The 56181-nt window shown below is 62.5% G+C and carries 53 protein-coding genes, 4 tRNA genes and 2 pseudogenes (2 of these 59 cut by a window edge); 47 read left to right on the top strand and 12 right to left on the bottom strand.

Annotated features, from left to right (window positions below; genetic code table 11):
- Nucleotides 1–511 carry the 5' portion of a Crp/Fnr family transcriptional regulator gene (locus ACYQ0Z_RS03345; RefSeq protein ID WP_459864401.1) on the bottom strand. Its footprint begins 200 nt before the window's first position, so 511 of the gene's 711 nt are visible here — the first part of the coding sequence; its start codon is at nt 509–511; the stop codon falls past the left edge of the window.
- Nucleotides 512–737: 226 nt separating this feature from the next.
- On the opposite strand from ACYQ0Z_RS03345, the gene ACYQ0Z_RS03340 reads away from it, so the two are divergent.
- A complete protein-coding gene (locus ACYQ0Z_RS03340; RefSeq protein ID WP_459864399.1) occupies nt 738–1481 on the top strand; it encodes a YwiC-like family protein in 744 nt (247 codons plus the stop codon).
- Here ACYQ0Z_RS03340 and ACYQ0Z_RS03335 read toward each other — a convergent pair.
- A complete protein-coding gene (locus ACYQ0Z_RS03335) occupies nt 1459–2151 on the bottom strand; it encodes a Crp/Fnr family transcriptional regulator (RefSeq protein WP_459864396.1) in 693 nt (230 codons plus the stop codon). The genes ACYQ0Z_RS03340 and ACYQ0Z_RS03335 overlap by 23 nt on opposite strands.
- A gap of 33 nt (nt 2152–2184) precedes the next feature.
- Complete coding sequence (locus ACYQ0Z_RS03330; RefSeq protein WP_459864394.1) at nt 2185–3366, bottom strand: radical SAM protein; 1182 nt, start codon at nt 3364–3366, stop codon at nt 2185–2187.
- 144 nt (nt 3367–3510) lie between these two features.
- Here ACYQ0Z_RS03330 and ACYQ0Z_RS03325 point away from each other — a divergent pair, with 144 nt between their 5' ends.
- From ACYQ0Z_RS03325 to ACYQ0Z_RS03305, 5 genes are all read left to right on the top strand, one after another.
- Nucleotides 3511–4740: a radical SAM/SPASM domain-containing protein gene (locus ACYQ0Z_RS03325; protein ID WP_459864392.1), complete on the top strand. Its 1230-nt coding sequence runs from the start codon at nt 3511–3513 to the stop codon at nt 4738–4740.
- A 392-nt stretch (nt 4741–5132) separates the two neighbouring features.
- Nucleotides 5133–5294 carry a cytochrome c oxidase subunit 2A gene (locus ACYQ0Z_RS03320; protein WP_459864390.1) on the top strand — a complete coding sequence of 54 codons (162 nt, stop codon included), beginning with the start codon at nt 5133–5135 and terminating at the stop codon, nt 5292–5294.
- 27 nt (nt 5295–5321) lie between these two features.
- Nucleotides 5322–5798 (top strand): cytochrome c oxidase subunit II, encoded by a 477-nt coding sequence (locus tag ACYQ0Z_RS03315; protein WP_459864388.1) that lies wholly within the window; start codon nt 5322–5324, stop codon nt 5796–5798.
- Between the two features lie 132 nt (nt 5799–5930).
- On the top strand, nt 5931–7157 hold the full coding sequence (locus ACYQ0Z_RS03310) for an IS256 family transposase (protein ID WP_459864370.1): 1227 nt from the start codon (nt 5931–5933) through the stop codon (nt 7155–7157).
- 150 nt (nt 7158–7307) lie between these two features.
- The gene (locus ACYQ0Z_RS03305) at nt 7308–8957 is read left to right on the top strand and encodes a b(o/a)3-type cytochrome-c oxidase subunit 1 (protein WP_459864386.1); all 1650 of its coding nucleotides are present in this window, start codon (nt 7308–7310) and stop codon (nt 8955–8957) included.
- Nucleotides 8958–9071: 114 nt separating this feature from the next.
- Here the strand turns inward: ACYQ0Z_RS03305 and ACYQ0Z_RS03300 are convergent, their stop codons facing one another.
- Genes ACYQ0Z_RS03300 through ACYQ0Z_RS03290 form a run of 3 tightly spaced genes read right to left on the bottom strand, consistent with a single transcriptional unit; the run spans nt 9072 to nt 11271 of the window.
- Nucleotides 9072–9377, bottom strand: a complete 306-nt coding sequence (locus ACYQ0Z_RS03300; protein WP_459864384.1) for a metal-sulfur cluster assembly factor — start codon at nt 9375–9377, stop codon at nt 9072–9074.
- 22 nt (nt 9378–9399) lie between these two features.
- Nucleotides 9400–10716: a hypothetical protein gene (locus ACYQ0Z_RS03295; RefSeq protein WP_459864382.1), complete on the bottom strand. Its 1317-nt coding sequence runs from the start codon at nt 10714–10716 to the stop codon at nt 9400–9402.
- A 9-nt stretch (nt 10717–10725) separates the two neighbouring features.
- Entirely contained in the window at nt 10726–11271 is a 546-nt protein-coding gene (locus ACYQ0Z_RS03290) for a DUF2249 domain-containing protein (RefSeq protein WP_459864380.1), read from the bottom strand.
- Nucleotides 11272–11542: 271 nt separating this feature from the next.
- Here ACYQ0Z_RS03290 and ACYQ0Z_RS03285 point away from each other — a divergent pair, with 271 nt between their 5' ends.
- The 5 genes and pseudogenes from ACYQ0Z_RS03285 to ACYQ0Z_RS03265 all read left to right on the top strand — a co-directional run.
- Nucleotides 11543–11704, top strand: coding sequence for a cytochrome c oxidase subunit 2A (locus ACYQ0Z_RS03285; protein ID WP_459864378.1), 162 nt, complete (start codon nt 11543–11545; stop codon nt 11702–11704).
- A 30-nt stretch (nt 11705–11734) separates the two neighbouring features.
- Nucleotides 11735–12205, top strand: a complete 471-nt coding sequence (locus tag ACYQ0Z_RS03280; RefSeq protein WP_459864376.1) for a cytochrome c oxidase subunit II — start codon at nt 11735–11737, stop codon at nt 12203–12205.
- A 64-nt stretch (nt 12206–12269) separates the two neighbouring features.
- A complete protein-coding gene (locus ACYQ0Z_RS03275; protein WP_459864374.1) occupies nt 12270–13919 on the top strand; it encodes a b(o/a)3-type cytochrome-c oxidase subunit 1 in 1650 nt (549 codons plus the stop codon).
- A gap of 240 nt (nt 13920–14159) precedes the next feature.
- Nucleotides 14160–15470: a methyl-accepting chemotaxis protein gene (locus ACYQ0Z_RS03270; protein ID WP_459864372.1), complete on the top strand. Its 1311-nt coding sequence runs from the start codon at nt 14160–14162 to the stop codon at nt 15468–15470.
- Nucleotides 15471–16100: pseudogene (locus ACYQ0Z_RS03265) on the top strand (PAS domain-containing protein); the annotation flags it as partial.
- A gap of 171 nt (nt 16101–16271) precedes the next feature.
- Here the strand turns inward: ACYQ0Z_RS03265 and ACYQ0Z_RS03260 are convergent.
- The gene (locus ACYQ0Z_RS03260) at nt 16272–17498 is read right to left on the bottom strand and encodes an IS256 family transposase (protein WP_459864370.1); all 1227 of its coding nucleotides are present in this window, start codon (nt 17496–17498) and stop codon (nt 16272–16274) included.
- 108 nt (nt 17499–17606) lie between these two features.
- Here ACYQ0Z_RS03260 and ACYQ0Z_RS03255 point away from each other — a divergent pair, with 108 nt between their 5' ends.
- Nucleotides 17607–18932 carry a putative bifunctional diguanylate cyclase/phosphodiesterase gene (locus tag ACYQ0Z_RS03255; RefSeq protein WP_459865103.1) on the top strand — a complete coding sequence of 442 codons (1326 nt, stop codon included), beginning with the start codon at nt 17607–17609 and terminating at the stop codon, nt 18930–18932.
- An 86-nt stretch (nt 18933–19018) separates the two neighbouring features.
- On the opposite strand, the gene ACYQ0Z_RS03250 is transcribed toward ACYQ0Z_RS03255, so the two are convergent.
- Nucleotides 19019–20188: a DDE-type integrase/transposase/recombinase gene (locus ACYQ0Z_RS03250; protein ID WP_459863705.1), complete on the bottom strand. Its 1170-nt coding sequence runs from the start codon at nt 20186–20188 to the stop codon at nt 19019–19021.
- Between the two features lie 187 nt (nt 20189–20375).
- On the opposite strand from ACYQ0Z_RS03250, the gene ACYQ0Z_RS03245 reads away from it, so the two are divergent.
- The 19 genes from ACYQ0Z_RS03245 to phoU all read left to right on the top strand — a co-directional run bounded on the left by ACYQ0Z_RS03245 (nt 20376) and on the right by phoU (nt 34274).
- Nucleotides 20376–21596, top strand: a complete 1221-nt coding sequence (locus ACYQ0Z_RS03245; protein WP_459864368.1) for an ISL3 family transposase — start codon at nt 20376–20378, stop codon at nt 21594–21596.
- Nucleotides 21597–21667: 71 nt separating this feature from the next.
- A tRNA-Leu gene (locus ACYQ0Z_RS03240) sits at nt 21668–21754 on the top strand.
- Between the two features lie 36 nt (nt 21755–21790).
- Nucleotides 21791–21867, top strand: a tRNA-Pro gene (locus ACYQ0Z_RS03235).
- Between the two features lie 11 nt (nt 21868–21878).
- Nucleotides 21879–21952 (top strand) — tRNA-Gly (locus tag ACYQ0Z_RS03230).
- Nucleotides 21953–21968: 16 nt separating this feature from the next.
- Nucleotides 21969–22045 (top strand) — tRNA-Ile (locus ACYQ0Z_RS03225).
- 144 nt (nt 22046–22189) lie between these two features.
- Nucleotides 22190–23194, top strand: a complete 1005-nt coding sequence (thiL, locus tag ACYQ0Z_RS03220) for a thiamine-phosphate kinase (RefSeq protein ID WP_459864366.1) — start codon at nt 22190–22192, stop codon at nt 23192–23194.
- Nucleotides 23184–23660, top strand: coding sequence for a tRNA (adenosine(37)-N6)-threonylcarbamoyltransferase complex ATPase subunit type 1 TsaE (gene tsaE, locus ACYQ0Z_RS03215; RefSeq protein WP_459864364.1), 477 nt, complete (start codon nt 23184–23186; stop codon nt 23658–23660). Before thiL ends, tsaE begins: the two co-directional genes overlap by 11 nt.
- Nucleotides 23648–24412: a tRNA (adenosine(37)-N6)-threonylcarbamoyltransferase complex dimerization subunit type 1 TsaB gene (gene tsaB / locus ACYQ0Z_RS03210; RefSeq protein WP_459864362.1), complete on the top strand. Its 765-nt coding sequence runs from the start codon at nt 23648–23650 to the stop codon at nt 24410–24412. Before tsaE ends, tsaB begins: the two co-directional genes overlap by 13 nt.
- Nucleotides 24405–24890, top strand: a complete 486-nt coding sequence (gene rimI, locus ACYQ0Z_RS03205; protein WP_459864360.1) for a ribosomal protein S18-alanine N-acetyltransferase — start codon at nt 24405–24407, stop codon at nt 24888–24890. Before tsaB ends, rimI begins: the two co-directional genes overlap by 8 nt.
- On the top strand, nt 24853–25875 hold the full coding sequence (gene tsaD / locus ACYQ0Z_RS03200) for a tRNA (adenosine(37)-N6)-threonylcarbamoyltransferase complex transferase subunit TsaD (protein WP_459864358.1): 1023 nt from the start codon (nt 24853–24855) through the stop codon (nt 25873–25875). The genes rimI and tsaD overlap by 38 nt, the downstream gene beginning before the upstream one ends.
- 166 nt (nt 25876–26041) lie before the next feature.
- Nucleotides 26042–28303, top strand: a complete 2262-nt coding sequence (locus ACYQ0Z_RS03195; protein WP_459864356.1) for a hypothetical protein — start codon at nt 26042–26044, stop codon at nt 28301–28303.
- Between the two features lie 55 nt (nt 28304–28358).
- On the top strand, nt 28359–28967 hold the full coding sequence (locus ACYQ0Z_RS03190; protein ID WP_459864354.1) for a 5-formyltetrahydrofolate cyclo-ligase: 609 nt from the start codon (nt 28359–28361) through the stop codon (nt 28965–28967).
- Between the two features lie 128 nt (nt 28968–29095).
- The gene (locus ACYQ0Z_RS03185; protein WP_459864352.1) at nt 29096–29599 is read left to right on the top strand and encodes a MogA/MoaB family molybdenum cofactor biosynthesis protein; all 504 of its coding nucleotides are present in this window, start codon (nt 29096–29098) and stop codon (nt 29597–29599) included.
- 36 nt (nt 29600–29635) lie between these two features.
- Entirely contained in the window at nt 29636–29830 is a 195-nt protein-coding gene (locus ACYQ0Z_RS03180; protein WP_459864350.1) for a twin-arginine translocase TatA/TatE family subunit, read from the top strand.
- Between the two features lie 65 nt (nt 29831–29895).
- On the top strand, nt 29896–30747 hold the full coding sequence (tatC, locus tag ACYQ0Z_RS03175; RefSeq protein WP_459864348.1) for a twin-arginine translocase subunit TatC: 852 nt from the start codon (nt 29896–29898) through the stop codon (nt 30745–30747).
- A gap of 101 nt (nt 30748–30848) precedes the next feature.
- The gene (groES, locus tag ACYQ0Z_RS03170) at nt 30849–31130 is read left to right on the top strand and encodes a co-chaperone GroES (protein ID WP_459864346.1); all 282 of its coding nucleotides are present in this window, start codon (nt 30849–30851) and stop codon (nt 31128–31130) included.
- A gap of 46 nt (nt 31131–31176) precedes the next feature.
- Nucleotides 31177–32793 (top strand): chaperonin GroEL, encoded by a 1617-nt coding sequence (gene groL, locus ACYQ0Z_RS03165; protein ID WP_459864344.1) that lies wholly within the window; start codon nt 31177–31179, stop codon nt 32791–32793.
- A 477-nt stretch (nt 32794–33270) separates the two neighbouring features.
- A complete protein-coding gene (locus ACYQ0Z_RS03160) occupies nt 33271–33582 on the top strand; it encodes an EAL domain-containing protein (protein WP_459865101.1) in 312 nt (103 codons plus the stop codon).
- A gap of 32 nt (nt 33583–33614) precedes the next feature.
- Nucleotides 33615–34274 (top strand): phosphate signaling complex protein PhoU, encoded by a 660-nt coding sequence (gene phoU / locus ACYQ0Z_RS03155; protein ID WP_459864342.1) that lies wholly within the window; start codon nt 33615–33617, stop codon nt 34272–34274.
- 58 nt (nt 34275–34332) lie between these two features.
- Here phoU and ACYQ0Z_RS03150 read toward each other — a convergent pair whose 3' ends face one another.
- Complete coding sequence (locus tag ACYQ0Z_RS03150) at nt 34333–35025, bottom strand: alpha/beta fold hydrolase (protein ID WP_459864340.1); 693 nt, start codon at nt 35023–35025, stop codon at nt 34333–34335.
- 268 nt (nt 35026–35293) lie between these two features.
- On the opposite strand from ACYQ0Z_RS03150, the gene ACYQ0Z_RS03145 reads away from it, so the two are divergent.
- The 8 genes from ACYQ0Z_RS03145 (at nt 35294) to arsC (ending at nt 41984) form a co-directional block, all read left to right on the top strand.
- On the top strand, nt 35294–36283 hold the full coding sequence (locus ACYQ0Z_RS03145; RefSeq protein WP_459864338.1) for a PstS family phosphate ABC transporter substrate-binding protein: 990 nt from the start codon (nt 35294–35296) through the stop codon (nt 36281–36283).
- Between the two features lie 189 nt (nt 36284–36472).
- Nucleotides 36473–37474 (top strand): phosphate ABC transporter permease subunit PstC, encoded by a 1002-nt coding sequence (gene pstC / locus ACYQ0Z_RS03140; RefSeq protein WP_459864336.1) that lies wholly within the window; start codon nt 36473–36475, stop codon nt 37472–37474.
- A gap of 1 nt (nt 37475) precedes the next feature.
- A complete protein-coding gene (pstA, locus tag ACYQ0Z_RS03135) occupies nt 37476–38345 on the top strand; it encodes a phosphate ABC transporter permease PstA (RefSeq protein ID WP_459864334.1) in 870 nt (289 codons plus the stop codon).
- A 13-nt stretch (nt 38346–38358) separates the two neighbouring features.
- Nucleotides 38359–39111 (top strand): phosphate ABC transporter ATP-binding protein PstB, encoded by a 753-nt coding sequence (gene pstB / locus ACYQ0Z_RS03130; protein WP_459864332.1) that lies wholly within the window; start codon nt 38359–38361, stop codon nt 39109–39111.
- A 111-nt stretch (nt 39112–39222) separates the two neighbouring features.
- Nucleotides 39223–39960: a sulfite exporter TauE/SafE family protein gene (locus ACYQ0Z_RS03125; protein WP_459864330.1), complete on the top strand. Its 738-nt coding sequence runs from the start codon at nt 39223–39225 to the stop codon at nt 39958–39960.
- Nucleotides 39961–40078: 118 nt separating this feature from the next.
- Nucleotides 40079–40402 (top strand): ArsR/SmtB family transcription factor, encoded by a 324-nt coding sequence (locus ACYQ0Z_RS03120; protein ID WP_459864326.1) that lies wholly within the window; start codon nt 40079–40081, stop codon nt 40400–40402.
- 51 nt (nt 40403–40453) lie between these two features.
- Nucleotides 40454–41506, top strand: coding sequence for an ACR3 family arsenite efflux transporter (arsB, locus tag ACYQ0Z_RS03115; RefSeq protein ID WP_459865099.1), 1053 nt, complete (start codon nt 40454–40456; stop codon nt 41504–41506).
- Between the two features lie 43 nt (nt 41507–41549).
- The gene (arsC, locus tag ACYQ0Z_RS03110; protein WP_459864324.1) at nt 41550–41984 is read left to right on the top strand and encodes an arsenate reductase (thioredoxin); all 435 of its coding nucleotides are present in this window, start codon (nt 41550–41552) and stop codon (nt 41982–41984) included.
- A 70-nt stretch (nt 41985–42054) separates the two neighbouring features.
- On the opposite strand, the gene ACYQ0Z_RS03105 is transcribed toward arsC, so the two are convergent.
- Together ACYQ0Z_RS03105 and ACYQ0Z_RS03100 are read right to left on the bottom strand one after the other, a co-directional pair.
- Complete coding sequence (locus ACYQ0Z_RS03105) at nt 42055–42423, bottom strand: ArsR/SmtB family transcription factor (protein ID WP_459864322.1); 369 nt, start codon at nt 42421–42423, stop codon at nt 42055–42057.
- A 79-nt stretch (nt 42424–42502) separates the two neighbouring features.
- A complete protein-coding gene (locus tag ACYQ0Z_RS03100; RefSeq protein WP_459864319.1) occupies nt 42503–42952 on the bottom strand; it encodes an ArsI/CadI family heavy metal resistance metalloenzyme in 450 nt (149 codons plus the stop codon).
- Between the two features lie 235 nt (nt 42953–43187).
- Here ACYQ0Z_RS03100 and ACYQ0Z_RS03095 point away from each other — a divergent pair, with 235 nt between their 5' ends.
- The 8 genes and pseudogenes from ACYQ0Z_RS03095 (at nt 43188) to ACYQ0Z_RS03060 (ending at nt 56112) form a co-directional block, all read left to right on the top strand.
- Entirely contained in the window at nt 43188–44828 is a 1641-nt protein-coding gene (locus ACYQ0Z_RS03095; protein WP_459864317.1) for a PhoX family protein, read from the top strand.
- A 197-nt stretch (nt 44829–45025) separates the two neighbouring features.
- Nucleotides 45026–46008 (top strand): annotated as a pseudogene (locus ACYQ0Z_RS03090) (AAA family ATPase).
- A 4-nt stretch (nt 46009–46012) separates the two neighbouring features.
- A complete protein-coding gene (locus tag ACYQ0Z_RS03085; RefSeq protein ID WP_459864315.1) occupies nt 46013–47314 on the top strand; it encodes a DUF58 domain-containing protein in 1302 nt (433 codons plus the stop codon).
- Nucleotides 47301–49571 carry a transglutaminase TgpA family protein gene (locus tag ACYQ0Z_RS03080; protein ID WP_459864313.1) on the top strand — a complete coding sequence of 757 codons (2271 nt, stop codon included), beginning with the start codon at nt 47301–47303 and terminating at the stop codon, nt 49569–49571. Before ACYQ0Z_RS03085 ends, ACYQ0Z_RS03080 begins: the two co-directional genes overlap by 14 nt.
- A 124-nt stretch (nt 49572–49695) precedes the next feature.
- Nucleotides 49696–51234, top strand: coding sequence for a glutamine-hydrolyzing GMP synthase (gene guaA / locus ACYQ0Z_RS03075; protein ID WP_459864311.1), 1539 nt, complete (start codon nt 49696–49698; stop codon nt 51232–51234).
- Nucleotides 51235–51433: 199 nt separating this feature from the next.
- Complete coding sequence (locus ACYQ0Z_RS03070; RefSeq protein WP_459864309.1) at nt 51434–52843, top strand: NCS2 family permease; 1410 nt, start codon at nt 51434–51436, stop codon at nt 52841–52843.
- Nucleotides 52844–53035: 192 nt separating this feature from the next.
- Entirely contained in the window at nt 53036–54526 is a 1491-nt protein-coding gene (locus ACYQ0Z_RS03065; RefSeq protein ID WP_459864307.1) for an IS1182 family transposase, read from the top strand.
- Between the two features lie 41 nt (nt 54527–54567).
- A complete protein-coding gene (locus ACYQ0Z_RS03060; RefSeq protein WP_459864306.1) occupies nt 54568–56112 on the top strand; it encodes a M1 family metallopeptidase in 1545 nt (514 codons plus the stop codon).
- Here ACYQ0Z_RS03060 and ACYQ0Z_RS03055 read toward each other — a convergent pair.
- Nucleotides 56090–56181 carry the final stretch of a site-2 protease family protein gene (locus ACYQ0Z_RS03055; protein WP_459864304.1) on the bottom strand. The gene runs 1024 nt beyond the window's last position, so the window shows 92 of its 1116 coding nt (coding positions 1025–1116); its start codon lies beyond the right edge, outside the window; its stop codon occupies nt 56090–56092. The genes ACYQ0Z_RS03060 and ACYQ0Z_RS03055 overlap by 23 nt on opposite strands.

The raw sequence follows: 56181 nt of genomic DNA, 5'->3' as shown, positions 1-56181 counted from the left end.
TGAGGATGCCCTCTTCTGTCGTTCGGCCACAGGAATTGCACAGGCGGATGAGCGTTGACGCAAGGGCGCCGGTCTTGCCGTACACCAGGAGATCGCGCATCTTGGTTTCCAGGACGCGTTTCGTGATGGACATCCACTGCAAAAAGGCAATGGCCAAATCGGGATGACGGTAGAACAAAAATTCCAGTTCCCCCTTGCGGATGACCCCGAGGGAGGCATCGGTGATCGCGATGGCGTTCGTCAGGTTGAGGGCGTGGGACAGCGTGCAGGGATCGCCGACAAGGTCGCCGGCATGCTTGATGGTGAAGGTGATCTCTTCTCCGCTGTCGGTGTTCTTGGTGATCTTGACGGTGCCTTCGTGAATGTAGTAAAGATATTCGGTCCAATCTTCGTCCTGGAACAGGTACGTTCCGCTGCGCACCTTTTTGGGTGTCATAATGGCGAGAAGCCGTTCAAACTGATCCGGGCGGACGAAATCGACAAAGCGCTTTCCAACGACCGATGTGGACATGGTGGTCCCTCCAGTTCGGCGCTTCGACAAACCCGATGGGGATTGCGAAGGTCGGATGAATTCCCTCCTACTGACACTATAGCAGGCAATCGGAACGTGAAGATTTGCGAAGCTGTGACGTCTGTCACAATCTCGTGGCGGATTTTCGGGATACCATGGAAGCAGAAGAAGAGGACATGCGCAGCGGACGACCAACGTCCGGGTAGAAGAAGCAGGAGGGGTTGTGATGAAGCTACTCGTTCCGCACGAGCACGGCGGATGGGCGATGGTCTCCGTCCCCTTTCTCCTCGGCATGGTGGTGGGAGGACCCACGTGGCTGCACCTTCCGCTGTTTCTCGCTTGGTTGTGTTTCTACCTGGGGGCCTATCCCTTCCGCCTGATGCTTGCGCGGCGAGGCGGGGGCGATCGGCAGCGACTGTTCCGCTGGTCGGTGGGCTACTGGGCAGCGGGGTTGATATTCGCCATTCCGCCGCTGGTTTCCCACCCGTCGCTGTTGTGGGCCGGGCCCGTGCTTGGGGGATTGTTTGCCGTCAACAGCTGGTTTGCGTACCGACGCAACGAGCGGTCCTTCGTCAACGACGTCTGTGCCATCTTGGCCTTTTGCGTCGGCGCTGCGGCAGCTTATGTCGTCGGCGCGGGAACATGGGACCGGATGGCCCTGTGGGTCGCGGGGATGTGTGTGCTCTATTTCGTGGGCAGCGTCTTTTTCGTCAAGACCGTGTTCCGGGAGCGAAAAAACGCGCAGTGGCTCCGTGCTTCAAAAGGATACCATGTGCTGCTCGTGGGGTGCCTGGCTCTCATGGAGCCCTTGCTCGTGCTGCCCTATGCCTTTGCGGCCGTGCGGGCCTTCGTGTGGGGCGGGAAGGTGATGCGCCCGATCCACGTGGGACTTATTGAGATTGCGGGTTCGGTGGTTTTCCTTGTGCTCTCGGTGGTGGTACTTTCCGTCACGAATTGGCCCACGCTTTGAGGGCCTCCACGTCGTAGAGGATGATGTGCTGGCGCGTCATGTCGAGAATCCGCTGGCGGCGCAGGTCGTTGAGCAGGCGATTGACGCTTTCACGCGTCGTGCCCGCCATGTTGGCCAGGTCCTGGTGGGTAACGGGGAGGCGCAGCACCACTGCCCCGTTTTGCGTACTTCCGTGCGTGGCGGCCAGCCGCAGGAGGATGGCCGTGAGGCGATGCCGCACGTCCTGGGTGGAGAGTTCCTGCAGCTTTTCCTGCAGTTCGCGGATTTTGGCCCCGAGCACGCGCAGCACCTTCACGGCGATGGTCGGTGTCGACAGCAGAAGCTGTTCAAAGGAGCGGACCGGGATGGCGAAAACGCGGGTCGGCACAACGGTTTCGGCCGTTGCCGGGTAGGGGCTCTGGTCGAAAAACCCGGTGTGAGGGAACATATCGCCCGTCGTCAAGAGGGAAATAATCTGTTCGTGGCCGTTTTCGTCCACCTTAAACGTCTTGACCAGGCCGTCGATGATCACGTAGACGGCCTCGCGCGTACCGCCCTCATTGAAGATCACCGCTTTTTTGGGGAAGGAGCGGGGGATGGCGATGGCCGCGATCCGTTCCAGCTCCTCTTCGGTGAGGTCGCGAAACAGGGAAACGTTGCGCAGGTGTGGGATCAATTGGGACACGCCCATCACCTCGGTTGACACGTATGGGGGACGGCAGGGTCAGGTTGCCCGCCGTCCCTCATAAATTTCCTCGTCGGTCAGAAAGCACGCCGGGTCTTCCGCCCAGAAATCGCCGTGTACGGCCATGGCCCGGGCGCGGAAATTGCCGTTGCAGATGTCGAGGAACCGGCAGCCGGCGCACCGCCCCTTGAGGAGCGGCTTGCGGTTGCGCAGTTTCTGGAGCATCGGGTGGGGGTTGTCCCGCCACAGTACCGAAAAGGGGGTTTCCCGCACATTGCCCACGGTGACGTAGGGCGTGAACTGATCGGGGTGGACGAAGCCGCGGTGGTCGATGTTGGCAATGGCAATCCCTGACCGGTTGCCCCCCGCAAAGCGCAGCTTCTCGTAAATGGCATCCGCCTTGGCGGGGTCTTTTTGCATGACCCGCAAGTAGAGATAGGCGCCGTCGGCGTGGTTGTCGACGGTGAGGATTTCCTTTTGAAGGCCACGCCGGGCGAAGTCCTCAACACGGGCGAACAGGGTGTCGAGAATCTGGCGCGTCTCCTCGGGAGAAATGTCGTCTTCCGCCGAGGCGCGTCCGGTATAGACGAGATGGTAGAAGCAGGCCCGCTGGATGCCTTCCTCTTCGATCAGGTCAAAGATGGCGTCCAGTTGGTCTGCGTTGTGACGGTTAATTGTGAAACGCAGGCCCACCTTCACCCCTTGGTTCAGGCAGCTTCGGATGCCGCGCAGGGCGGCGTCAAAGGCGCCCTTCTTGCGGCGGAAGCGGTCGTGCACGTCACCGATCCCGTCGAGGCTAATCCCGACGTAGCCGACACCGATGGCCTTGATCGCCTTGGCCAGCTCCTCGTCGATCAGCGTGCCGTTGGTGGAAAAGGTGACGTGGATGCCCTTTTCGACGGCGTACCGAGCCAGATCGAGGATGTCCGGGCGAACGAACGGTTCCCCGCCGGAAAAGAGGATCACCGGCACGCGCAGCGCGGCCAGGTCGTCAATGACGGCAAGGGCTTCTTCGGTCGTCAGCTCGCCGTCGTATTTTTTGTTTTCCGAGTTTGCGTAACAGTGGAGGCAACGCAGGTTGCACGTGCGCGTGATGTTCCACACCACCACCGGACCGGCCCCTTCGTGGGTGCCGTGCCGCTGGCCGACGGAACGCGGCGTGTAGCGCAGCCGGTCGCCGAAGGAGGCGACGTCGGCGAGGAGATGGGAAACGTTTAGCATCGGAGGTCACACTCCTTGTTCCCACTTTGCGGATCTGATTCATTGGTGTCATTGTACCCCAACGGCCGCTGCAGGAGTGTGACGAATGTCATACTATGACCGGGGAAACTTTGTTACGGTGGAGACGGGAAGGAGGGACCCCCTTTGCTGGACTTTGCCCGTTCGCCCTTTGTGGCCATTTGGGAAGTGACCCGCGCCTGTGCCCTCAAGTGCCTGCACTGCCGGGCCGAGGCGCAATACCGTCGCGATCCGCGCGAGCTCTCGACGGAAGAGGGCAAGGCCCTCATCCGCCAGATTCGCGACCTGGGCGCTCCTCTCTTAGTCTTCACCGGCGGTGACCCGCTGATGCGCGAGGACCTGTTTGCGTTGGCCGAATACGCCAAAGAGCAGGGCCTGATCGTCTCCCTTACGCCCAGCGCCACGCCGCGGGTGACGGAAAAGGCGATGCGCCAGGCCAAGGAAATCGGGCTTGACCGCTGGGCGTTCAGCCTCGACGGGTCGACGGCCGAGATCCACGACGCCTTCCGCGGTACGCGGGGCTCCTTCGATTTGACGATGCGCGCGATCGAAACCCTGCGCCGGCTGGGTATGCCTCTTCAGATCAACACCACCGTCAGCCGGTACAACCTCGACGACCTGCCGAACATTGCCCGGCTCCTCGAAGGAATGGGCGTGGTGATGTGGAGTGTCTTTTTCCTCGTTCCCACGGGACGGGGCAAGCTGGCGGACATGATCTCCGCCGAGGAGCATGAGCGGGTGTTCCACTGGCTGGCCGACTTGGCCGAGCGGGTGCCATTTGACATCAAGGCGACGGCGGCTCCCCACTACCGCCGTGTGGTGCTCCAGCGGGCCAAGGCGAAGGCGCGGAACGGTGCGCCGGGTGGACTGGCGCCCACCTCGCCGCCTTCTACTGGGCCGACCGGCGCCCTGTCGAACGACTCGCGGTGGCCTGCCGCGGCCGAAGGCGTAACCGGCGGTCCGGACAGGAACGAACCGTCAGGCCTACCGCCCTGGCTGGCCGGGCGTCAGCGCGAGCTGCGGGCCCCGCGCGCCGTCAATGACGGCAACGGCTTTGTTTTTATCTCCCATATCGGTGAGGTGTGTCCGAGCGGCTTTCTGCCTCTGGTGTGCGGCAATGTGCGCGAGCGGCCCCTGGCCGACATCTACCGCCACCATCCTACTTTTGTTGCCCTGCGCGATCCGGAGCGGCTCAAAGGGAAGTGCGGGGTATGCGAGTACCGTACCATCTGCGGCGGTTCGCGGGCGCGGGCGTATGCTGTCACCGGCGACCCGTTGGCCAGCGACCCGTCGTGCGCCTATGTGCCGCCGGCGTGGGAGCAAGGGGGAGAGAAGGCGCAGGCGGAAGCGCATTGATGGCAAACCCGGCGTATGGGGTCAGTGGAGAAACCATCGGCAGCACGGTGAAACCGGTTGGCCCTGGGATGTTGCCCGGGGCCTCGTTTTTTTTTGTGGGCAACCGGGGACCGAATTCTCGACTTCGCTCCCGAAAGCAGCCGGTTCCGGTACGGCGATTGGCCGGAGCATGCCGCTCGCGTTGTTCTGGGATTGTCTGGTGGCTTAGTGGGAATGAAGTATAGGTGTGCCGGAAACCGGTTATTCTGTTGAAGAACGGGATACACATTCCTCCTCAACCACGAGGCGGCCCGGAGGGCAGCGTTGGCGAACAAGAATCGAAAAATTGAAAACCATTGCCCTCCGCGGTTCCCTGTGGGTCAGTTTCCGATCACCACGAAGGAGGGCCGGATATGTCGAAAAAGCGTAGCGATGCACCGCCCTCGGTGGAAACGAAGGCAGTGCCGCAAGAGGGGAACGTATCGGTCAAGGGGACGTTTGTCTTTGCAATACTGCTCGGTGCCTTCATTGTTGTGAGCTGGCTGGTCGTTTATTTCCTTTATCTATCGCTGTAGGCGCCATATGGGAAGGAGGGACCGCAGATGGAAATGCACCGCTACGAAAAGATTTGGTTGATGATCGGCGTGGGTGCGTTGGTGGTGTTTTTCTTGCTGCTGGTCTACAGCCAGTACGTCATGGGGTTTATGCCCGCCCATGGCTTCACCACGATCGATTCGACCAAGGTGGACCAGACGCTGCCCTTCAATCGTCCGGGGGTGTTCAAGAAGGGCGAGAAGGACTACGAGGTCGTCTTGGTGGCGATGGCGTTTGGATTCAACCCGAATGTGATCGAGGTACCCGTCGGGTCCACTGTGCATTTCAAGGTGACGTCGAAGGACGTGGTGCACGGCTTTGAAATCCCGATGACGCGGGTCAATGCGATGGTCATTCCGGGGCACGTGACGGAAACGTCCTACACCTTCAAACAGCCCGGCGAGTACCTCATCCTGTGCAACGAGTATTGTGGCGTGGGACATCACATGATGATGGGCAAAGTGAGGGTGATCGGGCAAGGTTAGCCCAATCGGCAGTTGAGTCCATATTCTTGTGTAAAAAGGACTCTCTGAAAAAAGTCAGAGAGCCATTTCCAATCCCCCTCGGTTAGAATGGAGCTTGAACCCACAAAAACCAAAAAGGGAGAGGGGATCGAAATGGCTCACTATCAGATTACCGTAGATGCACAGCTTTTGCATCAACTTTTTCTCCGCGACACGAAAGACGATGCGCTCGCCAAGCTCCTGGAGTCCGTCTTGAATCAAATTTTGCAAGCTCAGGCCACGGAGCAGCTGCGTGCAGAGCCCTATGAACGGACGGAAGAACGCCAGGGATACCGCAATGGGACGTATCCGCATCAGCTCACGACCCGGGTGGGTACCCTCACGCTTCGGGTTCCGCGGTTTCGAAACGGGAAGTTTTCGACGGAGCTGTTTGCCCGTTATCAACGGAGCGAACAGGCGCTGGTGTTGGCCTTAATGGAAATGGTGGTGAACGGGGTATCGACGCGCAAAATTGAACAGATCACGCAGGAGCTGTGCGGTACGGAGTTCTCGAAATCCACCATCTCGGAGCTGTGCAAGCGGCTGGATCCGGTGGTCAAGGCATGGAACAACCGGTCGCTTGAAGAGAAGGCCTATCCCTTTGTCCTCGTCGACGCGCTGGTGCTGAAGGTACGCGAAGAGGGGCGCGTCCGGTCACGCGGCGCGCTTATCGGAATTGGCATCAACACCGAGGGATATCGTGAGGTGTTGGGCCTGATGCTTGGCGACAGCGAGTCGGAAGCCAGCTGGGGCGAGTTTTTCAGCTGGTTGAAAAGCCGCGGGCTGCATGGTGTTGATGTGGTGGTGTCGGATGACCATCGCGGGCTCGTACGCGCCATTCGGCGGCACTTTCAGGGCGTAACCTGGCAGCGGTGCCAGACGCACTTTGTGCGAAACATTCTCGATGCTACACCAAAACCGCTGCAGGAGGAGGTCCATGGCCGGGTACGGGCCATCCTGGAGGCACCGGATATGGAGACGGCACGGCAACTCCTGAAGCAAACGCTGAAGGCGTACGAGGAGAAGGCACCGAAAGCGATGGCGATCCTGGAAGCCGGTTTTGAAGACGCGACGGCGGTCTTGGCGTTGCCAGAAAAGTACCGGAGGCGGCTGCGCACCACCAACGCCGTTGAACGGCTGAATGAGGAGATTCGGCGCCGTGAACGAGTGATTCGGATCTTCCCCAACCGCGAGTCCGCCTTGCGGCTTTTGGGTGCTTTGCTGATGGAGATTGACGAGAAGTGGGCCAGCGGCAAAAAGTATTTGGGCATGACCGAATACCTGGAATGGCGTGCCGCTCAGGAGGCCGAAGCGTCTGCGAAAGTGGTGCGGGTCAGCTAGGGGCCATTCCCTTACCGACCGTATGTAATTTCTTGGGATAAGCCCGTTCGAGCCGAGGGGCAATTTTACACAGAAATTTGGACTTGATCCAATCGGCTGCAGGATTGTCGTGTCGTGGACAAAACCGTTGGCGGGAAAGGAGAGGGAGACATGGAACGTGTATCGGATCCTCACCCCAAGGATGCGCGCCTGTGTCTGGCTTACATTGGGGTGGCGTTTGTCGCGCTGTTTCTTGGCGCACTGGCGGGACTGTTGCAGGTGCTGCAGCGCACCGGGATGATCGAACTCCCGGCGGGTATCGGCTACTATCAGCTGCTCACTGCCCACGGGGTGCTCCTGGCGCTGGTGCTGACAACCTACTTCATTATTGGTTTTTTCCTGGCCGGAGTGGCGAAAACCCTCGGCGGTCGCCTCACCGTGACGGCACGGAAGCTGGGCTGGGTGGGCTTCTGGATGATGACGGTGGGGACGGCCCTGGCCACCTATGCCATCGTGGTGAACAAGGGCACGGTGCTCTACACCTTCTATGCTCCGCTGCAAGCGTCGCCGTCCTTTTACGTCGGTACGGCGTTGTTGGTAGTGGGCAGTTGGATCAGCGGGGGGGCCATTTTCCTTCAGTACCGGCACTGGAAGCAGGCAACGGGTAAAAAACTTTCGCCGCTTTTTGCGTATATGGCTGTCGCGACGTACCTGATCTGGATCATTGCCACGTTGGGTGTGGTGGCGGAGGTGGTGTTGCAGCTCATCCCGTGGTCCTTCGGCTGGGTGGAACGAATTAACGTCCTGCTAAGCCGAACGCTGTTCTGGTACTTTGGGCACCCGCTGGTGTACTTTTGGCTCCTAGCGGCCTACACGGCGTGGTACGTGGTCATTCCCAAAATCATCGGCGGCAAGGTGTTCAGCGATGCGCTGGCGCGCCTGGCCTTTGCGCTCTTCATTTTGCTGTCGATCCCCGTGGGCATCCATCACCAGTTCTTGGAGCCCGGGTTGGACAGCAGATGGAAGCTGTTGCACGTCTTCCTCACCCTGATGGTGGTCGTGCCTTCCCTGATGACCGCCTTCGCCATCGCCGGGGCCTTTGAGCTGGCCGGCCGGGCCAAAGGGGCCAGGGGGTTGTTCGGGTGGATCAAGATGCTTCCCTGGCGCGATGTACGCTTTCTTGCCCCCTTTGTTGGTATGGCGATGTTCGTTCCCGGCGGGACCGGCGGGGTCATCCTCGCCAGTTACCAGCTGAACACTGTGGTGCACAACACCCTGTTCGTGGTCGGCCACTTCCACTTGACGCTGGCGACGACGGCCGTGCTGACCTACTTTGGCGTGGCCTATTGGCTGATCCCGTACTTGTCAGGGCGTACCCTCACGCCGACCGTCAATCGGCTGGGCATCGTGCAGACTGGCCTCTGGTCGGTGGGCATGCTGTTGATGTCCGGCGCCATGCATCTTGTCGGGTTGCTCGGTGAACCGCGCCGTACGGCCTTCACTACCTATGGCGACCATCCCATTGTGCAGAGCTGGGAGCCGTATCGCGCGATGATGGCGGTGGGTGGCGTCTTTCTCTTCCTCGGTGCGCTGCTGATGGTGTTCCTCGCTTCCTATCTCATGTTTGTCGCGCCGAGGGGCCGGACGGAATTCCCGATGGCCGAAACGGTGGAGGAGGCCCACGAAACACCCGTCTGGTTGGAGCGCTGGTCCCTATGGGTGGCGGTGCTGGCGGTTCTGATCCTGATCGCCTACGGCCGACCGATCTTGGACACCATCCGGCACGCGCCACCCGGTTCGCCGGGGTTCGTGCTCTGGTAAGCGAGGTGACCGGTTGATGGGGATGCGAGCCGTTCCGGGTCGAAGGAGAAAACAGATAAACCACGTTGGCCCCGGGAGTTTCCCGGGGCCTTTACTTGTTGTGGGAGAGAGTCCTTACCCGAGCCCCAATTGCCGTTTCGCCGTTTCCGACATTCTTTCCGGCGTCCACGGCGGCGACCAAACGATTTGCACATGTACGTCACGAACGGCCGGGTGGCGGCGGAGCGTTTCTTCTACGCCGGTGATCATCGCTTCATGTAGGGGACAACCGGGGGTGGTCAGCGTCATCGTGACCGTGACGTTGCCCTCGGTGATGTCGATGCCGTAGATCAGGCCCAGGTCAACGATGTTGACACCCAGCTCCGGGTCGACCACTTGTCGAAGCAGGTTTTCTACGTCGGTCTTGGTGAGCGTGGCCATTGGGGTTCCCCCCTTTTGTTTCCTATTTCGTGAAGGTTTTCGCAAGCAACACCGTGTACCCCAGCGCGGCAAGCGACAAAACCATGCCGGAGGCTTTGGCCAGAGGGATCCATCCGGCAGCCAACGCGGCGATGAAGAGGAGAAACGCGAGGCCCATTGTCGCCAGCGTGCGGCCGACAAGGCGATCCTTCAAGAGATCGGCCAGCGACGGTACCGGCTCCTTCCCAACCTTGGGGCCGTATTTGTGCGTCCACCACAGGAACGGCACGATTTTGGACAAGTAGCCGAGAATGGTGAAACCGACCCATCCCCATAGGTACACAAATCCAACCAGATGAACCGCGCGCGGGGCGGATGCGGCCTGGGGAAAGAAGACGGCCACCAAAAATGCCAGTACGGCGGCAACGGTGATGCCGCGCGCCGCCCACACGGACCAGGCGATGCCGGATCCGGGGTTGGCCTTATGGCGGTGGCGAAGGATTACCGCAATGTGGCGGACAAAGGTGATCAGCGCCAGGACAAGCAAGAAACCTGCAACTGCCTGTGTGCCTGCGCCCCCGCCGACAAGCGCTCCGAGGGCGCCGACGAGTACCGCTGCGCTCCACAGAAGGAACACGATGCCTTCCAGCCGACGCGGATAGCCGTGGGCGAGGTAGAACATCGGGAGCAGCTTGTAGGTGTAGCCGGTGATGAGCAACCCGAACCAGCCGATGGGGCCGAACCACAGGTGCGCGGTGAACAGCCGCGCGTGAAGGGTGTTTCCTGCGCCGAGCCAGTAGTTTGCTCCCATGGCGACACCGGTCAACGCAGCCAGTACGAGAAAGACCAGGGCACCGGCGGTGCTGAGGGTGATGCTGTTCCACTGGCGGGCGTGATGCAACGTACGGGCCAAATTCCATGTAAAAAGGGCGATGCCGCACGCTGTTAGCGTGCCGAATGCGGTAATCGCTGTCGGGGAAAAGGCGCGGAATGCGAGGATAAGTCCCGCCACGCCAAGGGCAAAAAAGGCGTAATGGACATAAGCGAGCTGTTCGCTGTGGAGCTTCGTCTGCAATACGACGTGCAAGAGCTGATATGCTGCGCCCATGGCCGTCATCGTTGCCCATCCCAGGACAAAAAGGTGCGCGGCTGCCCATGTGCCGGGCGAACGAGGATGAGAGTCGAGCCAGCCGTATCCTGTGGCGAGGGCAAGGAAATGGAAAACGGCAAACAGCACCAGCGCGGTGTTCAGAAACAGAAACGGAATGCGAAAGGACGTTCGGTTGGGATTGGGGTGGGTATAGGTTTTGGTTCGTTTACGCGGCGCTTCGTTCCCGTGGGATGACAAATGGCTTTCCATCGGTAACGGTCATCCTTTCGGCGCCGTTTTGCGAATTGTCACGCGCGCGGACCCGTCTTCCAGCTCCTCGACGGTGTACGGGAAGCCCAGTTCGTCCAGCTCCTGCAGCAAAAAGACGGGAACGCGATCGTTGTGGATGATCACCGTATCACCGTGAGGGACGCGGTTGAGCAGGCTGAGCGTCCGCACCATCGGTTCTGGCGGCTGGAGGCCGCGGTTGTCCAAAACGTGTACCTTCGGCTCCCGGTCTGTGGTCGTTTCGGTTACGTGCTTTCCTGTTTCCTCTTGTGGTATCCCTTCGCGGGCCCGGCTTTTGTGCACGAAGGTAACCACCCAATGCTTTGGTTCCACTTGTTCCGCACGATGGACGAACCCCTTCAATTTCATCACGCCAATCAGAGGGGTAGGTTTAAACGGGGCGTGCAGGATGAAGGTGTCTTCTTTGGCGAGGGACTTGACCGTTTTCATGATCAAGTCAAACGGCTCTTCACCGCGTGCGAGGTGCGGCCGTACGTCAAGTTCCACCGTTTGCGGCGTCCGTTGAGGGGTGTTCATGCTGAACCATCCCCTTTCGTATGGTTCACGTTTTGTTCCCCGTTAGTATAGGACCAATGGGGTGCCTAAAATATGACGCGGGTCACAGAAAAATCTTTCCATTACGATGCGGAAAAGTTACAGAGATGCTCCACATGTTCGCGAATGCTGTCAAAGAATCGTAACGAATGTCCGTGTTTTGTGTGACATTTGTCACAACCTGTTTGTTTCCAATCTTCTACAATAAGTGTAGTGCAAAAGGGCCAATGTAAGGCGAAGGAGGGATGTGCCGATGAGGTCGACGCAGACCAGTCCGCAGCTGGACAAACGGGAAACGCCGCTCATCCAGGAAGAGGGGCAAACGCTGAAGGGGACGTTTGTCTTTGCGTTAGGACTTGGGGCGTTTATCCTCCTCAGCTGGCTATCCGTGTTCTTCCTGTATCTTTCGCGGTAAACGCGGGAAGCGAAAGGAGGGGCAGGCGGGATGCACCTGCATCGCTATGAAAAGATATGGCTGGCGATTGGGGTCAGCATGATTGTGGCATTTTTTCTGGTTCTTCTTTATGGTCAGTTTGTTAAGGGCTTCATGCCCGCTCATGGGTTCCAGACGATTGATCCGACCAAGGTAGACCAGACGCCACCGTTTGACCAGCCGGGCGTGTTCAAGAAGGGCGACAACGAGTACGAGGCGGTACTGGTGGCGATGGCGTTTGGGTATCAGCCCAACGTGATCGAGGTTCCCGCCGGGTCTACCGTCCACTTCAAAATCACGACAAAAGATGTGGTACATGGTTTTGAGATTCCCGAAACGAACGTGAACGCCATGGTGATTCCGGGGTACGTTTCGGAGACGACCTATACGTTTAAAAAACCCGGGGAATATCTCATTCTCTGCAACGAGTATTGCGGTGTGGGCCACCAAATGATGATGGCCAAAGTCAAGGTAACCGAGTGACGGCAGCCGAAAACGAGGAGCGTTCAAGTCGAGCGACCGCGATTTCCAGAAAGGGGAGATGGACATGGAACGTGTCGCGCGACCCCATCCCCAAGATGCGCGGCTGAGCTTGGCCTATGTATTTGTCGCTTTCCTAGCCCTGTTTTTGGGGGCGATGGCCGGTCTGCTGCAAGTGCTGCAGCGTACCGGTGTGATTGAGCTGCCGGCGGGCATCGGCTACTATCAGCTGCTGACCGCCCACGGCGTGCTGCTGGCACTGGGCCTGACGACCTATTTTATCATCGGGTTCTTTTTCGCCGGTGTGGCCAAGACCCTCGGGGGGCAGCTGACCCAACCGGTTCGGCGCATGGGCTGGATCGGCTTCTGGGTGATGACGGTCGGGACGGCCCTCGTCACGTACACCATCGTGATGAACAAGGCGACGGTGCTGTATACCTTCTATGCGCCGCTCCAGGCGTCGCCGGTGTTTTACATCGGCTTGGCGTTGCTGGTCGTGGGAACGTGGATTAGCGGCGCGGGGATTTTCCTGCAGTACCGCCACTGGAAGCAGGTAACGGGGCAAAAACTGTCGCCGCTCTTTGCGTACATGGCTGTGGTGACGTACCTCATTTGGTTCATCGCCACTCTGGCCGTGGCGGCAGAGGTGTTGTTCCAGCTCCTTCCGTGGTCCCTCGGCTGGGTGGAGAAGATCAACGTGGAGCTCAGCCGGACGCTGTTCTGGTTTTTCGGCCATCCGCTGGTGTATTTCTGGCTCTTGGCGGCCTATGTGGCATGGTATGTTGTGATTCCGAAGATCATCGGCGGGAAAGTGTTCAGCGATGCGCTGGCGCGCCTGGCCTTCGCGCTGTTCATTATCCACTCGATACCGGTCGGGTTCCATCACCAGCTACTGGAGCCGGGGATCAGCCACAACTTCAAGCTGCTCCAGGTCTTCATGACGCTGATGGTTGTCATCCCCTCGTTGATGACCGCCTTTTCGGTGGCCGGCTCCTTTGAGTTGGCCGGGCGGGCCAAGGGTGCCAAGGGGTTGTTCGGCTGGGTGAAGGTGTTGCCGTGGAAGGACGTCCGCTTCTTCGCCCCGTTTGTCGGCATGCTCTTCTTCATTCCCGGAGGTGCCGGCGGCATCATCAACACCAGCCACCAACTGAACACCGTCGTCCACAACACCCTGTGGGTGACGGGCCACTTCCACCTGACCGTGGGTACCGCTGCCGTGCTGACGTACTTCGGCGTGGCCTACTGGCTGGTGCCGTACCTGACCGGCCGCACCTTGCCCGCGGGCGTCAACCGGCTGGGGATTCTGCAAACCGTGGTGTGGGCGATCGGCATGTTGTGCATGTCCGGCGCGATGCATTTCGTCGGACTGCTCGGGGAGCCGCGGCGCACGGCCTTCACCACCTACGGCGATCACCCCATCGTGCAGAGCTGGGAACCGTTCCGCGTGCTGATGGCCATTGGCGGTGCCTTCCTGTTCATCGCCGCGATGCTGATGGTGGCCATTGTCCTCTATCTGATGTTCGCCGCTCCGAAAGGCGAAACGGAGTTCCCGCTGGCGGAGACTTCTGCAGATGCCCAACCGACGCCGGCCGTCTTCGAACGCTGGCCGCTGTGGGTGGGCGTGCTGGCCGTGTTGATCCTCATTGCCTACGGCAAGCCGATTTTGGACATGATCCAACATGCGCCGCCCGGTTCGCCGGGATACAAGCTGTGGTAACGGATACGCTCACGGGTTGACCCATTACGGAAACAAGCGCCCGATCATCGGTCGGGCGCTGTCGTTTACTTTCTGCTCTCCAAAGCAGCCGGAATTGTGATAATACTTTCATTAGAAAGGAGTGAAGGTGTGATGGCAAAGTCGGCACAAAAAGTGATTTCCTTGGATTCCCAAGCAAGCGCGCGTACCGCGCCGCCAGAGCGGCCGGCGCAGGCACGGTCGCCGCATTCGGAGGGGCCATTGCCGTCCGAAATCCCGAAAGACGTTCAGCGGCGGTACCGGTTCAGCCTCAAGCGCAAACTGGTGCTGGGCGTCGTGCTGTTTTCCATCATCACATACGGCACCAGCGCATTAATCCTCTTTTTCCTGGATGAGATCTTCACCCGTTTCCTCAGCGCTGAGGTGTTCACGTTGCTGACCCTGTTTTTGGGCGTGGTGTGGATGGGCATCTTCGGCTATCTGGCGGCCAGCTACATCGTGCGGCCGCTGAACGTCCTCGAGGCGTCGGCCCGCACCGCGGCCACCGGTGATCTTCGCGTGACGGTGGACGCTCCCGGCTCCCGCGACGAGCTGGCGACGCTGGCGGTATCCTTCGCCCAGATGGTGGAAAACCTGCGCCGCATGGTGGGCAATGTGGCGCGGTTTACCGCCGAAACGGAACAGCGCGTCGATTCGGTGGGGCGGAAGGTGCAGGACGTGGCCGAACAGTCCGACGTGATTAGTCGCAATGTTGAAGAGATTGCGCGCGGGGCGGAACAGGTGGCCCAGGCCATCCAGCGTGCGGTGCAGGCGGTGGACGACGTGGCCCGAATGGCGCAAGAGGCCGAGGAGAAAGCCGTGTACTCGAAGGAACAGGCCGAGGCGATGCGGCGCACGCTGGATGAGACGGGGGATGCCGTCCACCAATTGGTGCAGGGGTTGCAGACGCTGGCCCTTTCCGGGAAACGTGTGGCAGCGGAGATTGCCCATCTGCAAGAGCGCTCCCGGGCCATCGCCGGAATCACCGACATTGTGGGTGAGCTGGCCCAGCAAACCAACCTCCTCGCCCTGAACGCGTCGATCGAGGCGGCCCGTGCCGGCGAGCAGGGACGGGGTTTTGCCGTTGTCGCCAACGAGGTACGCAAGCTGGCCGAACGAAGCGCCCAGGCGGTGCAAGAGATTCACGCCAACATCCGCCAGGTGCAGGAGGCCATCGACCGCTTTGCGGAACAGCTGGCGCAGACGTCGGCCCAAGCGGCGGAAGAGGCCAGCCGCGGGGAGTCGGCGATGGTCGCCCTTGAGCGGATGGAGCAGACGGTGCGCGAGGTGGCGGCGTCGGTGGAGGCCATCGCCGGATTTGCCATGCAGCAATCCCGGAGTGTGCAGGACGTGTACCGCGACGTGCAGGAGGTGGCGGCGGTAGCGGAGGAGACGTCGGCCGGGACGCAGGAGGTGGCGGCGACCATTCAGCATCAGACTGCCCTCATCCAGGAGGTGGCCGCCGCGGCGGAGGCCATGCGCCGGGAGGCTTCCCGGTTGCAGGAAGAGGTCAAGCGGTTCCGGCTGTCGTAGATGTGGGACGGGTGCGATGCGGAACGCCGAGCGGAGGAGCGGTCGATGCGGCGAAATGTGATCCTGGATTTGGTTGTGGTGGGCGCTATGGTGGGGATGGCGCTGCTGTATAACTGGAAGTTTCTCTGGGTGCAGAAAATGATGGCGTTTGTCCAACACCATCTGTGGTGGGCGGTGCTCTTGCTTGTTGGGGCCTGTTTGCTGTTTTTCTTCTTTGTCCTTCGTTGGATGACATTTCAGCGCCTGATGGCTGCCAACCGGTCGGCGAAGGAGGCCCAGCGACTGGCCTCATTCGTGTTCCAGTATGCTCAGGAAGGCATCATGATTACGGATGCCGAGGGGACGATCCTGTATGTGAACCCTGCCTTCACGGCCATCACCGGCTACACGGAGGAAGAGGTGCGGGGGAAAAACCCGCGCCTTCTCAAATCGGGTCGTCATGATGCGTTCTTTTACCGGCAGATGTGGGAGAGCGTGCGACGGACCGGGCAGTGGCGAGGCGAAATTTGGAACCGGCGCAAGAACGGGGAAATCTATCCCGAATGGCTAACCATTAGTGCCATTAAAAACGAGAAGGGCCGCATCACCCATTACGTCGCCGTGTTTACCGATATCACCGAACGGAAGCGGTATGAAGAGCAGATCAAGCATCAGGCGCTTCATGATCCGCTAACCGACCTGCCCAATCGCCGCTTGTTTCACGACCGCCTGGGATCAAGTCCAAATTTCTGTGTAAAATTGCCCCTCGGCTCGAACGGGCTTATCCCAAGAAATTACATACGGTCGGTAAGGGAATGGCCCCTAGCTGACCCGCACCACTTTCGCAGACGCTTCGGCCTCCTGAGCGGCACGCCATTCCAGGTATTCGGTCATGCCCAAATACTTTTTGCCGCTGGCCCACTTCTCGTCAATCTCCATCAGCAAAGCACCCAAAAGCCGCAAGGCGGACTCGCGGTTGGGGAAGATCCGAATCACTCGTTCACGGCGCCGAATCTCCTCATTCAGCCGTTCAACGGCGTTGGTGGTGCGCAGCCGCCTCCGGTACTTTTCTGGCAACGCCAAGACCGCCGTCGCGTCTTCAAAACCGGCTTCCAGGATCGCCATCGCTTTCGGTGCCTTCTCCTCGTACGCCTTCAGCGTTTGCTTCAGGAGTTGCCGTGCCGTCTCCATATCCGGTGCCTCCAGGATGGCCCGTACCCGGCCATGGACCTCCTCCTGCAGCGGTTTTGGTGTAGCATCGAGAATGTTTCGCACAAAGTGCGTCTGGCACCGCTGCCAGGTTACGCCCTGAAAGTGCCGCCGAATGGCGCGTACGAGCCCGCGATGGTCATCCGACACCACCACATCAACACCATGCAGCCCGCGGCTTTTCAACCAGCTGAAAAACTCGCCCCAGCTGGCTTCCGACTCGCTGTCGCCAAGCATCAGGCCCAACACCTCACGATATCCCTCGGTGTTGATGCCAATTCCGATAAGCGCGCCGCGTGACCGGACGCGCCCCTCTTCGCGTACCTTCAGCACCAGCGCGTCGACGAGGACAAAGGGATAGGCCTTCTCTTCAAGCGACCGGTTGTTCCATGCCTTGACCACCGGATCCAGCCGCTTGCACAGCTCCGAGATGGTGGATTTCGAGAACTCCGTACCGCACAGCTCCTGCGTGATCTGTTCAATTTTGCGCGTCGATACCCCGTTCACCACCATTTCCATTAAGGCCAACACCAGCGCCTGTTCGCTCCGTTGATAACGGGCAAACAGCTCCGTCGAAAACTTCCCGTTTCGAAACCGCGGAACCCGAAGCGTGAGGGTACCCACCCGGGTCGTGAGCTGATGCGGATACGTCCCATTGCGGTATCCCTGGCGTTCTTCCGTCCGTTCATAGGGCTCTGCACGCAGCTGCTCCGTGGCCTGAGCTTGCAAAATTTGATTCAAGACGGACTCCAGGAGCTTGGCGAGCGCATCGTCTTTCGTGTCGCGGAGAAAAAGTTGATGCAAAAGCTGTGCATCTACGGTAATCTGATAGTGAGCCATTTCGATCCCCTCTCCCTTTTTGGTTTTTGTGGGTTCAAGCTCCATTCTAACCGAGGGGGATTGGAAATGGCTCTCTGACTTTTTTCAGAGAGTCCTTTTTACACAAGAATATGGACTCAACTCCGCCTGGCGCACGCCATCCGGGAGGCGAAGGAAACGCAGCGGAAAGTGGCCGTGCTCTTTCTGGATCTCGACCGCTTCAAAAACATCAACGACACGCTGGGCCATATCCTGGGTGACGAACTGTTGCGCCATGTGGCGAAACGCCTGTCGTCATGCGTACCCCGGGAAGGGGTGTTGGCGCGCATTGGCGGCGACGAGTTTGCCGTGTTGCTCCCCGCCTTGACTGCACGAGCGGAAGCCGAGCGCGTGGCCAAGGACATCGTGGACCGCTTCACCCAGCCCATCGCGTTAGGGGAACGGTCCCTGTATGTGTCCATCAGCGTGGGCATTTCCCTGTACCCGGACGACGGGGATGACTGTCCGACGTTGATCAAGAATGCGGACATGGCCATGTATTGCGCCAAGGAGGAGGGAGGGAACCGGTACCGGTTTTTTACGCCCGGCATGCGCCTTGAGACGGTGCAACGCTGGCAGTTGGAAAACGGCATGCGGCAAGCGCTGGAGCTGGGAGAATTGCAACTGGTGTACCAGCCCCAGGTGGAGGCGCAGACCGGGCGGATGGTCGGCGTGGAAGCGCTCCTGCGCTGGCATCATCCGGAGCAGGGGGTGATGTCGCCGGCCACCTTCATCCCGTTGGCCGAAGAAACGGGGTTTATTGTGCCGATTGGTGACTGGGTCCTCCGTACGGCGTGCGCCCAGGCCAAAGCGTGGCAAGAGGCGGGACTGCCGCCAATCCGGGTGGCCGTGAACCTGTCCGCGCGCCAGTTTCAAGAGGGAAGACTGGAGGCGACCGTGCGGCGCGTGCTGGCCGAAACGGGGCTGGAGCCGCAGTTTTTGGAGTTGGAAATCACCGAAGGGATCATGATGACCAACCACACCCAGACCGTTGAGCAATTGCATCGGCTGAAAGCGCTTGGCGTGAAGGTGGCCATCGACGATTTCGGGATCGGTTATTCGTCGCTCGGGTACCTGAAGAAGTTCCCCATCGACACGCTGAAAATCGACAAGTCCTTTATTCGGGATTGCACTGACGTACCGGAAGATGCGGCCATAGTCAAAGCCGTCATCGCCCTGGCTAAGAATCTCAATATTCCGGTGGTGGCGGAGGGCGTTGAGAATCCACGGCAGCTGGCATTTCTCTGCGCGGAAGGCTGCGATGTGATCCAGGGATACCTATACAGCCCGCCCGTATCGGCGGAGGAGGTGGCGGAGCTGCTCCGCCAGCAGAGTGCGCTGGTCGCGGAGTGGGCCGACCTGGTGTCGCCCGTGGCGAAGGTGCCGGCCTCCGTGTCAACTCACATAAAAACCTAACCGAAGTGAAACCGATCCCTCACGTAAAAACCTAACCGAATACTCTTGGCAAGAGGCTCCCTCAGGTAGGAAAATGGAGTTGAGGTCTACCCGACCTCAAGAGGTTCTTGGTTAGGTGGCTCGGGGGAGGGAGCCCAAGGACCCCGAGCCACGATTTTTTCGAGCTCATCATGAAGATCGAGCGGGTTGAGCGTTTCAAACTGAGCCTTGAGCACGTGTTCCATCTCCGGTTTTAAGGCGCCGCTTTCGATCAGGCGTTGGAAAGGCGTGCGGGCTTGGTCGAAGCGTTTGCGAATGCGCTTGCCTTCGTAGGATTTTTCGACGACCTTGCGGGTGGGCAAAAAGAGATTGGCGTAGGGGTCGAGGAGGGCATAGACGGCGTTGAGCCACTCCACAGCCTCTGGGGTGTCGTAGCGGGCATAGCCCACGATCTCGCGAACGAACTGGCGGTTTTTCTGTTCGACATGGGGGTTGTCGTTTTTGCGGTAGGGACGGCTGCGCATAAACGCAATCCCCTTTTGCCTGCAGAAACGGAGGAGATGATGGTTCAAGAACTCGGAACCGTTATCGCTGTGGAGGGTATGGACAGCTGTAGGCCACTGAGAGAGGATGGATTCCAAGGCAGCGAAGACGGCTTTTTGGCTTTTGCCGAGGATGGCCTGGCGGCGGCTGTAGCCGGTGACCATGTCGGTAACCGACAAGGTGCAGGCGAACTGGCCGGACGAGTCGCCGCCATTGTGTTCGACGAGATCGATTTCCAGGGCGCCGGGGCGGGATTCGTTCCAAGGGAGCCGGCCTGCAGGGATGTCCCTTTTCAAGCGATTGGTGGGTTTGGGGCGCATAAAGCGTCTGGGTTTGGGCGAATCGAATTCCTTCAGGCGCCGAGCGAGCGTAGATCGGCTGATTTGGGCGAGTTGCTGGCGGATGAGCGAGGTTAAGCGAAGTTTTCCATGGCGTTCTAAATGCTCGGCAGTCGGCAGGAGGACCGGATGGAGGCGTTCGGCACAAGGGTAGTCAAGGGCTTCCCAAACGGTTCGGATGACAGGGAGCGCTTCTTGATACCGCTTGGGCCGTTTGCGCCGGATCTGTTTGGGTTTCCACTCCGGGCCGTTGAGAACCTGGATAGCGTACTTGCGGTGATACCCCAGCACGCGCGTGACTTCATCGAGAATGCGCGACTTTTCTTTTCGGGACGAGGCTTTGGCATACCATTTCCGGATTTGTGTAAGGTATTCGCGACGGCTTTGGAGAGACATGGTCACGTCACATCCCCCTCGGTAAGATTTCGATGTGAGTGATCCAGTCTCCCTTCGGTTAGATTTTAGCTGAGCGATTGCGGCCTCGGCTCTACGCTAAAAAGTGTGGGTTCTAAGAGGAAAAGGCGGTCGACGAGCCAAGGGATAGTTAAGCACACCACATCCCGAAGGAGGCTCGCGACCGCCTATGAACAAGCTTACCGCAGAAATGTTCGGCTTACAATCGTGGATTGTTTACCGTATCGTGCATCAATCCGATGGTATTCACATCTACGCCGGTCGGCCGCGTAAGGAAGCGCGGTGTCCGGATTGTGGACAGCTGACACGCCGCGTCTACGATCGTGCGCGCGAATGGAAACGGAAGCTGCACACCTGGTGCAACGAGAAACCGGTTTACCTCTGGGTACGTCCCCGGCGCTTCCAGTGCACGGCCTGTCGAAAAGTGTTCACCGAACGCTTTCCTGGTATTCGCCCCTGGGCACGCAGGACCGAACGGGCCGAAGCCCTTTTGCTCCAGCGCCTGAAAGCGGGCAGTTTCCGTCGTGCTGCCCAGGAAAGCGGAACAAGCAGCAGCACCTTGCGCCGTCTGCTCCTTCGGTACGTAGGCCAGCAGGTAAATCTCGAGGAAGCCCTCCGGGATGTCGATGCCTTCGTGCTTAGCATTGATGAACACAGCTATCGTGGCCGTGACATGATGGTTACGGTCACATGCGTGTGGCCAAAACGGTGCCTTTTGGCCATCTTGCCGGATGACCGCATGAAAACACTGGAGCGCTTTTTGCGCCAGCTGCCGGAGACGGTTCGTCGGCGGATTCGGGCCGTGTGCATCGACCTGAAGGATGCTTGGCGCCATGCCGTGAAGCGCGCTTTGCCCGGCGCTGTCATCGTGGCGGATCCGTTTCACGTCATCCAGGACGCGAATCGGCGGGTTGACGAAGCACGGCTAGTGGAACAGCAGGTGACCGGGGTACGCCTGAGGCGCTGGCCGCTTTTGAAGAACGAGGACGACCTCACCGAACGCCAAGCTGCCCATCTTGCCGCCATTCGGAAGCATCACAAGAACGTGGCCCACTTTCACTGGGTCAAAGAGCAGCTGCGAGACGTCTACCGCGCCTCCAATCGAGACGAAGCCACAGCCATCCTGGACCGCGTGATCTTTGAGACCCAGTCGGCAAGCGATGCCGCGCTCCTGCAGTGGGGACGCACGCTCCGCCGCTGGCGCGAGGCGATTCTGGCCTACCACACCTGGCGTGTTTCGAACGGCTACACGGAGGGCGTTCACACCAAGATCAAGCTGCTCAAACGAATCAGCTACGGGTTCCGCAACCGCGAAATCTATGTGCGGAAGATGCTCCTCGCTTTTATGCCCTTGGCTTGGTTGACCTCCCATCCACAGTTATTGACTTAGAGCCTGCGGCCTCTTGACAACAGACGGAAGATGTGAATATAATCAATACTGTCTTCGGATGAAGAGGATGTGCGGTCGTGGTGGAATTGGCAGACACGCTGTCTTGAGGGGGCAGTGGCCGAAAGGCCGTGCGAGTTCGAGTCTCGCCGACCGCACCATTCCTTCTCTGTCCCATTGAAATCAACGCGGTACCGCGGGGTATAGCTCAGCTTGGTAGAGCACCTGGTTTGGGACCAGGGGGCCGGGGGTTCAAATCCCTCTACCCCGACCAGTTGGCTTTATGCGGGTGTAGTTCAGTGGTAGAACACCGGCCTTCCAAGCCGGATGCGAGGGTTCGATTCCCTTCACCCGCTCCATATCGCCTATCCGCGTGGGCCTATAGCTCAGCTGGTTAGAGCGCACGCCTGATAAGCGTGAGGTCAGTGGTTCAAGTCCACTTAGGCCCACCATCGCCAAAAACCGCAGCGCGGGAGCTGCGGTTTTTGTTTTTGTTTGCGATTGTCCCGTTCGCTTTTTATAATGAGTGGGAAAGCTGGAGACGCTGCGGCGCGGGAGCGGGCGGGCATGCCCGCGCCGACAAGGACGGACACGCGATGGACGAGTTCGCGCTGATTCGCATGCTGACAACCGGACGGAGAGCCGATCCGCGGGTGGTCGTGGACATCGGCGACGACGCGGCGGTAACGATGGTTGCGCCCGGCAGGCAGCTGGTTCTCACGTGCGATGCCATGGTCGAGGGGATCCACTTTCGCCGTGATACCCTTGCGCCAGAGGACGTGGGGTTCAAGAGCCTCGCCGTCAATGTCAGTGACGTGGCGGCGATGGGTGGTGAACCGCGCTATGCCCTCGTCACCCTCGCGCCCGATCGCGCGTGGACGCCGGACGAGCTGCGCCGACTGTACGACGGGTTGTATGAAGGCGCCGCGATGTGGGGTGTCACCCTGGTGGGCGGCGACACGGTGCGCTCGACGGGCGGGCTGTGGCTGTCTGTCACCGTGGTGGGCGAGGTGACGGCCGGCCGGGCTCTTACGCGCGGCGCGGCGCGCCCGGGGGATGTGGTGTTCGTAAGCGGCCCCCTTGGCCTGTCGGCAGCGGGGCTGGACCTCCTGCTGCACCGCCCGGATTGGGCCGACCGCTACCCACGCCTCGTTGCCGCCCATCGCCGTCCCCGGCCGCGTCTGGATGTGGGTCGGCTGTGTGCGACGCAGGGGGTGCGCTGTGCGCTGAATGACGTGAGCGACGGGCTGGTCAGCGAGGCGTGGGAGATCGCAGAGGCCAGCGGCGCGACCGTGCGTCTGTACGCCGATCGCCTGCCGGTGCACCCGGAGCTGGCCGCGTATTGCCGGGAGGTTGGTGCCTCGCCGCGGGATTGGATGTTCTTTGGTGGGGAGGATTACGAGTTGGTCGGCGCCGTATCCGCGGGTGCGTGGCCGGAATTGGTGCGCGCGGCGCAAGCGGAAGGCGTGGCGCTGATTGCCGTGGGCGAGGTTGTCGCGGGCGCTCCCGGCGTCCTTCTGGTGGAGGACGGGCGGGAGCGACCGCTGCCGAAAGGGGGGTACAACCACTTTGCCGATGAGGGAATCGAACGTGCGCGATGAGGCGGCGTGGGTGGTGGAGACGAGCGGTCCCGAGGAGACGCGCCGTCTCGCCGCCGCCCTCGGACGGGTCGCCGCGCCGGGGGATGTTCTTGTGCTCGAAGGGGACCTGGGCGCGGGCAAGACGACCTTTGTGCAGGGGCTGGCCGCGGGACTGGGGATCACCGGGACGGTGAACAGCCCGACGTTTACGTTGATCAAGGCGTACCGCGGGCGCCTTCCGCTGTTTCACATCGATGTCTACCGCCTGGGGGAAGGGGCGGAGGATCTCGGCTTTGACGAGGTTTTCGACGCGGGTGGTGTGACGGCGATCGAATGGGGCCATTATGCGGCGGAGTACCTGCCGGACGAATACCTGGAAATTCGTTTCGCCAAAGGGGAAGGGAACCGGCGCGTAGTGTGCTGCTTCCCCCGCGGCGGGGCGATGCGCCGGCGCGTGGAGGAGTGGCGGGCGGCATGGTCATCCTGAGCCTCGACACGAGCAGCCGGGCGATGAGCGTGGCCCTGCTGCAAGACGACCGCGTCCTGGGCGAATGGTGCACCAACACCCAGCATCACCATTCTGTGCGCCTCATGCCGGCGGTTCGCCAGCTGATGGCAGAAGTGGGCGTGACGCCGCGTGCGTTGTCGGCCGTCGCCGTGGCCAAGGGCCCGGGCTCCTACACCGGCGTGCGCATCGGCGTCACAACGGCGAAGACGATGGCCTGGGCGCTCGACATTCCCCTTGTCGGCGTCTCCACCCTGCAGGTGCTGGCGGCCAATGTGCCCGATTTTCCCGGCCTTGTCGTCCCCCTTTTTGACGCGCGGCGCCAGCGCGTCTACGCCGGCGTGTACCGCTGCACGCGGGGGGAGGTGACCGCAGTCCGGCCGGACCGGGTGCTGCCCGTGGCCGATCTGGTGGCCGAACTCGCTGCCACCGGTGAGGCGGTGGCCGTGGTCGGTGACGACGCGGCGCGTTTTTACGATGCCTTTGCGGTGGGCCTGGGCGAGCGCCTCTGGCTCGCACCGCCCGAGCTCGGCATTCCCCGAGCCGCATGCCTGGCCCGCCTGGCGCGCCAGCGGCTCTTGGCCGGCGCCGTCGATGCGGTGCACGAGTTCGCACCGGCGTATTTGCAAGCCAGCGAGGCGGAGCGCAAGGCAGCGGCGGGCGAGCTGCGCGTTGCCGGCAGTGGACGGGAACGGGGAACCGGTGCCGCCGCAGGGGGCGACGGCGATGGATAATCCGGTTACGTACCGCATGTTGCAACTGGCGGATCTCGATGCCGTGTGTGCCATCGAGCGAGCCTCCTTCTCCCTTCCCTGGTCGCGCGAAGCCTTTGCCAATGAGCTGACCCACAACCGCTATGCCCACTACCTGGTGGCCGAGGTGGACGGGCGCGTCGTGGCGTACGGGGGGATGTGGGTGATCGGCGACGAGGCCCATGTGACGAACATCGCCGTCCATCCCGACTATCGGCGCCGGTCGATCGGGGAGGGCCTGCTCCGCCGCATGATGGACCTAGCCCGGCGGATTGGCGCGAAGGCGATGACGCTGGAGGTGCGCGTGTCCAATGAGCCGGCCCAGCGGCTGTACCGGAAGCTGGGTTTTGTGGGCTGCGGCGTGCGGCCGCGGTATTACCAGGACAACCAGGAAGATGCGTTGATCATGTGGGTGAAGCTGCGTGACGACGACCAAACCGATCCGCGTGTTGGGCATTGAAACGAGCTGCGATGAGACGGCGGCGGCGGTGGTGGAAAACGGGCGTACCGTCCTGTCCAGCGTGGTGGCCAGCCAGGCAGAGGTGCACCGCCGGTTCGGCGGCGTCGTGCCGGAGGTGGCGTCGCGCCGCCATGTGGAACACATCACGCGCGTGTTAGAGGCGGCCCTCGAGGACGCCGGCGTACGGCCGAACGACCTCACCGCCATTGCCGTGACCCATGGACCGGGACTAGTGGGGGCGCTCTTGGTGGGCGTGGCGGCGGCCAAGGCCTTGGCCTTTTCCTGGGGGCTTCCGCTCGTGCCGGTCCACCACATTGCCGGTCACATCTACGCCTGCCGGCTGGTCGGGGAAATGCGCTTTCCCCTTGTCGCCCTCGTTGTCTCCGGCGGTCATACCGAGCTGCTCTATCTGCGGGACGAGGGACACGTTGTCGTTGTCGGCCAGACGCGCGACGACGCCGCAGGTGAGGCGTACGACAAGGTGGCCCGCGTCCTGGGCCTGCCTTACCCCGGGGGACCGGAGCTCGATCGATTGGCGGCCGAGGGCCGCGATGTGTATGCCTTTCCCCGCGCGTTTCTGGAACCCGACTCCCTCGATTTCAGTTTCAGCGGGCTGAAGACGGCCGTCCTCAACGCGGTCCACGGCGCTCGGCAGCGCGGCGAGCCGATCAACCTGGCCGATGTAGCGGCCAGCTTCCAGGCGGCCGTGGTCGATGTGCTGGTGGAAAAAGCGTTTCGCGCCGTCAAACGCTACGATGCGCGGCAGCTCGTGGTCGCCGGCGGCGTGGCGGCCAACCGGGGTCTGCGCGCCGCGCTTGCCGAGCGTGCCGCCCGAGAAGGGGTGGAGGTGCTCATCCCGCCCCTTTCCCTGTGCACCGACAACGCGGCGATGATTGCCGCGGCGGGCACCGTGTTGTATCGGCTCGGCCGTGTGGCCGACCTCGACCTCAACGCCGTGCCGGATCTTGACCTGACGGCCGAGTGATGCCCCGTACCGGCGCGTGACGGGCGCCGGACGGGGCTTTTTTGTTCACAAGGGGTTGTGAACAACGTTGTGAATAATGGGGATAAATCGGCCCGTTTTGGGGATAAGCTGACGGTAGGTTGTGGATTTGTTGTGGAGACGGGGGTGGACTGTGGACGGACGAGGGATGTGGGGAAAGGTGGGGCGCAGGGCTGCCGGAATGCTGCTCGCCCTTGCCATCCTCTTGCTCGGTGAGGCGTCGTTTGTGTTCAGCCGGAGCGCGGGGGCCGCGCCAACCCCGGCGCGCCACGTGATCGTCCTGCTGGTCACCGACTGGACGTTCGCGGACCTTGCCGCCATGCGTGACCGTCCCGGAATGGGCCGCCTGCTGCGCGGCGGCGCCGTTGCGGCAACCAGCCTGCGCACGGCGGGCGGTTACGGGGATGTGGCGGTTGCCGTTACCTTCGGCGCGGGGGCGCCGGCCGTCGCCGTGTCGCGTGCGGCCACGGGCGGCGACGTGGGCGAATGGCGCGGCGCGCGCACCGTCGGCCAGCACTACGCCCGTGCTGCCGGCAGCGCCCCGCCCTCCGGAGTGGCGGTACCCGCCGTATACCAACTGGCTGCAGCCAATGCCGCCGAGGCGTTCGGTGCGGTGCCGGGCCTGCTCGGGGAGACGCTCAAAACGGCCGGGCTGCGGCGGATGGTGGTGGGGCACGCCGATATGGACGAAGCCCCCCGCCGCCTGGCTCCGCTTTTCTTGATGGATCGGGACGGCCGCGTGCCGGAAGGGGTGTTCGGCCCGCCGGTGATGCGCCCGGACCCGATGGCCCCTGGCGGGTGGCGCACCGATGTGGCTGCCATGCAGGAGGCGGTGGCGGGCTTTTTGCGCGGACCGTCCGGGATCATGGCTGTGGAATTCGGTGACTGGGCCCGCCTCGCCGCGGAGAAGCCGCAGATGGCTCCGGCGCGGTGGGCGGCGGAACGCGCCGCCACACTGGATGCGCTGGACCGCCTGGTGCAGGGGATTGCCATGCGTTTGGGGCCGCACGATCTCCTGCTGGTTCTCTCTCCCTCCGTCCACCGTGAGGCCTGGGAGCAAGCGGCACGGGTGACGCCGCTGCTCGTGTACGGGCCCGGGTATGCCACCGGTGTGGCCATCAGCGCCTCCACCCGCCAGGGAGGGTGGGTGACGGGGACCGACGTGGCCCCAACCGTCCTTGCCCATTTTGGCCTTTCCGTTCCGGCGGCGATGAGCGGCGCGCCGATTGCGGTGCGCCCAGGGCAGGCCGATGCGGTGTTCGATGACGTGGACAAGCGGGTGGCTGTCTACCGGTTGCGCCAAAACGTGGTGCCGCCGCTCGGTGTGGCGATGATCGTCGTGCTCCTTGTTGCCTTTTGGTTCACGTGGCGCGGGCGGAGGGTCGTTTCCGCGCCGTCCCTCCCGCGGTGGACGGCCGTGCTGCAGGGGGCCCTGCTCGCCGTGCTCGCCCTGCCCGGCGTGCTGCTCCTGCTGGCGCCGTGGGCAGTGGCTTGGCCCTGGGCGGCATACGCCCTGTCCGCTATCGCCGTGGCCGCGGGGGTAGGGGCGCTGCTGCGCCGCTTGTCTCCCTTTCACGCGTTGGGGTGGGTGGCGGCGGGCAACGCCCTCTTGCTCCTGGCCGATGGCCTGGCCGGCGGGCCGCTGTCCCGCTATGCCCTGTTGAGCCATGATCCCATCATCGGAGCGCGGTTTTACGGCCTCGGCAACGAATATTCCGGCGTCCTGATGGGCGCCGGCGTCCTCGCGGTATCGGCGTTGTGGGGGACAGGAAGGGGCGGGGGAAGGTGGGTGCGCGGGCTTTTGCTCCTCGGTGCGGTGGCGGCGTTTCTCTACACGGCGGCCCCCGGCGGCGGGACCAATTTCGATGCTGTGACGGCCATGCTGCCCGCCTTTGTCCTGATGTTCTGGCGGCTTTCGGGGAAGGCCGTCACGCCGCGCACGCTGGCCGGGGTCGCATTGCTGCTGGCCGGTGTGGTGGCGGGTTTCCTCTATGTCCACGCGGCGGCTCCCGAGGAGCAACTGTCGCACATTGGCCGGGCCGTGCGCCATGTGCTCGCGGGGGAGTGGGATCCGCTTGTGGATATCGCCCGGCGCAAATGGGAGATGAACATGCGTCTGCTGCGCGTTTCGATCTGGAGCAAGGTGTTCGCCGCCTCCCTGATCGTGTTCATCGGTTACCTGTTGCATTCCGGAGGGCACCAGTCCGCTCCCGCCGACCGGAAGTTTTTGCACGGTCTGAGCGGTGGCGCGCTGGGCACGATGCTTGCTCTCCTCCTCAACGATAGCGGGATCGTGGCCGCGGCGACCAGCAGCCTGTATCTCGTCGTTCCCCTCTTGTATCTCAACCTGGCTGCGGTCCAGAAAATGGACGCCCCCCGCCATCTTCACACTCCCTTTACTCCGCTGTGATACAATGAACCGTGGAAGCCGACCTGTGGACACGGTTTTGCGAGGGGGGAAGCCGATGGACAAGGCCCGTCCGCCCATGCGCCAGGCCAAGGGCCGGCTCCGCGCGCGAATCCTGGCGGCGCGCGACGCGTTCCCCGCGGCGGGGCGTGCGGCGGCGTCGCGGCGGATTTGTGCGGCCGTTGCCGCCCTCGACGTGTGGCGCAAGGCGGAGACGGTGATGCTGTATGCCGCCTTTGGTAGCGAGGTGAACGTCGACGCGCTCATCGCGTTGGCCTGGCGCGAACACAAGACCGTGCTCCTGCCGCGCGTGGAGAAGGGGGAACGACGCATTCGGCCCTATCGGGTAGACGGCTGGGATGTTCTCATCCCGGGCACCTACGGCATTCGCGAGCCTAACCCTGCGCGCTGTACGCCGTGGACGGGCCCGATTGACGCCGTCATCGTCCCGGGCGTGGCCGTTGACGGTCGCGGCGGGCGAATGGGGTACGGCGCGGGATATTACGACCGTTTTCTTGCCGGACCGGCCCGTGGGGCGGTGCGCCTGGCTGTGGCCTTTTCCTGTCAGGTGGTCGATGCGTTGCCCCTGGAGCCCCACGATGCCCTGATGCACTGGCTGATCACCGAAGACGGCGCCTTTCGCCTACCGGTCGTCGCCCGAATGTAGGGTGCCGACCAGTTGTCAAAAAATTGCTATCAAACGGGGAAAATTCTTCTCGGCTACGGGTGCCGCTGTTGGTGTACAATGGGGGTGTAGAATGGGGAGTTTACGGTCGCCGAAGGAGGGGACCTGTGATGTGGAAGGTCGGCATCATCACGGCCAGCGACACCGCCGCCAGCGGCAAAGGGGAAGACGAAAGCGCTCGGGTGTTGCATGAGCTGGTGCGCGAGCATCTGAAGTGTGACGTGATGTATTATCGCATCCTGCCCGACGACATCGAGACGCTCAAGGAGCACATGATCGAGCTGATTGACCGGGAGCATGTCGACCTGCTTCTCACCACCGGCGGAACCGGCCTATCGCCTCGCGACGTGACGCCCGAGGCGACGCTGGAGGTGATTGACCGGCAGATCCCGGGCTTTGCCGAGGAGATGCGCCGGGCCTGCATGGCAGATTCGCGTCGGGCCATGCTGACGCGTGTTGTAGCCGGTACGCGAGGCAACGCCCTGGTTATCAACTTCCCCGGTAGCCCCAGCGGCGTGCGGAGGTGCTTTGCGGCCATTGTCGACCAAATCCCGCATGCGCTGGCCATCTTGCAGAACAAAGAGGCCGAATATGCGGGCCAACTTGTGGAATAGCCAAGGGCCTTGCCCATGTGGAGGAGGTGACGGGCCGTGTTTTCCAACATCGGCTTTGGCGAAATTCTTCTGGTCCTGCTCATCGCCCTGCTTCTGTTTGGGCCCAGCAAGTTGCCGGAATTGGGCCGGGCCTTTGGACGCACGCTGCGCGAGTTTAAGAATGCCACCAAAGGCCTCGTGGATGACGACGACGGTGGCCCATCCAGCGAAGCGTCCAAGGCGTCCAAATAACGCGGTACGTGCAACCGTCAGACGCAGGATTCAGCGACGGAACCGTCTAGGGGGCGAAGACCGCCGTGCGGGACCGGGAAATGAGTTACCTCGACCATCTCATGGAGCTTCGTCGACGCGTCATGCGCGTCCTCCTTTTTTTTCTGGCCGCCCTGGTACTGGGCTTTTTTGTCGCCCAGCCGGTTGTCGAGATGCTGAAAACCCACGACGTGGCCAAGGAGATCCCGTGGTTTGTCTTTAACCTGACCGACGCGTTGCGTGTGTACATGCAGTTCGCCTTTCTCATCGCCGTGCTTCTCACCCTCCCGGTGGCACTGTACCAGCTGTGGCGGTTCGTGGCGCCCGGCCTGTATCCCGAAGAGCGGCGCGCAGCTCTGCTGTACATCCCCCTGGCGGTTGGACTGTTTGTCCTGGGGGCTGCGTTTGCCTATTTCGCCCTCTTTCCGCTCATTGTGCGCTTTTTGAAATCGGTGGCGGAAAACATGGGCGCCACGCCCGCTTACGGGATGGCACAGTATTTTGGTTTTTTGTTTAATGTGGTCATCCCGGTAGCCGTCCTGTTCGAATTGCCCGTGCTGTCTATGTTTCTCACCCGCCTTCGCATCCTCAACCCGCTTGTGCTGCGCAAGTTTCGCCGCCTGGCCTACCTGGTCCTCGTCGTGGTGGCTGTGGTGATCACCCCGCCGGACATTGTGAGTGCGGTGCTCGTGTATGCGCCCCTTGTGCTCCTGTATGAGATCGCGGTGTGGTCGTCCACGGTCGTGTGGCACAAGCAGCAGCGGGAAGACGCCGAGCGGGAAGCCCGGTGGCAGGAGGAGGAGCGCGCTGCGGAGGAGGCGCGTCGGGACGGGGCACCGCCCGGTCAGGACGGGGCGCCTGTCTACCAATCGGAGGAGTCCCTTCCACCAGAGGGTTGAAAATTCCATCCGAAGCGGTATCATAAAAAGTGGGTGCGTTAGCACTCGTCTCATCGGAGTGCTAACAAGATTCGACGCCTTTCGAGGAGGAGGGGGTTGCCGTGATCAAGCCGCTTGCCGATCGGGTTGTGGTGGAGCCGATCGAACGGGAGGAGAAGACGGCCACGGGCATCGTTCTGCCGGACACGGCGAAGGAGAAGCCGCAGGAAGGGAAAGTGATCGCTGTGGGTCCGGGCCGGTGGGAGGAGGGCAAGCGCATCCCCCTGGAAGTGAAGGAAGGGGACCGCGTGCTCTTCGCCAAGTATGCCGGTACGGAAGTGAAGTATGGCGACAAGGAACTCCTGATCCTGCGGGAAAGCGACATTCTGGCCGTGATTGAGTGACGGCCGGCCGTAGGCAACGACCTTGAGGCTAAGGAGGGGACGGACGGTGGCGAAGGATATTAAGTTTAACGAAGAGGCGCGTCGGGCGATGCTCCGCGGGGTCGACATTCTGGCCAACGCGGTGAAGGTGACCCTCGGGCCAAAAGGCCGCAACGTGGTGCTGGAGAAGAAGTTCGGCTCGCCGCTGATCACCAACGACGGGGTGACCATCGCCAAGGAAATCGAGCTGGAAGATCCCTTTGAAAACATGGGCGCCCAGCTGGTGAAGGAAGTGGCCACGAAGACCAACGACGTGGCCGGCGACGGGACGACCACGGCGACGGTGCTGGCTCAGGCGATGATCCGTGAGGGGCTGAAGAACGTCGCCTCGGGTGCCAACCCGATGGCCATCCGCCGGGGCATCGAGAAAGCGGTCAAGGCGGCTGTCGACGCGATCCGCAATCAGGCCAAGCCGGTGGAGAACAAGGCGGCCATTGCCCAGGTGGCGGCCATCTCCTCGGGCGACGACGAGATCGGCCAGCTCATTGCCGAGGCGATGGAAAAGGTGGGCCGCGACGGCGTCATCACCGTGGAAGAATCGAAGGGCTTTGCCACCGAGCTCGAGACGGTGGAAGGCCTGCAGTTTGACCGCGGGTACATCTCCCCGTACATGATCACCGATCCCGACAAGATGGAGGCCGTTCTCGAAGAGCCGTACATCCTGATCACCGACAAGAAGATCTCCGCCGTCCACGACCTCCTGCCGGTGTTGGAGAAGGTGGTGCAGACGGGGCGGCCGCTGCTCATCATCGCCGAAGACGTGGAAGGCGAAGCCTTGGCCACCCTCGTTGTCAACAAGCTGCGCGGCACGTTCACGGCTGTTGCCGTGAAAGCGCCGGGCTTCGGCGACCGCCGCAAGGCCATGCTGCAGGACATCGCTATCCTGACGGGCGGACAGGTGATCTCCGAGGAGCTTGGCTTTGATCTCAAGAACACGCGCCTCGACCAACTCGGCCGTGCCGGGAAGGTGGTCGTGAAGAAGGACGACACGACCATCGTGGACGGCAAGGGCGACAAGGCGCAAATCGAGGCGCGCATCAAGCAGATTCGCCAGGAGCTGGAGAACACCACGTCCGAGTTCGACAAGGAGAAGCTGCAGGAACGCCTGGCCAAGCTTGCCGGTGGCGTGGCTGTGATCAAGGTGGGCGCGTACACAGAAACGGAAATGAAGGAGAAAAAGCTGCGCATCGAGGACGCCCTCAACGCCACGCGCGCGGCGGTGGAAGAGGGGATTGTCGCCGGCGGCGGTACGGCCCTGGTCAATTGTATCCCGGCTGTGGAGAAAATCGAGGTCAGTGACCCCGACGAGGCCACCGGCGTGGCCATCGTCAAACGGGCCTTGGAGGAACCGCTGCGCCAGATTGCGACCAACGCCGGTTTCGAAGGCTCGGTTGTCGTCGAGCGTGTGAAGAAGGAAACGCCGGGTGTCGGCCTCAACGCCGCGACGGGCGAATATGTCAACCTGATCGAGGCGGGGATCATCGATCCGGCCAAGGTGACCCGTTCCGCGCTGCAAAACGCGGCGTCGGTGGCGGCAATGTTCCTCACCACGGAAGCGGTGGTGGCCGACCTGCCTGAAGAGGAGAAGAACAACCCGACCCCGCCGAGCGGCATGGATTTCTGATCCCGGGCAATTTCCGCTCGATACCGCAGCGAAAGCCCCTGCGCGTTTGCGCAGGGGCTTTTTGCATCGTCTTTCTTCCCATCTTTATCCGGGCTTCACGATCGCTTTACGCCGGCTTTACGTTCCTGCGGTATAACCAAACACGTGGAAGACGTGGGGAACCGAGGCGGCGGATGGCCCTCTCCCCGCGCCGGGGACGGCGAAAGACCGTGTGGCCGAGCCGTGCGATCGGGCCGTCGCCCTTGGCGCTGTTATCGTTTGCTGTCGAGGTGGATGCGCTGGTTGCGCAGGGCGGATCTGCCGGGAAGAGGCGTTGCGCCGGGGACGATCCCTTCCGCCGGGGTGCAAGCTCTTTCTCCATGTCACCCCGAGGTCTTTCGCGGATCCTGCCTTTGTCAAGGGGGATCCAGCCGAATGGCTGCGCCAGTGGGGGCTTGCGCCGCATGACGTGGTGTCGGAGATTACCGGCCACGTCGACTGGCAAGCGGTGCGAGAAGTGGCCCCGGATTTTCTCAAGGTGGATCGTTCCCTCGTTTCCCGCGTGGACGGAAACCGGCGAAACAGGCCGCCTTGGCCGCCATTGTCGCGTTCGCCCGAAAGACGAACTGCCAGGTGATCGCCGAAGGAATCGAGCGGAAAGCGGAACTGGAGACGGTGATGCGCCTGGGGGTTGACTGCGGGCAAGGCTTTTTCCTGGGTTGGCCCGACAACGAGCGCCATGGCGGTTTTGCCAAGGCGCGGGAGATGATCCGCCGGTTTTCGGGGAATCCTGTCTTCACATGGCGTTGATCGTGGAGTTACGGCGAAGGGGGACGAAAGCGATGACGCGCAACGTGTACGACGAATCCCTGCGGCGGTTGAAGCAGCAGCTGCTGGACATGGGCGAGCGCGTGGAGGTGGCCATCGACCAGTCCATCCGCGCCCTGGCCAACAGGGACCAGGATTTGGCCGAGCGCGTGATCACGCGCGATCCGGAGATCGACCGGCTGCAATGGGAGGTGGAGCAGACGGTCGGCACGCTGATCGCCACCCAGCAGCCGGTCGCCCGCGATCTGCGGCGCATTTTGTCCACCCTGCTCATCGCCTCCGATCTGGAGCGCATGGGCGACCTGGCGGTGAACATCGCCCTGGTGGCCAAGGAATTCGTCGAGGAAAACCTGGTGAACTTCAACCCCCTCGAAGACCTGTCCCGTCTCGCGCAACAGGTGCAGGAGATGGTCCATCTGTGCATCAACAGCTACATCGACGAAAACCCGGCCTTCGCGTATCGGGTGGGGGAGATGGATGACGCGGTGGACGTGGCCTACCGCCGACTCGTCGAAGAACAGATCGGTTTTCTGGCCGGTGAGGGCCGATACATCAAGGAGCGCACGCGTCTGGCCTTTGTGGGCCGCTACCTCGAACGCATCGCCGACCACGCCACCAACATCGCCGAGCGCGTGGTGTACATCGTCGAGGGGAAGGTACCCGATTTAAACTGAGGCGGTGCGTCCTTCGCGGAACGCCCCGGGTAAAGCCTACCCCCAAGGGATGGACGCATCATCCCGTTGCATGCCGCTCCAAAAAACGGAGAAGATACGCGTGGAAAACATCGGGCTGTTCCAACGGCGGGAGGTGCCCCGTCCCGGTGAGGGTGACGAGCTCGGCCCGCGGGATGGATGCGGCGACGAATTGGGCAAGCGCTTGGATCTCCTCCCAGTCCTGGTCGCCGCGGATCACCAGCGTAGGAGCCGAGATGTCGGACAAACGGTCGATCGCGGACAGGAATTGCGGTGTGTGCGTTCTCGCGCGTTCCCAGTTGTCGGCGACCAGTTGCCGGACACGCCGGCGAACCGACGGATGGACTTCGCCGTTTCGGCGAAACGGTCCGTCCACCCAGGTCTGCAAAAACCGCTCCAGGGCCTGATCCCGCAACCCCTGTTCCCATAGACGTTGGAGATCGGCCTCCAACGCGAGAAATTCATCCGACCAGCGGTACCCGTTGACACCCGGGTTAACCAGTACCAGGCTCTGGACCGTATCCGGATAACGCAGGGCATAATCGATCGCGATTTTGCCGCCGACGGAGATGCCGACGAGGGATGCGCGATCCAACCCCACTGTCTCGAGGAGCGCGCGCAGATCCTCGTGATGCGCAAACGGGCCGAGGCCCGCCCCGGAGCGCCCCATGCCGGCAAGTCGTAGCGAAGGGTGCGATACCGGCGTTTCAGTACCGCAAACGTCTCGTCCCACATGTGGTGATCCAGCGGCATGCCGTGCAGCAGGACGACGGCCGGGCCTTCGCCTTCCGATTCGACGTACAGGGAAACGCCGGGCAATTCGATGGATTCGGAAATTCGGTGTCGGTCCATTTCATTGCTCCTCCCGGAAAGATTTTACCAGATGCGCCTTGGCTGTGTTAACGCAAACTTAACATTGTACTTAAACGCGATTAATATGCCTCCGATAGAATCGGCCATGGATGGACGGATGAATCCTTCAGGATTTAGGAGGGACTCTTGTGAAACGTGTCAAGCGGCTCTTCCATCTCGTCGCGGTGCTAACGCTGGTCATGGCCACGGTGATCGGCTGCGGACAGGCCCAGGGGACGAATGAACAAGCAGGCAATCAAGGCCAGCAGGCCGGGGAGCAGCCGAAGGATCAGCTGTCCGGCGCCATCGCCGTGGATGGTTCCAGCACCGTCTACCCGCTCACCGAGGCGATCGCCGAAGCGTTTATGGGTGAACACCCCGGCGTGCAGGTAACGGTGGGCGAGTCGGGGACTGGTGGCGGCTTCAAGAAGTTCACCGCCGGGGAAACGCAAGTGTCGAACGCGTCCCGCCCGATCAAGGACGAGGAAAAGCAAGCGGCCCAGCAGAACAACGTCAAGTATGTCGATTTCACCGTCGCCATCGACGGCATCACCGTCGTGGTGAACCCGCAGAACACCTGGGTTGACCATCTGACGGTCGAGGAGCTGAAGAAGATCTGGGAACCGAACAGCAAGGTGAAGAAGTGGAGCGACATCCGTCCGAACTGGCCGAATGAGGAGATCAAGCTGTACGGCCCGGGCACGGCCTCCGGCACCTTCGACTACTTCACCGAGGAGATCGTGGGCGAAGCGAAGAAGAGCCGCGCCGACTACACGCAGAGCGAGGACGACAATGTGCTCGTGCAGGGCGTGGCGGGCGACAAGTACGCCCTCGGGTATTTTGGGTATGCCTACTATGTGGAAAACAAGGACAAGCTGAAGGCGGTGCCGATCGACGCCGGCAGCGGCCCGGTGGCGCCGACCGATGAAACGATCAACAACGGCACGTACAAGCCGCTGTCCCGTCCGCTGTTCATCTACGTCAACGCGGACATGCTGAAGCAGCGCAAGGAGCTGCAGGCTTTTGTCAAGTTCTACTTGGAGCACGCTGCCGAGTATGCCAAGCAGGTCGGATACCTGCCGGTTCCGGACAACGTGAAGGCAGAAAACCTGAAGAAGTTCGAGGACGCGCTGAAGTGAGGGCGGACGTGGCGGCGAAGCCGGTCGCGCGGCGTGCGGTCGTTTGCCCGCCGCCGCTGGCCGCCTCGAGCTCCCTCCCTTCGCGGAATGGGCGTGGCGATCCACTGCGCGCATGTGTGTGGCGCTGTGGGCCGCCACCTTTTCCCGTGTTTTCGGCAAGTTGAAACGCACTGGAAAGGAGCGTAGGCCATGCCGAGCGTCATGCTTCATTCCGACGTCCAGGAGAAGACGGAGACGAGGGAGGTGGCCACCGCAGGCCATGCGGTTGAAGGGGCGGCGGGGACATCCGGCTCGTCGTTTGTGCGGCGGAAAAAGCGGCGGCCCCTCGGCGAACGCATCATCCCGAAGGTCTTGCTGGCGTGTGCCCTCGTTTCCATTCTCACCACGATCGGCATTGTGCTCGTGCTGCTGGCGGAAACGGTGGCCTTTTTCCAGCGTGTACCGCTCGGCGCCTTTTTGTTGGACACGAAGTGGACCCCGCTGTTCCAACCGCAGCATTTTGGCATTTGGCCGCTGCTTGCCGGCACGTTGATGGTGACCCTCATCGCCGGTATAGTGGCGTTGCCCATCGGTCTCGCTACGGCCATCTTTTTGAGCGAATACGCGTCGGACCGCGTGCGGCGCGTGATCAAGCCGATCCTCGAGGTGCTCGCGGGGATTCCCACCGTGGTGTACGGGTACTTTGCCCTCACCTTTGTCACCCCGCTCATCCGGTCCATCCTTCCTGAGACGGGCATCTTTAACGCGCTGAGTGCCAGCATCGTCGTCGGCATCATGATCCTCCCGATGGTGGCGTCGCTGAGCGAAGACGCGATGGTTTCCGTGCCTCGGGCCATGCGTGACGGGGCCTACGCGCTCGGCGCCACGCGTCTTGAAGTGGCGCTGAAGGTGGTCGTGCCCGCGGCGCTGTCCGGGATCATGGCCTCCTTTGTGCTTGCCCTGTCGCGGGCCATCGGCGAGACGATGATCGTCACCATCGCCGCCGGGGCGACGCCCAAGCTGACGCTCAATCCGCTGGAAAGCATTCAGACGATGACGGCCTATATCGTGCAGGTCAGCTTGGGGGACACGCCGCACGGCACGATCGAGTACTACACGATCTACGTCGTGGGGATGACGCTGTTCGTTGTGACCCTGCTGATGAACCTCCTGGCGCGCTGGATCACGCGCCGATACCGGGAGGCGTATTGAGATGGAGCGCAGGCGCGCAGAAAAGCATCTGGCGGTACGGAAATGGAAAAACCGCGTGGCGGCCGGTGCGTTCTTCCTGGCCACGTCGGTGGGCATCGCCGCGATGGCTGTGCTGATCGGCGCCATCCTGCGCGACGGGCTCCCGTACCTCACGTGGGACTTTCTGACCAATGTCCCGTCGCGCATTCCGGAGAAGGCCGGCATCCGGTCGGCCCTGTTCGGTTCGCTGTGGCTGATGGTGTTGACGGCGCCCGTCGCCTTTGTGCTCGGGGTGGCCACGGCCATTTACCTGGAGGAATACGCCAAGCCGGGGCGCCTGACGCGGCTCATCCAGACCAACATCCACAACCTGGCCGGCGTGCCGTCAATTGTGTTCGGCATTCTCGGCCTGACCCTGTTCGTGCGCGGCATCGGCCTTGGCCGATCGGTGCTGGCCGGGGCGCTGACGATGGCGCTGTTGGTGCTGCCGATCATCGTGGTTGCGGCCCAGGAGGCCCTGCGTGCCGTACCGAGTTCCTTGCGCCACGCCTCGTACGCCCTCGGCGCGACGCGCTGGCAGACGATCCGCCGCGTCGTGTTGCCGGCGGCGCTGCCCAGCATCCTGACGGGAACGATTCTCGCGATGTCCCGCGCCATCGGGGAAACGGCGCCGCTGATCATGATCGGGGCCCTCACGTTCGTCGCCTTTGTGCCCACGTCGCCGTTGGATGCCTTTACGGTGCTCCCGATCCAGATCTTCAACTGGGTTTCCCGGCCCCAGGAAGCGTTCCATCACCTGGCCGCGGCGGGCATCATCGTGCTGCTCATCGTGCTCTTGTCGATGAACCTGACGGCGGTTCTGCTCCGCAACAAGTTCCAGAAACGGTACTGAGGGGGTGGCGGTCGTGGCCATCATTGAGGTGCGGGACTTGAACTTGTATTACGGCGAGCACCACGCGTTGAAAGGGATCACCATGGACATCGAAGCCCGGAGCATCACCGCGCTGATCGGTCCGTCGGGGTGCGGCAAATCGACGTTTTTGCGCACGCTGAACCGGATGAACGACATGATCAAGGGCGTGCGCATCGAGGGGACGGTGCGCATCGGCGGCGACGACATCTACGCCGACGACGTCGACGTGGAGCTGTTGCGCAAGCGGGTGGGGATGGTGTTCCAGCAGCCCAACCCCTTCCCCAAGAGCATCTACGACAACGTCGCCTTCGGTCCGCGCATCCATGGCGTCACCGACAAGCGGGAACTGGACGAGATTGTCGAGCGCAGCCTGCGCCAGGCGGCCCTGTGGGACGAGGTGAAGGACGTCCTGAAGAAGCCGGCCCTCAGCCTGTCCGGCGGGCAGCAGCAGCGCCTGTGCATTGCCCGGGCCCTGGCGGTGGAGCCGGACATTCTGCTCATGGACGAGCCCACGTCGGCCCTCGACCCCATTTCGACGGCGAAGATCGAGGAGCTTATCCAGGAGTTGAAGAAGGACTACACCATTGTCATCGTCACCCACAACATGCAGCAGGCGGCCCGTGTGTCCGACCGGACGGCTTTTTTCCTGCAGGGCGAACTGGTGGAGTACGGGGACACCGTCGAGCTGTTCCACAACCCCCGCGATAAGCGGACGGAGGATTACATCACCGGACGGTTTGGTTGAACCAACGCCTCGGCTGTTGACGAACGTCGGCAGCCTTTTTTGTTGTGGCGGTTCGGACGGGAGCGGTAAAATGACGGGGAAAGACGACGCAACAACAAAGGTGGGCAGGCCATGGAGACGGTTGACATTCTCGTGCTGTCGACGCTTATTTTTGCCGCTGCCGCGCTGTATTCCTCGGTGGGACATGGCGGGGCGTCCGGGTATCTCGCGGCCATGGGCCTGATGGGCGTGGCGCCGGCGGTGATGAAACCGACGGCGCTCGTCTTGAATTTGCTGGTGGCTTCCTTGGCGGCCCTCCAGTTTGGGCGGGCAAGGGCCTTCTCGTGGTCGACCTTTTGGCCGTTTGCCGCCGGGTCCATCCCGATGGCGTATCTTGGCGGGTACCTGGGCGTCTCCACGTCGACGTACCAGGTGCTGGTTGGCCTCGTACTGCTATATGCGGCGTATCGCCTGTGGCGCCGGCCGACGATGGCCGAGAAAGCGGTTCGAAAACCGCCGCTTTTGCTCGCGCTGCTGGCCGGGGCGGGCATCGGCTTCCTCTCCGGTGTCGTGGGGGTGGGCGGGGGCATTTTCCTGTCGCCGCTGCTATTGTTTGCCGGGTGGGCCGACCCCAAGACGACGGCGGGGGTTTCGGCGGTGTTTATCCTGGTGAATTCGGCGTCCGGTCTGTTGGGGCATCTGTCCAGCGTATCGGCCATCCCCCCGGAAGGGATGTGGCTTGTCCTCGCGGCGGGGGCGGGCGGCGCGCTCGGATCCCGCTTGGGCAGCCGCCGCTTCGGCGACGCCCGCCTGCGCCGGCTCTTGGGGGTGGTGCTGGTTGTCGCCGGAGGGAAGATGATCGTGGCCTGACAAAGGATCCTGGCCCCTCACCCAACCTTGCTTGAAGGCGCGGGGCAACGGTTGGGAATGCGCAGCGTTTATTGACAAGCATATCAGCATATGCTTAATTATCGATGGGGGTGAAAACGTGGAGTGGGACGCGCTGGCGGACTGCTTCAAAGCCCTTGGCGATAAGACGCGATTGCGCATTCTGGCCTTGTTAAAGGTGGAAGAACGGTGCGTTTGCGAACTGGTGGACATGTTGGGGATGACGCAGTCGGCCGTGTCCCAACACCTGCGGCGGTTGAAACAGGCGAAACTGGTCAAGGAGCGGCGCAGCGGCCAATGGGTGTTCTATTCACTGGACGGCTCGATGTACCCGTTTTTTGAGGACGTTGTGCGGATGCTTCCGGATCTGCGGGAAGAGGTGGAGCGATTCAAACAGCGCGGGCGAAACGTCGTATGCGAGTGACGGTCCGATTGGTGCGCTAATGTAACGAAAGGGAGTGGTAGCGTGAACGGGGTGGCGAGAAGGCTGGCGTTTTTGGATCGTTACTTGACACTGTGGATCTTCTTGGCCATGATCGCCGGCATCGGCGTGGGGTATCTCTTTCCGGATGCGGTCAACCTTCTCACCCGTTTTCAGGTGGGAACCACCTCCATTCCCATCGCCGTCGGCCTGATCTTGATGATGTACCCGCCCTTGGCCAAGGTGCGCTATGAGGCGTTGGGCGAGGTGTTTCGCAACGTTCGCGTGTTGGGGTTGTCGCTTCTCCAAAACTGGGTCATCGGCCCCGTGTTGATGTTTGTCCTGGCGATCCTCTTTTTGCGGGACCAACCCGAATACATGGTCGGGCTCATCCTGATCGGCCTGGCCCGATGCATCGCCATGGTGATCGTATGGAATGACCTGGCTGACGGAAACCGTGAATATGCGGCGGGGCTGGTGGCGTTCAATTCCGTGTTCCAGGTCCTCTTCTATTCCGTTTACGCCTATCTTTTCGTCACCGTTTTGCCTGCGTGGCTCGGGCTGGAAGGCGCAGTGGTGGCGATCACCATGGGCGAGATTGCCCAAAGCGTGTTGATTTATCTCGGCATTCCCTTTTTTGCGGGCATGATCACGCGCTTTGTATTGATCCGGTGGAAAGGCCGTGAGTGGTTCGAGACCCGTTTTGTTCCCGTGATCAGCCCGCTCACGCTGGTGGCCTTGTTGTTCACGATCGTGGTCATGTTTTCGCTGAAAGGCGAGTTGGTGCTGCGGCTACCGCTAGACGTCCTTCACATTGCGATTCCCCTGGTCATTTACTTTGTCGTCATGTTTCTTGTGTCATTCTACCTGGGCAAAAAGGTCGGGGCCGATTATTCTCAGACGGTATCAATTTCGTTTACGGCCGCCAGCAACAACTTTGAATTGGCCATTGCCGTTGCCATCGGCGTCTTTGGCATCAACTCCGGTGCCGCCTTTGCGGCCGTAATCGGTCCGCTCGTTGAAGTACCGGTTCTCATTGGGTTGGTCAACGTGGCCTTCTGGCTGCGACGAATCTATTTTGCGGGCGCCGCCATGAAAGGGAGTTAACATGCGGTTGTTTGAAGAGAAGCCGTGCGAAGGGGGCGCGATCATGCAAAAGAAAATCCTGTATTTCCTGTGCACGGGCAACTCCTGCCGCAGTCAGATGGCGGAAGGGTTTGCGAAAAAATACCTTGGCGATCGGTTTGAAGTCTATAGCGCGGGGATTGAAGCGCACGGCCTCAATCCGATGGCGGTGAAGGTCATGGCGGAAAAGGGGATCGACATTTCCGCCCAGACGTCTGACGTGATCGATCCGGAGCTACTGGCCAAAGCCGATTATGTCATCACGCTGTGCGGCGATGCCAACGATCGCTGTCCGGCAACGCCGCCCAACGTCACGCGCGAGCACTGGGGGTTCGACGATCCGGCCAAAGCGACGGGCACCGAAGAAGAACGCCTGGCGGTCTTCCGGCGCGTGCGCGACGAAATCGAAGCGCGCATTAAGCGCTTCGCCGAGGAACTCGAAGAGAGGGGCTGCGCGTGATGCCCGAACCGGTCGCAGGCAAATGAAAGCCCTTGGCTTGCCGGTACGGCGATGCCAAGGGCTTTTCCTTTCATGCCGGTTCCCCTTTTTTGCCATTCCTTTCCGTGTTTTCGTATGGCGCCAGGTACCGCTCCTCCAGGGTTTCCAAAAAGGCTTTCAGTACCGGAGCGTTCAGCGCATAAAAGTTCCACTTGCCGATGCGCTGTTCGTGAACAAGCCCCGCTTCCCGCAGTTCGCGCAGATGGTACGAAACCTTGGACTGCGCCAGATCAAGCGCCTCTTGGATCTCGCACACGCACACCCCGTCCGGACAGCAGGAGACGGGGGACGGCGCGTCGATCGCCGTTCGCCCCCTCGCCACCAGGTCGAGAATGCGAACGCGCAAGGGATCGCTGAGCGCATGGGCGACTTTGGACAGCTCGTCGATGGAAAAGGTCACGTCCATCACATCCTTGACTTAAGCCTCACGCCAACTACGCCTATGGCATACGACCGGTTTGGGTTTGGAAAACAAAACGTTAGCAGCAGGGCGACGAGGCGTCCTTCGCGCCCACGTTTTCTACCGCGCAGCAGGTAGATGCAGATCCCTCGCAGCAGGTATCGGCGTCACCCTTCACCACAAACACTTCCCACTCATGACCGTCCGGGCTGGTCACCCAGATTTTGTCCTGGCGCGCATAGCAGCATACCGTGTCCATTTCCTCTCGAACCTTGAGCCCTGCTTCGGTAAGGCGGGCCTTGGCTGCCAGCACTTCCTCTGTGGACCGCACCTGGATGCCGAAGTGGCTGATGCTGCCACGGACGTCACCGCCTTCGTTAAGCGTAAAGTTGAGCAGTGGGTCTTCCAGGTCAAACTTGGCGTATCCCGGCCGCACCTTGGCGGGCTCGACACCGAAGAGGCGGCGATAGAAGGCAAGCGACGCCTCCAGGTTCTGCACATGGATGGCCACGTGGGCTTTGCGGCGCATCGTTTTCCCTCCCATCAATAAAAATTGATTGGTTTCACATCAAGAATATTTGATACGAGACGGTGGTGTCAAGGAAAAACCGATGTATGCAATGGTTTGCTGCCCGTGGCCGCCAGTGGGCAAACCCGTCGTTGATCCAATCTTTGCGTTCTCTTAACTGGGCGTTCGCGCCGCGTTTACACACCAGTGGTAGGGTGGAGGTGGTGGGAACGAACCAACGGGAGAGGTGAGCGCGGTGCAACCCATCAGTCGTCGGCAGTTTTTGACGTACCTCGGCGTGGGCGCGGCGGCCATGCTCGGTTCATTGGCCGGGCTGGATCCGGTGACCCACGTGGCCGCTGCGGCCGAACGGACAGCGCGCCCTCCGTCCCGGAAAGGGCGAGGGTCGTCGCGTTTTGCGAACTTTCAGCCGTTGCCGCCGCTGCGGAAAAACGATGTGGTGGTCCCGAAGGGCTTTTCCTACACGGTTCTCGCTTCCTTCGGCGACACGATCAACGCCAAAGGGGAAACCTTCGGCGACAGTACCGATCTCACCGTTTACTTCCCCATCGACGCCCTTTCCGGCGGCAACAACGCGGAAGACGGCCTCTTGTGGGTGAACCACGAGTTTCCCGTGCCGGGCAACTACCTGAAGATGCTGGGCATTCATCCGGACGCCGTTCCCAAGGAGAGGCTGGCCCAGTACCCGGAACTGCTTCGCCTGCAAAAGCAGGCCGTCGGCGGATCGGTCATCCGCGTGCGGAAGGTGAAGGGCACGTGGAAGCTGGTGCAAGACGAACGGTACAACCGCCGCATCGATGCGACGACGCCGGTTCAGCTGACCGGTCCGGCGCGCGGGTCGGCGGCGGTGAAGGGGGCCACCGTGGTCGAGGGGACGCTGGGCAACTGCGGCGGTGGGCGGACGCTGTGGAACACGGTGCTTTCGTGCGAGGAGAACACGGAGTACGGAACGGTTTACGGATGGCCCGACTTCATCGACGAGCATTACGGGTGGGTGGTGGAGATCGACCCCTTCAACCCCGATGCCCCCATTCGCAAGCACACGGCCTTGGGCCGCTTCGCCCACGAAAACGCGGCGATGACCCTAACCAAGGACGGGCGCGTCGTCGTGTACATGGGCGACGACAAGGCCGACGAGTGCTTCTACAAGTTCGTCAGCGCCAAGAAGTACAACCCCGATCGGCGCGAAGCCAACTTCGACATCCTGGAGAGCGGCACGCTCTACGTGGCGGACCTGCTGCATTGCCGGTGGATCCCCCTCGACTACGAGACGAACGAGAAGCTGCGCACCTACCAAAAGGACGGCCAGCCCTTCTTCAAGAGCCAGGCCGACGTGCTGACGTACACGCGGGAAGCGGCGCGGGCGGTGGGCGCCACGCCCCTCGACCGGCCGGAGGACGTGGAGGTTCACCCCCTTGACGGCACGGTGTACCTGGCGCTGACGAACAATCTCCGGCACGGCAATTTCTATGGCCAGATCCTGCGCTTTATCCCGACGGACGGGGACCACGGCAGCGATACCTTCACCTTCGAGGTGTTCGCCGTCGGCGGTCCGCAAAGCGGCCTGGCCTGCCCGGACAACCTCTGCTTCGATTCGGCGGGGAACCTGTGGGTGGCCGTCGACTACGACCCCGGCGAAACGGGCGCGTACGCTCCCTTCGGCAACTGTGGCTTCTTCCTGATCCCCACCGAGGGCAAGAACGCCGGGGAGGCCTTGCAGTTCCTCTCCGGCCCGGACGGCTGCGAGACGACGGGGCCGTTCTTCGCGACGGACGAGAAGACGCTGTTTCTCGGCATTCAACACCCGGACACGTGGAACCCGCACCCACGGCACGGGTTTGGGCGTTCGGCGGTCATCGCCGTGACGAGTGGTTAGCGCGGAAGCCGGTGGCGAATGCACGCGCGGCCAAGGAGCCGGTGCCCGGCGACCGGGACGAAGGGCAAGCCCGAGGCGAGATCGGAGGCGGGGACAGGGGCGGTCCGCAACTTTTGCCGGTTGTGGACCGTCTCTTTCTTTATGATGATAGAATCATAAGACAAGCGTGTCGATTTTGACAGGAGAGGAGCGAGAACGTGCACGCAGAAGCGGAGGGCGCGTTTGCGGAAGGGCCCCGCCCCGATTTGGCGCGTGTGATCGAGCAGGTGGAGCGCGTCGTGGTCGGGAAGCGGGCGGCGGTGGAAGCGGCGCTCATCGCCGTGCTCAGCGGGGGGCACGTGCTGATCGAAGACGTGCCGGGCGTGGGGAAAACGGTGTTGATCCGCGCGCTGGCGAAGGCGTTGGGGTGTTCGTTTGCGCGCATCCAGTTTACGCCGGACCTCCTCCCGTCCGACGTGACGGGTGTGTCGGTGTACGACCCGCGCGAAGGGCGTTTTTCGTTTCGGCCCGGCCCGGTGATGGCCCATATCGTGCTGGCCGACGAGATCAACCGAACGTCGCCGAAGACGCAGGCTGCGCTGTTGGAAGCGATGGAAGAAAGAAGCGTCACGGTGGACGGGGTGACGCACGACCTGCCGCGGCCGTTTGTCGTGCTGGCCACCCAGAACCCCGTCGAATTCGAGGGGACCTACCCCCTGCCCGAGGCGCAGGTGGATCGCTTTTTGTTGAAGCTGTGCCTCGGTTACCCGACGGCGGAGGAAGAGATGGTCATCTTGACCCGGCTGCAGGGGGCCATCCCATTGCCGACGTGGAATCGGTGCTGGACCCGGCGGGCGTGTGCGCGCTGCAGGAGGAGGTGTGCCGGGTGCACGTCGATGAGGCGGTGAAGGCGTATATTGTTGCCCTGGTGCAGGAGACGCGCCGCCATCCGGCCGTGCGGCTGGGGGCCAGCCCTCGCGGATCCCTCGCGCTGTTTCGCGCCGCGCAGGCCCGCGCCTTCCTGCACGGACGCGCCTATGTGGTGCCCGACGACGTGCAGGCCCTGGCCGTGCCGACGCTGGCGCACCGCGTGGGACTGAAGCCCGACGCGCAGGTGGCGGGCCGAACGGCGGAAGCGGTGGTGGAGGACATCCTGGACCGCGTGCGCGTTCCCGTGCCGTCGGCGCGGCGGAGGGGATAGGCCCGTGAAGGTCGGCGCGAACGGATTCGTCCGCGCGGCGCGGAAGGCGGGCCAAGCGGCCAAGGCGTGCGGTCGGGCGTGGGCGCTGGCAGCGGCCGCCTTGGCGTTTGCCGTCGTTCAAGGCGGCGCGATCAGCTGGTTTCTCGTTTACACGGCGCTGTTGCTCGCCGCCTATGGTACGGCGCTGGCCCTTGTGGGGCTCGCCTCCGTTTGCGTGCGGCGCGCGGCGACCGAGGTGACGGGCACGGCCGGCGAGCGGCTGGAGCTGGTGCTGGAGGTGGACCGTGGGTGGTTTCCGCTGCCCTACCTGCAGGTGGAAGACGGGTGGCCGGAGGCGTGGCGGCGGCGTGGGGATCCGGTGGGCCTACTTCTGCCGGGACTGCGCCGGCGCATGACCTTATCCTTGGGACTGGAGCGGGTGCCGCGGGGCGAAGTGCGGCTGGCGACGGTGACGCTTCGCACCGGCGATTGGTTTGGGCTCGTGCGGATGGAGCGAACGGTGGCGCTGCCCGCAACGGTGCGGGTGTATCCGCGCGTGTGGACGTGCGCGGCGTGGCCGTTCGGGTCGGGAGGAACACGGTACGGGATGCCCCGCATCCGGGCGGCGCAGGAAGACGTGACCACCGTTGCCGGCGTGCGGGCGTACCATCCGGGCGACCCGCCGAGCCGCGTCCACTGGAAGCTGACGGCGCATCGCGGCCAGCTCTTCACCAAGACCTTTGATGCGCGGGCCGACGGGAAGGACGTGGTGGTGGTTCTGAATCGCACGGTCTACGATTACGGGTCGCACGGCGAAGCGCGCTTTGAGCAGGCGGTGAGCGCGGCGGCGAGCGTGGCCGTCGCTGCCCGTTCCGCGGATCGGGATGTGGCGCTCATCGCCGAACCTCCCGATGCGGCGTGGATCATGCCGCGCCATGAGGCCACCGCGTACCGGCGGCTGCTCGATCATCTGCTGACGGTGGCGGCCGACGTCACTTCTCCCTTCGCCCACACGCTGCAGGCGCTGGAGAGGCGGCCGAGCGCGGCCGTCATCGTCGTTACCCCGCGGCTCGACGGGGATGCGGTGGACGCGCTGCGGCGGATGGCCGCCGGCGGCCCGGTCGTGGCCGTGTGTTGGATCCCGCCGGTGGACGCTGACGACGACGGGACGGAGGCCGCTGAGGGAATGCCGGGGGCGGTCACGGGTTCCGAAGGGCTGTCGCCGGCGGCGCTTGCGGCGCTATCCGCCGCGGGGGTTGTGGTGTACCGTGCGACGGCGCGCGGGTTGGTTCGCGTGGGGGGAGGTGAGACCTATGGGGGCAGCTGACCCGGGCGGTCGCGCGACATCAAGGCCGCCACGCTTCTCTCCTCCGGCGGTGTGGCGGCAGGCTGGCGCGCGTGTCGCCGGACGGTGGCGTGACGGTGCGCTGGCCGTCATGCTGCTGGCGCTGATGGTCGAGTGGATCCTTCCCCTGCCGGCGGTCAGCGACACGGGGGGCGTGCCGCTCTTTGGCCTCTTGCTCGCGTTGTGGACGGCCTTGCGCGTTGCCGGGCGCGGACGGCGCCGGACGGTGGCCCTTCTCGGGGTGACGCTGGCCGTGTTTCCCCTCTTTTTTGACCGTGCCCCGTGGCCCCCGGGGTGGATCGGCGAATTTGCCGCGCGCCTCTGGGCTGACGGGTCCAAAATGGGGGAGGGCGCGTGGCTGATCCTCGATCCCGTGACGCGGACGGCGGGCTTTTGCCTGTTTCTCGGGGTGCTCAGCGGCCTGGCCTACCGGGAAGCGGTGCAGCGCCACCGCCCGCTCGGTGTCGTTGTGGGCACGGTGGCGTATCTGGCCGTCCTGGATACCTTCACGCCCTTCGAGGGGCGGTGGGCGGTGATCCGCGCCACCGCCGTCGGCCTGCTCCTTCTCGCCGGCGCCACACGGGCGCGCCTGGCCGAGCCACGGACGCCGCGGTGCAGACGGCCGGCGGACGCCGGGCGCCAAGCGGGGGCGAACTTCGAAAACGGATCGCGGCCCGGTGCGTGGCGGTGGTGGAGCGGCGCGGCCCTGGCTGCGGCGCTGGGCGTCACTGTCGCGGCGTTGGGACCCTCCTTTGCTCCATTGGGGCCCGATCCGCTGGCGTGGCTTCCGGGAACGGGCCCGAAGGCGGTGCAGCGGATCGGCTACGATGACGACGACCGCAGGCTGGGGGGTCCCTTCGTGCAGGACGACACCGTCGTCTTTACCGCCCGCACATCGGGTCGCCACTACTGGCGAGGCGAGGTCCGGGAGGTGTATACCGGACGGGGATGGGAAACCCGCATCGTAAACGAGCGGCATGCCGTCGTGACCACATCAAGGCCGGCACCCGTTTCGCCTCTCGTTCAGGCGGTCAACGCGCGCGCCGTGGAGCAGGTGGTGCACTTTGCCGCCGATGCGTCTCCGGCCGTGCGCCGCATCGTCTTTTACGGCGGGAATCTGGAGGGGGTCCGCGTGGCCAAAGACGGCGAGGCGGTGGCCGGCTACACGGCGACGGCGCTGCTCGGCGAGGTGGACATGGCCGCGCTGCGCCGGGCGCCGCTGGAAACGGCGGGGCTTGAGCCCTATTTGCAGTTGCCGACGGCGCTGCCGGCGCGGGTGCGGGAGAAGGTGCGGGAGCTGACCGCTGCGCATGCCACGCCCTACGAAAAGGTGACGGCCATCCTGCGCCACCTGCGTTCGGGAACATACCGGTACGAGACGCGCGACGTTCCCGTCCCCGGGCGCGGGCAGGATTTTGTCGACCACTTCCTCTTCGAAAGCCGGCGCGGGTACTGTGACCACTTCTCGACGGCGATGGTCGTGCTTCTGCGCGCCGCGGGCATTCCGGCGCGCTGGGTGAAGGGGTTCGCCCCGCCGAACGAACAGGGCGCGTACGGCGAGAGCGAGGTGGCAGTGCGCAACCGGAACGCCCATTCGTGGGTCGAGGTGTATTTCGCTGGCGTGGGGTGGGTTCCCTTTGAGCCGACACCCGCCTTTCTCAACCCGGTGCCGTTCCGTGAAGCGAAGGACGCGCCGGCCCTTGGGCCCGCAGCTCCGCTTTCCGCTCCGGGTGGGCCCGCACCGAGCGACAGGCCCAGCACCGCTGTCCGGCCGGAGGCGACCGACACGCCGCAGGTCGCCGAAGCCCCCTGGTGGCGGCGTTGGTGGCCGGGGTCCGGTGTCGAAAGTGAACGGGCCAAAACCGCGTTCGGCATTCTGGCGCTGGCCCTGGGCTGCGGTGCGGCGGTGGCGTTGGCCGCGTCGCCGCGCCGGCGCTTCCGCTTGGCGGCGCGGTGGGTCGCGCTGCGGTCGGCGCGGCGGCCCTACGCCGAGGGGCTGTGCCTGCGCTTCGCGTGGCTTTACGCCCGGTGGGCCCGTCGGACCGATGCGCCCGAGGGCCTTACGGTGCGCCAGTTTGTCGCGGCGGTCGAACGGCGGCGGGGCGCGCCGTTTCCCGCCTTGCGCGCGTGGGCCGTCGCCTACGAGCGGGTGCGCTACGGCGGCGGGGAGCCGGACCCCGCCGAGCGGACCGCACTGGAGCGGCACTGGCGCCACCTGATTGACCGCTGGCCGTTCTAGGCGGCCGGGTGCACCCGTTCCTGCCGTGCGGGGAGCCGTTGGGACATCCTTCCAGCAACGCTCCCTTGACCGGGTGCGAGGGCAGTGCTAGAATGGGTTCGAATTTTTGGAGGGGGAACGGAAGATGCAGAAGCCTAGCGAGCTGGTGGTCGTCCTTGACTTTGGCGGCCAGTACAACCAGCTGATTGCCCGCCGCATCCGGGAACTTGGCGTCTACAGCGAGCTCCTGCCGTACCGGACGCCGGTGGCCACCATCGCCGCCCTGCGTCCGAAGGGCATTGTCTTCTCGGGCGGCCCGGCCAGCGTCTACGATCCGGACGCGCCGCAGGTCGATCCGGCCATCTATGACCTGGGCGTACCCATCCTCGGCATTTGCTACGGCATGCAGCTGATGACCCACCAACTTGGCGGGACGGTGGCCCCCGCCGAGGTGCGGGAGTACGGCAAGGCACTGATTCAGGTGGACACCACATCCCCCCTGTTCCGCGGCCTCGATGCCGAGCAGGTGGTGTGGATGAGCCACAGCGACCGTGTCACCGACCTGCCGGAGGGGTTCGTGGTCGATGCGCGTACGGCCAACGCCCCGGTGGCGGCGATGCACCACCCCGAGCGCCGGCTGTTCGCCGTGCAGTTCCATCCCGAAGTGAAGCACACCGCGCACGGCGATGCCATCCTGCGCAACTTCCTCTATGCGGTTTGCGGGTGCCGCGGCGGGTGGACGATGGACACCTTTATTGAGGACACCGTGGCCGACATTCGCCGCCAGGTGGGCGACAAAAAGGTGCTCTGCGCGCTAAGTGGCGGCGTCGACTCGGCGGTAACGGCGGTCCTCGTCCACCGCGCCGTTGGGGACCAGCTGACCTGCATGTTCGTCGACCATGGCCTGCTGCGCAAAGGGGAAGCGGAGAGCGTCATGCGCACCTTTGAAGGCCGTTTCGGAATGAAGGTGATCCGCATCGACGCGCGGGAGCGGTTTTTGCGCAAGCTCGCCGGCGTTACGGACCCCGAGGAAAAGCGCAAGGTGATCGGTCACGAGTTCATTCGCGTTTTTGAAGAGGAAGCGGCCAAGCTGGAGGGGATGGAGTTCCTGGCCCAGGGTACGCTGTACACCGACGTGATCGAGAGCGGCACGGACACGGCGCAGACGATCAAGTCGCACCACAATGTCGGCGGCCTGCCCGAGAACATGAAGATGAAGCTGCTCGAACCCTTGAACACGCTGTTCAAGGATGAGGTACGCAGGGTGGGCGAGCAGCTCGGCCTGCCGGCGGAGATCGTCTGGCGCCAGCCCTTCCCCGGACCGGGATTGGCCATCCGCGTCATCGGCGAGGTGACGGAGGAGAAGCTGGCCATCGTCCGCGAGTCGGATGCCATTTTGCGCGAGGAGATCCAGCGCGCTGGCTTAGACCGCGAGATCTGGCAGTATTTCACCGTCCTCACCGGGCTGCGCAGCGTCGGCGTGATGGGCGATGCCCGTACCTATGCCTACACGGTGGCCATCCGTGCGGTCACCTCCGTCGACGGGATGACGGCCGATTGGGCGCGCATCCCCTACGACGTTCTCGAGCGCATTTCCAACCGCATCGTCAACGAAGTGGCCGGCGTCAACCGTGTGGTGTACGACATCACGTCGAAGCCGCCGTCTACGATCGAGTGGGAATAAGGGAAACGAGCGGTCGGCTGGCAACAGACGAATCCGCAGGGCATGGAGGGCGAAGCGCACTCGCCCTCCTCTGCTTTATTGTTCGGTTTTTTTCTTGACAGAGCGGCGCTTTTGGAGTACGATGGGCTTGTTAATCCGAACAATAAATCGGTTAATGCATTAAAATGTCCGTCTTTTTACGGGGCAAGGAGGAGCAACCATGTGGGAACGCCTGTTTCAGCTGCGCGCCAACCAAACCACGGTGCGCACCGAACTCATTGCCGGTTTCACTACCTACGTGACGATGGCCTATATCCTGTTCTTGAACCCGGCCATCCTGTCGGCCACGGGGATGGACAAAAACGCCGTCTTTTTCGCTACGGCGGTGGGCGCTGCCCTCGTCACCATCGCCATGGGCCTGTTTGTTAACTTTCCGGTGGCCTTGGCGCCGGGCATGGGGCTCAATGCATACTTTGCCGTTGTCGCCGCACAGCACACCGGCATGATGAGCTGGCAAGTGGCCCTGGGCGCCGTGTTCCTGTCGGGGATTATCTTCATCATCCTCACGGTGACACGGGTGCGGCAGATCCTCGTTGAAGCGGTCCCCGATTCCCTCAAGCACGCCATCACCGTGGGGATCGGTCTGTTCATCACCATTATCGGGCTGAAATTGAGCGGCCTGATGAGCATTCAGTTTGTGGCCAACGCCGGCCCGTCGACGGCGGCCATCGACCAGGCGGCCGGCGGCGCACCGACAGCGGTCACCCTGCAGGTTTCCGAATGGAACATCACCCTGGCCAACCTGGTGCACGACAAGAGCGCCCTGCTGGCCCTGATCGGCCTCGTTTTGACGGCCATCCTTGTTGTGATGCGCGTGCAGGGGGCGTTGCTCCTGGGTATCCTGGCCACCACGCTGATCGGCATCCCGCTGGGGGTGACAAACATCCAGGCCTTTTTTGAGACGCCCTTTTTGCCCGACTTTTCCAAGCTCCATGTGGGCGACCTCGACATCGTCGGGGCGTTGAGAATGGGGCTCCTGGAGGTCATCATGGTGTTTACGTTCGTGGAGCTCTTTGACACCTTCGGCACGCTGGTGGGTACGGCGGATCGGGCCGGACTCCTCCAGCGGCCGGACGGCCAGAAGCGGCTTGGCCGGGCCATGCTGGTGGATGCCGGCGGGGTGTCCCTCGGCGCCCTGCTCGGTACATCGACGATCACCGCGTACATCGAGAGCGCCAGCGGGATCGCCGCCGGCGGCCGTACGGGCCTGACGGCGGTGACCACCGGCCTGCTATTTCTGGCGTCGCTCTTTCTTCTGGCGCCCTTTGTGGCGATCATCCCCAACGCGGCCACGGCGTGCGCGCTGATCATCGTCGGTGTGCTGATGATGAGCGCGGTCAAGAAGATTGCCTTCGACAAGATGGTCTACGCCATCCCGTCGTTCCTGACCATCGTTCTTATGCCCTTTACGTACTCCATTGCCAACGGCATTTCCGCCGGAATCGTCTTCTACGTCCTCCTCGCTGCGGCGCACAACCGGGTGAGCCGGGAGAAGGTGCGCATTCACTGGATGATGTGGATCCTGGCGGCGCTGATTCTGGCCCGCTACGTGTTCCTTGGCAGCGCGTAACGCAACCGTGTCGGATCCCGCAAAGTAGCCGGTTCCGGCGCTTCGGAGGCTGCGGTGGTGCCAGAACGAAAAAAACGGCATGCCCCCAGGGCGCATGCCGTTTCAGCGTGTAGACAAAGTACCGGGAGGTACAAGGTCTACACGCTTTTTTGTCGAATAGAGTTCTTATCTCATCCATGCAGAGGTGGCCACATGCTGAGAAAACAGTCGGCCGAAGGCCGTTACCAGCTTACCGTTGTTTCGTTGGACGAATTGGTTCCTCAGGATCACCTGGTCCGCAAAATCGAAAACGCCATCGATTTCTCGTTTATCTATGACCTGGTGGAAGATCGTTATTGCCCAGACAACGGAAGACCCAGCATCGATCCCGTTGTCCTCATCAAAATGGTGCTCATCCAGTATCTGTTCGGCATCCGTTCCATGCGTCAAACCATCAAGGAAATCGAAACCAATCTCGCCTATCGGTGGTTTTTGGGATACGATCTCACCCAGCCCATTCCCCATTTCACGACGTTTGGAAAAAACTATGTCCGCCGATTCAAGGGTACCGACCTGTTTGAAAAGATCTTTACGCGCATTCTCGAAGAAGCCTGCCATCACGGGCTTGTCGACCCTTCCGTGTTGTATATCGATTCCACCCATGTCAAAGCCAACGCCAACAAGAGAAAATTCATCAAGCGGCTCGTTCAGGAAGAAGGAAAAAAATATCAAGAACTTCTGGAAGAGGAAATCAACCAGGACCGCGTAGCGCATGGGAAAAAGCCGTTGCCAAAAAAGTCTAAAGCCGTCTGGAAGGAGGTGAAGCAAAGCACCACTGATCCGGACAGCGGCTGGTTTGTCAAAAACGAAAAGGAACAGACGTTCGCTTACTCCTTCCATGCGGCCAGCGACCAAAACGGCTTTGTCGTCAGTGCCGTCGTCACGGCCGCCAACGTTCATGACAGTCAGGTCTTTTCGGATGTGTTCGAGCAAGCCGTCAAGCATGTCGGAAAACCCAGCGCTGTCGCGGTGGATGCAGGGTATAAAACACCCTATATCAGCAAGTACCTCTTGGACCAACAGGTCCGTCCGGTCATGCCGTATACCCGTCCCCACACAAAAGACGGAAGGTATCGAAAGCAAGATTACGTGTACGATGAGTACTACGATTGCTATCTTTGTCCTGCCGGACAAGTGCTTACCTACGAAACCACGACCCGTGAGGGTTACAGAATCTACCGTTCCGATGCCACGACCTGTCGATCTTGTTCATTCCGCTCCCAGTGCACAGAAAGCCACGACGCGGTTAAGCGTGTGAGCCGCCATATCTGGGCCCATTACATGGAAGAAGTGGAGCACTTGCGCCATACAGAAGTGAATAAACGCCTATATGCACGCCGAAAGGAAACGATTGAGCGTGTATTTGCGGATCTCAAGGAGAAGCATGGCTTGCGTTGGACCACTTTACGTGGGTTGGAAAAAGTGACAATGCAGGCGATGCTTGTTTTTGTTTGCATGAATTTAAAAAAGCTGGCGAATTGGTTATGGAGGTTAGGAAAAACAGGGCGCCATGCCCTTAATTTCTTCTCTTTATTGTTCACAGACGACAAGAAAACTCCCTCGGCTGCGTTGGCACCGAGGGAGTTTGTCTGCAGTCTGAAACGGCATGCCCCCAGGGCGCATGCCGTTTTTTGTGTTAGGTAAGACTAACGCCCATCCGTCGATGCGTTTGGGGAGGAAACGGCATGGGAACTGTCCTGCGCGTGGTGTTGCTGCTGGCTGTGGTGTGGGGGTGTGCGGAGGAGCCGCTCGGTGCGGTGGCGCATGGGGAGGGGGCGGCCGAGCGGGTGCGGTACACGGTGCACCTTGTCGCAGAGCGGCTTCCGCTTGTGCCGTCGGCGGGCGCGGGGGAATCCGCCCGTCCGCCGCTGTTGCGCGGGACCTGGCGGGCCGAGGTGCCCGCGGCCCTGACGGCAGATGGGCGTCTTTACGTCCACCTCTACGCCAACGCCTTCCGCGACGACCGGGCCCTGTCCGGACCGGCATGGGAAGAGGTGCTCGGGAGGGAGCGGTTGCCCGGGCGGATTGACGTCGCGGACGTGACGGTCAACGGCCGTCCGGCCCGCCACGCCGTGCGCGGGACGGTGCTCGAGGTGGCCGTGCCCCGCGGCCGACCGTGTACGGTCGCCTTACGGTTTGCCCTGCATGTGCCGCGCAACAACGGGCGGCTGTCCTACGACGCACACGCGGTGTGGCTGGGCAATGCCCTGCCCATCCTGGCCGTGCGCGACGCCGGCGGCTGGCGCCTCGATCCGTACTATCCCATCGGCGACCCCTTTTATTCGGAAGTGGCCGACTACCACCTGCAGGTGACGGTGCCGGAGGGCTGGCAGGTGGTGGCCACCGGATGGGAAACGCTGCGGGAGGCGCGCGACCACCGCCGCTACACCGTGCACGCCGAAGGGGTTCGCGACATGGCCCTGGTGCTGGTGGATTCGACCTACCGCGTGCTCGAGGGGCGCACACCCGAGGGGGTTCGCGTGCGCACGTGGACGCGCCGGGGCGACCGGACCGAACATGCCGAGGTCCTCCACGAGGCGGCCGTGCGGAGCCTGGCTTTCTTTCACCGCGCCTATATGCCCTACCCCTACCCCGATTACGACGTGGTGTGCACCGGCGGGTTTTTCGGCGGGATGGAATATCCGGGGCTTGTGATGGTCCAGGGCACGTATTTTCGTGACGCGCGGGCGCGCGACGACGGCATTCTCGTCGTCGCCCACGAGACGGCCCACCAGTGGTGGTACGGGATTGTGGGGAATGACGAGGTGCGCGAGCCGTGGCTCGACGAAAGCCTGGCCCAGTATTCGACGCTCCAGTTCTTGCACGCCGCCTACCCGCGCATTGCGCGCCATATGGAGCGCATGCTCTATCGCCATGCCCTGCATCCGCAAACGGTATCCTGGCAGCGGAACGGCCTGTCGGTGCGCGCGCCGGTCTACGCCTTTCCGGACTGGATTGCGTACAGCCTGCTCGTGTATGAGCGGGGCGGCGCGGCGCTGTGGGAGCTGCGCCGGCAGGTGGGCGAGGACGTGATGAACCGCGCGCTGCGCCGCTATGCCCGACAACATGCTCTTCGCACGGCGACAGGAGCGGACCTGCTGCGCGTTCTCGAAGGGGAGCTAGGAGTGGATCTGGATCGTTTCTTCCGCTATTGGTTCGAGGGCGTCGGGGGCCCTCGGCCGGAGGTGAAGGCGCGTGCGCCGGTGGTTATGCTGCCAGGGGAACCATGACGCGGTGGAGGAGCAGCATCATGATCACCAGGTATGCGGCGAGCCCGAAGTATGCCAGCCCGAATCGCA

It is taken from the genome of Calditerricola yamamurae (assembly GCF_054654135.1).
The sequence above is the reverse complement of the archived record's forward strand: the minus strand, read 5'-3'. Positions and strand labels throughout refer to the sequence as shown.

Excerpts from the sequence above, each read along its gene's own strand:
- ACYQ0Z_RS03340 (WP_459864399.1), top strand. The coding sequence starts at position 738 with ATGAAGCTACTCGTTCCGCACGAGCACGGCGGATGGGCGATGGTCTCC.
- ACYQ0Z_RS03335 (WP_459864396.1), bottom strand. The coding sequence starts at position 2,151 with ATGGGCGTGTCCCAATTGATCCCACACCTGCGCAACGTTTCCCTGTTT.
- ACYQ0Z_RS03330 (WP_459864394.1), bottom strand. The coding sequence starts at position 3,366 with ATGCTAAACGTTTCCCATCTCCTCGCCGACGTCGCCTCCTTCGGCGAC.
- ACYQ0Z_RS03320 (WP_459864390.1), top strand. The coding sequence starts at position 5,133 with ATGTCGAAAAAGCGTAGCGATGCACCGCCCTCGGTGGAAACGAAGGCA.
- ACYQ0Z_RS03315 (WP_459864388.1), top strand. The coding sequence starts at position 5,322 with ATGGAAATGCACCGCTACGAAAAGATTTGGTTGATGATCGGCGTGGGT.
- ACYQ0Z_RS03310 (WP_459864370.1), top strand. The coding sequence starts at position 5,931 with ATGGCTCACTATCAGATTACCGTAGATGCACAGCTTTTGCATCAACTT.
- ACYQ0Z_RS03305 (WP_459864386.1), top strand. The coding sequence starts at position 7,308 with ATGGAACGTGTATCGGATCCTCACCCCAAGGATGCGCGCCTGTGTCTG.
- ACYQ0Z_RS03300 (WP_459864384.1), bottom strand. The coding sequence starts at position 9,377 with ATGGCCACGCTCACCAAGACCGACGTAGAAAACCTGCTTCGACAAGTG.
- ACYQ0Z_RS03295 (WP_459864382.1), bottom strand. The coding sequence starts at position 10,716 with ATGGAAAGCCATTTGTCATCCCACGGGAACGAAGCGCCGCGTAAACGA.
- ACYQ0Z_RS03290 (WP_459864380.1), bottom strand. The coding sequence starts at position 11,271 with ATGAACACCCCTCAACGGACGCCGCAAACGGTGGAACTTGACGTACGG.
- ACYQ0Z_RS03285 (WP_459864378.1), top strand. The coding sequence starts at position 11,543 with ATGAGGTCGACGCAGACCAGTCCGCAGCTGGACAAACGGGAAACGCCG.
- ACYQ0Z_RS03280 (WP_459864376.1), top strand. The coding sequence starts at position 11,735 with ATGCACCTGCATCGCTATGAAAAGATATGGCTGGCGATTGGGGTCAGC.
- ACYQ0Z_RS03275 (WP_459864374.1), top strand. The coding sequence starts at position 12,270 with ATGGAACGTGTCGCGCGACCCCATCCCCAAGATGCGCGGCTGAGCTTG.
- ACYQ0Z_RS03260 (WP_459864370.1), bottom strand. The coding sequence starts at position 17,498 with ATGGCTCACTATCAGATTACCGTAGATGCACAGCTTTTGCATCAACTT.
- ACYQ0Z_RS03250 (WP_459863705.1), bottom strand. The coding sequence starts at position 20,188 with ATGTCTCTCCAAAGCCGTCGCGAATACCTTACACAAATCCGGAAATGG.
- ACYQ0Z_RS03245 (WP_459864368.1), top strand. The coding sequence starts at position 20,376 with ATGAACAAGCTTACCGCAGAAATGTTCGGCTTACAATCGTGGATTGTT.
- thiL (WP_459864366.1), top strand. The coding sequence starts at position 22,190 with ATGGACGAGTTCGCGCTGATTCGCATGCTGACAACCGGACGGAGAGCC.
- tsaB (WP_459864362.1), top strand. The coding sequence starts at position 23,648 with ATGGTCATCCTGAGCCTCGACACGAGCAGCCGGGCGATGAGCGTGGCC.
- rimI (WP_459864360.1), top strand. The coding sequence starts at position 24,405 with ATGGATAATCCGGTTACGTACCGCATGTTGCAACTGGCGGATCTCGAT.
- ACYQ0Z_RS03195 (WP_459864356.1), top strand. The coding sequence starts at position 26,042 with ATGTGGGGAAAGGTGGGGCGCAGGGCTGCCGGAATGCTGCTCGCCCTT.
- ACYQ0Z_RS03190 (WP_459864354.1), top strand. The coding sequence starts at position 28,359 with ATGGACAAGGCCCGTCCGCCCATGCGCCAGGCCAAGGGCCGGCTCCGC.
- ACYQ0Z_RS03185 (WP_459864352.1), top strand. The coding sequence starts at position 29,096 with ATGTGGAAGGTCGGCATCATCACGGCCAGCGACACCGCCGCCAGCGGC.
- phoU (WP_459864342.1), top strand. The coding sequence starts at position 33,615 with ATGACGCGCAACGTGTACGACGAATCCCTGCGGCGGTTGAAGCAGCAG.
- pstC (WP_459864336.1), top strand. The coding sequence starts at position 36,473 with ATGCCGAGCGTCATGCTTCATTCCGACGTCCAGGAGAAGACGGAGACG.
- pstA (WP_459864334.1), top strand. The coding sequence starts at position 37,476 with ATGGAGCGCAGGCGCGCAGAAAAGCATCTGGCGGTACGGAAATGGAAA.
- ACYQ0Z_RS03125 (WP_459864330.1), top strand. The coding sequence starts at position 39,223 with ATGGAGACGGTTGACATTCTCGTGCTGTCGACGCTTATTTTTGCCGCT.
- arsC (WP_459864324.1), top strand. The coding sequence starts at position 41,550 with ATGCAAAAGAAAATCCTGTATTTCCTGTGCACGGGCAACTCCTGCCGC.
- ACYQ0Z_RS03100 (WP_459864319.1), bottom strand. The coding sequence starts at position 42,952 with ATGCGCCGCAAAGCCCACGTGGCCATCCATGTGCAGAACCTGGAGGCG.
- ACYQ0Z_RS03080 (WP_459864313.1), top strand. The coding sequence starts at position 47,301 with ATGGGGGCAGCTGACCCGGGCGGTCGCGCGACATCAAGGCCGCCACGC.
- guaA (WP_459864311.1), top strand. The coding sequence starts at position 49,696 with ATGCAGAAGCCTAGCGAGCTGGTGGTCGTCCTTGACTTTGGCGGCCAG.
- ACYQ0Z_RS03070 (WP_459864309.1), top strand. The coding sequence starts at position 51,434 with ATGTGGGAACGCCTGTTTCAGCTGCGCGCCAACCAAACCACGGTGCGC.
- ACYQ0Z_RS03065 (WP_459864307.1), top strand. The coding sequence starts at position 53,036 with ATGCTGAGAAAACAGTCGGCCGAAGGCCGTTACCAGCTTACCGTTGTT.
- ACYQ0Z_RS03060 (WP_459864306.1), top strand. The coding sequence starts at position 54,568 with ATGGGAACTGTCCTGCGCGTGGTGTTGCTGCTGGCTGTGGTGTGGGGG.